The 56,214-nt window shown below is 63.7% G+C and carries 56 protein-coding genes and 1 tRNA gene (1 of these 57 only partly in view); 28 read left to right on the top strand and 29 right to left on the bottom strand.

All coding sequences use genetic code 11. The features are described from left to right. Positions 1-38: 38 nt before the first annotated feature. The 11 genes from D9R08_RS05650 to D9R08_RS05600 all read right to left on the bottom strand — a co-directional run bounded on the left by D9R08_RS05650 (position 39) and on the right by D9R08_RS05600 (position 12,697). On the bottom strand, positions 39-422 hold the full coding sequence (locus D9R08_RS05650; protein WP_121897052.1) for a VOC family protein: 384 nt from the start codon (positions 420-422) through the stop codon (positions 39-41). Positions 423-470: 48 nt separating this feature from the next. Then, entirely contained in the window at positions 471-1,874 is a 1,404-nt protein-coding gene (gene murD, locus D9R08_RS05645) for a UDP-N-acetylmuramoyl-L-alanine--D-glutamate ligase (RefSeq protein ID WP_121897051.1), read from the bottom strand. Between the two features lie 115 nt (positions 1,875-1,989). After that, positions 1,990-3,075: a phospho-N-acetylmuramoyl-pentapeptide-transferase gene (gene mraY, locus D9R08_RS05640; RefSeq protein ID WP_121897050.1), complete on the bottom strand. Its 1,086-nt coding sequence runs from the start codon at positions 3,073-3,075 to the stop codon at positions 1,990-1,992. Between the two features lie 12 nt (positions 3,076-3,087). Next, positions 3,088-4,503 (bottom strand): UDP-N-acetylmuramoyl-tripeptide--D-alanyl-D-alanine ligase, encoded by a 1,416-nt coding sequence (locus D9R08_RS05635; protein ID WP_121897049.1) that lies wholly within the window; start codon positions 4,501-4,503, stop codon positions 3,088-3,090. Next, positions 4,500-5,978, bottom strand: coding sequence for a UDP-N-acetylmuramoyl-L-alanyl-D-glutamate--2,6-diaminopimelate ligase (locus D9R08_RS05630; protein ID WP_121897278.1), 1,479 nt, complete (start codon positions 5,976-5,978; stop codon positions 4,500-4,502). Before D9R08_RS05630 ends, D9R08_RS05635 begins: the two co-directional genes overlap by 4 nt. A gap of 19 nt (positions 5,979-5,997) precedes the next feature. Then, on the bottom strand, positions 5,998-7,782 hold the full coding sequence (locus D9R08_RS05625; RefSeq protein WP_121897048.1) for a peptidoglycan D,D-transpeptidase FtsI family protein: 1,785 nt from the start codon (positions 7,780-7,782) through the stop codon (positions 5,998-6,000). Then, complete coding sequence (gene ftsL, locus D9R08_RS05620; protein ID WP_121897047.1) at positions 7,779-8,129, bottom strand: cell division protein FtsL; 351 nt, start codon at positions 8,127-8,129, stop codon at positions 7,779-7,781. Before ftsL ends, D9R08_RS05625 begins: the two co-directional genes overlap by 4 nt. Then, positions 8,129-9,139: a 16S rRNA (cytosine(1402)-N(4))-methyltransferase RsmH gene (rsmH, locus tag D9R08_RS05615; RefSeq protein ID WP_121897046.1), complete on the bottom strand. Its 1,011-nt coding sequence runs from the start codon at positions 9,137-9,139 to the stop codon at positions 8,129-8,131. The genes ftsL and rsmH overlap by 1 nt, the downstream gene beginning before the upstream one ends. After that, positions 9,139-9,669, bottom strand: coding sequence for a division/cell wall cluster transcriptional repressor MraZ (locus D9R08_RS05610; protein ID WP_121897045.1), 531 nt, complete (start codon positions 9,667-9,669; stop codon positions 9,139-9,141). Before D9R08_RS05610 ends, rsmH begins: the two co-directional genes overlap by 1 nt. A gap of 672 nt (positions 9,670-10,341) precedes the next feature. After that, on the bottom strand, positions 10,342-11,442 hold the full coding sequence (locus D9R08_RS05605) for an Mrp/NBP35 family ATP-binding protein (RefSeq protein ID WP_121897044.1): 1,101 nt from the start codon (positions 11,440-11,442) through the stop codon (positions 10,342-10,344). Positions 11,443-11,509: 67 nt separating this feature from the next. Continuing rightward, positions 11,510-12,697, bottom strand: coding sequence for an MFS transporter (locus D9R08_RS05600; RefSeq protein ID WP_158598934.1), 1,188 nt, complete (start codon positions 12,695-12,697; stop codon positions 11,510-11,512). Between the two features lie 208 nt (positions 12,698-12,905). Between D9R08_RS05600 and D9R08_RS05595 the strand changes: the two genes are divergently transcribed. Continuing rightward, positions 12,906-13,130 carry a DUF1127 domain-containing protein gene (locus D9R08_RS05595; protein WP_121897042.1) on the top strand — a complete coding sequence of 75 codons (225 nt, stop codon included), beginning with the start codon at positions 12,906-12,908 and terminating at the stop codon, positions 13,128-13,130. A gap of 359 nt (positions 13,131-13,489) precedes the next feature. Then, on the top strand, positions 13,490-14,023 hold the full coding sequence (locus D9R08_RS05590) for a dihydrofolate reductase family protein (RefSeq protein WP_121897041.1): 534 nt from the start codon (positions 13,490-13,492) through the stop codon (positions 14,021-14,023). Between the two features lie 171 nt (positions 14,024-14,194). On the opposite strand, the gene D9R08_RS19080 is transcribed toward D9R08_RS05590, so the two are convergent. Together D9R08_RS19080 and D9R08_RS05585 are read right to left on the bottom strand one after the other, a co-directional pair. Next, positions 14,195-14,335, bottom strand: coding sequence for a hypothetical protein (locus D9R08_RS19080; RefSeq protein WP_158598933.1), 141 nt, complete (start codon positions 14,333-14,335; stop codon positions 14,195-14,197). A 98-nt stretch (positions 14,336-14,433) separates the two neighbouring features. Then, a complete protein-coding gene (locus D9R08_RS05585) occupies positions 14,434-14,886 on the bottom strand; it encodes an Lrp/AsnC family transcriptional regulator (RefSeq protein WP_121897040.1) in 453 nt (150 codons plus the stop codon). Positions 14,887-14,959: 73 nt separating this feature from the next. Here D9R08_RS05585 and D9R08_RS05580 point away from each other — a divergent pair, with 73 nt between their 5' ends. Then, a complete protein-coding gene (locus D9R08_RS05580) occupies positions 14,960-15,559 on the top strand; it encodes a LysE family translocator (RefSeq protein ID WP_121897039.1) in 600 nt (199 codons plus the stop codon). On the opposite strand, the gene D9R08_RS05575 is transcribed toward D9R08_RS05580, so the two are convergent. Beyond that, positions 15,538-15,861, bottom strand: coding sequence for a hypothetical protein (locus D9R08_RS05575; protein ID WP_121897038.1), 324 nt, complete (start codon positions 15,859-15,861; stop codon positions 15,538-15,540). The two genes, D9R08_RS05580 and D9R08_RS05575, sit on opposite strands and share 22 nt — an antisense overlap. A gap of 65 nt (positions 15,862-15,926) precedes the next feature. After that, positions 15,927-18,608, bottom strand: coding sequence for an ATP-dependent helicase (locus D9R08_RS05570; RefSeq protein ID WP_121897037.1), 2,682 nt, complete (start codon positions 18,606-18,608; stop codon positions 15,927-15,929). Between the two features lie 214 nt (positions 18,609-18,822). Between D9R08_RS05570 and D9R08_RS05565 the strand changes: the two genes are divergently transcribed. Together D9R08_RS05565 and D9R08_RS05560 are read left to right on the top strand one after the other, a co-directional pair. Continuing rightward, complete coding sequence (locus D9R08_RS05565; protein WP_121897036.1) at positions 18,823-19,956, top strand: alpha-hydroxy acid oxidase; 1,134 nt, start codon at positions 18,823-18,825, stop codon at positions 19,954-19,956. Positions 19,957-20,068: 112 nt separating this feature from the next. Then, complete coding sequence (locus tag D9R08_RS05560) at positions 20,069-23,509, top strand: pyruvate carboxylase (protein ID WP_121897035.1); 3,441 nt, start codon at positions 20,069-20,071, stop codon at positions 23,507-23,509. A 58-nt stretch (positions 23,510-23,567) separates the two neighbouring features. Here D9R08_RS05560 and D9R08_RS05555 read toward each other — a convergent pair whose 3' ends face one another. Beyond that, positions 23,568-23,804 (bottom strand): EF-hand domain-containing protein, encoded by a 237-nt coding sequence (locus D9R08_RS05555; protein WP_121897034.1) that lies wholly within the window; start codon positions 23,802-23,804, stop codon positions 23,568-23,570. A 305-nt stretch (positions 23,805-24,109) separates the two neighbouring features. Here D9R08_RS05555 and D9R08_RS05550 point away from each other — a divergent pair. From D9R08_RS05550 to D9R08_RS05485, 13 genes are all read left to right on the top strand, one after another. Continuing rightward, positions 24,110-24,184 (top strand) — tRNA-Gly (locus D9R08_RS05550). Between the two features lie 313 nt (positions 24,185-24,497). Next, positions 24,498-25,202, top strand: coding sequence for a FadR/GntR family transcriptional regulator (locus D9R08_RS05545; protein WP_121897033.1), 705 nt, complete (start codon positions 24,498-24,500; stop codon positions 25,200-25,202). Continuing rightward, positions 25,202-26,218 (top strand): ABC transporter ATP-binding protein, encoded by a 1,017-nt coding sequence (locus D9R08_RS05540; protein WP_121897032.1) that lies wholly within the window; start codon positions 25,202-25,204, stop codon positions 26,216-26,218. Before D9R08_RS05545 ends, D9R08_RS05540 begins: the two co-directional genes overlap by 1 nt. After that, positions 26,215-27,306 carry an ABC transporter ATP-binding protein gene (locus D9R08_RS05535; RefSeq protein WP_121897031.1) on the top strand — a complete coding sequence of 364 codons (1,092 nt, stop codon included), beginning with the start codon at positions 26,215-26,217 and terminating at the stop codon, positions 27,304-27,306. The genes D9R08_RS05540 and D9R08_RS05535 overlap by 4 nt, the downstream gene beginning before the upstream one ends. A gap of 38 nt (positions 27,307-27,344) precedes the next feature. Continuing rightward, a complete protein-coding gene (locus D9R08_RS05530) occupies positions 27,345-28,856 on the top strand; it encodes an ABC transporter substrate-binding protein (RefSeq protein ID WP_121897277.1) in 1,512 nt (503 codons plus the stop codon). An 83-nt stretch (positions 28,857-28,939) separates the two neighbouring features. Then, the gene (locus tag D9R08_RS05525; RefSeq protein ID WP_121897030.1) at positions 28,940-29,884 is read left to right on the top strand and encodes an ABC transporter permease; all 945 of its coding nucleotides are present in this window, start codon (positions 28,940-28,942) and stop codon (positions 29,882-29,884) included. Next, positions 29,881-30,762, top strand: coding sequence for an ABC transporter permease (locus D9R08_RS05520; protein ID WP_121897029.1), 882 nt, complete (start codon positions 29,881-29,883; stop codon positions 30,760-30,762). The genes D9R08_RS05525 and D9R08_RS05520 overlap by 4 nt, the downstream gene beginning before the upstream one ends. A 30-nt stretch (positions 30,763-30,792) precedes the next feature. Then, on the top strand, positions 30,793-32,586 hold the full coding sequence (locus tag D9R08_RS05515) for a gamma-glutamyltransferase family protein (RefSeq protein WP_121897028.1): 1,794 nt from the start codon (positions 30,793-30,795) through the stop codon (positions 32,584-32,586). A gap of 25 nt (positions 32,587-32,611) precedes the next feature. Continuing rightward, the gene (locus D9R08_RS05510; RefSeq protein ID WP_121897027.1) at positions 32,612-33,367 is read left to right on the top strand and encodes a DUF1028 domain-containing protein; all 756 of its coding nucleotides are present in this window, start codon (positions 32,612-32,614) and stop codon (positions 33,365-33,367) included. 91 nt (positions 33,368-33,458) lie between these two features. Continuing rightward, on the top strand, positions 33,459-34,997 hold the full coding sequence (locus tag D9R08_RS05505; protein ID WP_121897276.1) for an acyl--CoA ligase: 1,539 nt from the start codon (positions 33,459-33,461) through the stop codon (positions 34,995-34,997). Next, positions 34,994-35,971: a 2-dehydropantoate 2-reductase gene (locus tag D9R08_RS05500; RefSeq protein WP_121897026.1), complete on the top strand. Its 978-nt coding sequence runs from the start codon at positions 34,994-34,996 to the stop codon at positions 35,969-35,971. Before D9R08_RS05505 ends, D9R08_RS05500 begins: the two co-directional genes overlap by 4 nt. 192 nt (positions 35,972-36,163) lie before the next feature. Beyond that, a complete protein-coding gene (locus D9R08_RS05495; protein ID WP_121897025.1) occupies positions 36,164-37,006 on the top strand; it encodes a formate/nitrite transporter family protein in 843 nt (280 codons plus the stop codon). A gap of 397 nt (positions 37,007-37,403) precedes the next feature. Beyond that, positions 37,404-38,321 carry a YihY/virulence factor BrkB family protein gene (locus tag D9R08_RS05485; RefSeq protein WP_121897023.1) on the top strand — a complete coding sequence of 306 codons (918 nt, stop codon included), beginning with the start codon at positions 37,404-37,406 and terminating at the stop codon, positions 38,319-38,321. 49 nt (positions 38,322-38,370) lie between these two features. On the opposite strand, the gene D9R08_RS05480 is transcribed toward D9R08_RS05485, so the two are convergent. After that, positions 38,371-39,099 (bottom strand): Crp/Fnr family transcriptional regulator, encoded by a 729-nt coding sequence (locus D9R08_RS05480; RefSeq protein ID WP_121897022.1) that lies wholly within the window; start codon positions 39,097-39,099, stop codon positions 38,371-38,373. Between the two features lie 98 nt (positions 39,100-39,197). On the opposite strand from D9R08_RS05480, the gene D9R08_RS05475 reads away from it, so the two are divergent. Then, entirely contained in the window at positions 39,198-39,563 is a 366-nt protein-coding gene (locus D9R08_RS05475) for a response regulator (RefSeq protein ID WP_121897021.1), read from the top strand. Positions 39,564-39,690: 127 nt separating this feature from the next. Next, positions 39,691-39,861, top strand: a complete 171-nt coding sequence (locus D9R08_RS05470) for a DUF1328 domain-containing protein (RefSeq protein ID WP_121897020.1) — start codon at positions 39,691-39,693, stop codon at positions 39,859-39,861. Between the two features lie 142 nt (positions 39,862-40,003). Here the strand turns inward: D9R08_RS05470 and D9R08_RS05465 are convergent, their stop codons facing one another. Continuing rightward, the gene (locus D9R08_RS05465; RefSeq protein ID WP_121897275.1) at positions 40,004-40,816 is read right to left on the bottom strand and encodes a response regulator; all 813 of its coding nucleotides are present in this window, start codon (positions 40,814-40,816) and stop codon (positions 40,004-40,006) included. Positions 40,817-40,917: 101 nt separating this feature from the next. Between D9R08_RS05465 and D9R08_RS19505 the strand changes: the two genes are divergently transcribed. From D9R08_RS19505 to D9R08_RS05450, 4 genes are read left to right on the top strand one after another with little or no spacing between them, the layout of a single operon-like run. After that, positions 40,918-41,082 (top strand): NepR family anti-sigma factor, encoded by a 165-nt coding sequence (locus tag D9R08_RS19505; protein WP_158598932.1) that lies wholly within the window; start codon positions 40,918-40,920, stop codon positions 41,080-41,082. Continuing rightward, positions 41,079-41,636 carry an RNA polymerase sigma factor gene (locus tag D9R08_RS05460; RefSeq protein ID WP_121897019.1) on the top strand — a complete coding sequence of 186 codons (558 nt, stop codon included), beginning with the start codon at positions 41,079-41,081 and terminating at the stop codon, positions 41,634-41,636. Before D9R08_RS19505 ends, D9R08_RS05460 begins: the two co-directional genes overlap by 4 nt. Beyond that, the gene (locus D9R08_RS05455) at positions 41,636-43,372 is read left to right on the top strand and encodes a sensor histidine kinase (protein WP_121897018.1); all 1,737 of its coding nucleotides are present in this window, start codon (positions 41,636-41,638) and stop codon (positions 43,370-43,372) included. The genes D9R08_RS05460 and D9R08_RS05455 overlap by 1 nt, the downstream gene beginning before the upstream one ends. A gap of 6 nt (positions 43,373-43,378) precedes the next feature. Next, positions 43,379-44,923, top strand: a complete 1,545-nt coding sequence (locus tag D9R08_RS05450; protein ID WP_121897017.1) for a phospholipase D-like domain-containing protein — start codon at positions 43,379-43,381, stop codon at positions 44,921-44,923. On the opposite strand, the gene D9R08_RS05445 is transcribed toward D9R08_RS05450, so the two are convergent. After that, positions 44,857-45,936, bottom strand: coding sequence for an AI-2E family transporter (locus tag D9R08_RS05445; RefSeq protein WP_121897016.1), 1,080 nt, complete (start codon positions 45,934-45,936; stop codon positions 44,857-44,859). The two genes, D9R08_RS05450 and D9R08_RS05445, sit on opposite strands and share 67 nt — an antisense overlap. A gap of 116 nt (positions 45,937-46,052) precedes the next feature. Here D9R08_RS05445 and D9R08_RS05440 point away from each other — a divergent pair, with 116 nt between their 5' ends. The 4 genes from D9R08_RS05440 (at position 46,053) to D9R08_RS19070 (ending at position 48,372) form a co-directional block, all read left to right on the top strand. Next, positions 46,053-46,250 carry a CsbD family protein gene (locus tag D9R08_RS05440; RefSeq protein WP_121897015.1) on the top strand — a complete coding sequence of 66 codons (198 nt, stop codon included), beginning with the start codon at positions 46,053-46,055 and terminating at the stop codon, positions 46,248-46,250. A gap of 185 nt (positions 46,251-46,435) precedes the next feature. Continuing rightward, positions 46,436-47,407 (top strand): amidoligase family protein, encoded by a 972-nt coding sequence (locus D9R08_RS05435; protein WP_158598931.1) that lies wholly within the window; start codon positions 46,436-46,438, stop codon positions 47,405-47,407. Further along, positions 47,404-48,126, top strand: coding sequence for a gamma-glutamyl-gamma-aminobutyrate hydrolase family protein (locus D9R08_RS05430; protein ID WP_121897013.1), 723 nt, complete (start codon positions 47,404-47,406; stop codon positions 48,124-48,126). Before D9R08_RS05435 ends, D9R08_RS05430 begins: the two co-directional genes overlap by 4 nt. Before the next feature lie 75 nt (positions 48,127-48,201). After that, positions 48,202-48,372, top strand: a complete 171-nt coding sequence (locus D9R08_RS19070; protein ID WP_233557276.1) for a hypothetical protein — start codon at positions 48,202-48,204, stop codon at positions 48,370-48,372. A 98-nt stretch (positions 48,373-48,470) separates the two neighbouring features. Here D9R08_RS19070 and D9R08_RS05425 read toward each other — a convergent pair whose 3' ends face one another. The 10 genes from D9R08_RS05425 to D9R08_RS05380 form a co-directional block, all read right to left on the bottom strand. Further along, positions 48,471-49,394: a DUF3618 domain-containing protein gene (locus D9R08_RS05425; protein ID WP_121897012.1), complete on the bottom strand. Its 924-nt coding sequence runs from the start codon at positions 49,392-49,394 to the stop codon at positions 48,471-48,473. After that, complete coding sequence (locus tag D9R08_RS05420) at positions 49,384-49,785, bottom strand: phage holin family protein (RefSeq protein WP_121897011.1); 402 nt, start codon at positions 49,783-49,785, stop codon at positions 49,384-49,386. The genes D9R08_RS05425 and D9R08_RS05420 overlap by 11 nt, the downstream gene beginning before the upstream one ends. After that, entirely contained in the window at positions 49,782-50,294 is a 513-nt protein-coding gene (locus tag D9R08_RS05415) for a hypothetical protein (protein WP_121897010.1), read from the bottom strand. The genes D9R08_RS05420 and D9R08_RS05415 overlap by 4 nt, the downstream gene beginning before the upstream one ends. Before the next feature lie 36 nt (positions 50,295-50,330). Continuing rightward, the gene (locus D9R08_RS05410) at positions 50,331-50,516 is read right to left on the bottom strand and encodes a hypothetical protein (RefSeq protein ID WP_121897009.1); all 186 of its coding nucleotides are present in this window, start codon (positions 50,514-50,516) and stop codon (positions 50,331-50,333) included. Positions 50,517-50,677: 161 nt separating this feature from the next. Continuing rightward, positions 50,678-51,460: an inositol monophosphatase family protein gene (locus D9R08_RS05405; protein ID WP_121897008.1), complete on the bottom strand. Its 783-nt coding sequence runs from the start codon at positions 51,458-51,460 to the stop codon at positions 50,678-50,680. After that, the gene (locus D9R08_RS05400; RefSeq protein WP_121897007.1) at positions 51,450-52,466 is read right to left on the bottom strand and encodes a LacI family DNA-binding transcriptional regulator; all 1,017 of its coding nucleotides are present in this window, start codon (positions 52,464-52,466) and stop codon (positions 51,450-51,452) included. Before D9R08_RS05400 ends, D9R08_RS05405 begins: the two co-directional genes overlap by 11 nt. Further along, complete coding sequence (locus D9R08_RS05395; RefSeq protein ID WP_147450617.1) at positions 52,463-53,878, bottom strand: glycerophosphodiester phosphodiesterase; 1,416 nt, start codon at positions 53,876-53,878, stop codon at positions 52,463-52,465. Before D9R08_RS05395 ends, D9R08_RS05400 begins: the two co-directional genes overlap by 4 nt. Further along, positions 53,875-54,918, bottom strand: a complete 1,044-nt coding sequence (locus D9R08_RS05390) for an ABC transporter ATP-binding protein (RefSeq protein ID WP_121897005.1) — start codon at positions 54,916-54,918, stop codon at positions 53,875-53,877. The genes D9R08_RS05395 and D9R08_RS05390 overlap by 4 nt, the downstream gene beginning before the upstream one ends. Continuing rightward, positions 54,918-55,745: a carbohydrate ABC transporter permease gene (locus tag D9R08_RS05385; RefSeq protein ID WP_121897004.1), complete on the bottom strand. Its 828-nt coding sequence runs from the start codon at positions 55,743-55,745 to the stop codon at positions 54,918-54,920. The genes D9R08_RS05390 and D9R08_RS05385 overlap by 1 nt, the downstream gene beginning before the upstream one ends. Continuing rightward, a protein-coding gene (locus D9R08_RS05380; protein WP_121897003.1) for a carbohydrate ABC transporter permease crosses the window boundary here: on the bottom strand, positions 55,742-56,214 show its end. Its footprint extends 826 nt past the window's final position; the window shows 473 of its 1,299 coding nt (coding positions 827-1,299); the start codon falls outside the window, past its right edge; the stop codon is at positions 55,742-55,744. Before D9R08_RS05380 ends, D9R08_RS05385 begins: the two co-directional genes overlap by 4 nt.

Here is a 56,214-nt window from a genome sequence, read left to right as displayed (position 1 = left end):
CCAGCGAAACAAGCGACCCCGCCACGGGCAGGCCGAATTCAGCTTGGCGGCTGCCAGAGCTCGATCTTGCGGCCGTCAGGGTCCAGTATCCAGCCGAATTTTCCGTATTCCAGGGTCTGGGCGGGTTGCACCTGTTCGACGCCCTCGGCCTCGACCCGGGCCAGCATTGCGTCCAGATCGTCGACCATCAGATTGATCATGAATGGCAGTGTCGACGGTTTGAAGTAGTCGCCCCCGGCCGCGAAGGGGGCGAAAATCGTCCGCGCGCCTTTGGGGAACTTCTCCGCGCTGCCCGTATGCAGGAAATCGAAGCCGCCGTAATCGGTCGGCGTCATCCCCAGAACGCGGGTATACCAGTCCTTCGTAGCTTCCGGGTCGACGCATTCCAGAAACACGCCCCCCACACCGATCACCTGTGCCATCTCGTCCCTCCCTGCTATCATGCGGGGATGACCATAGCAGACGGGGGGCTACACCGCCAAAACCTTCGCGACCTGATCCATGAAATCCTGCCCGCGCTGTTCGAAGTTGTCATACTGATCGAAACTCGCCGCGGCCGGGGCCAGAAGCACCGTCTCGCCTGGCTCGGCTTCCGCCGCGGCGCGGGCGACCGCAATCGCCATATCGGTGCAGACCTCCACCGGCAGATCGCCCAGTTTCAGGGCGAACCCCTCGGCCTCGCGCCCGATCACATAGGCCTTCGACACCGATCCGAGGACCGGTTTCAGCCCGTCGAGCCCGCCCTCTTTCTCCAGTCCGCCGCAGATCCACCGCACCCGCGGAAACGCGGCCAGTGCCTTGGCGGCCGCGTCCACATTCGTGGCCTTGCTATCATTCACGAACAGAACCCCGTTCCTTTCGCCGACGATCTGGCTGCGATGAGGCAGACCGCCGAAGGACTGAAACGCCGTCTCGATCACCCTGGGCGCGATGCCAAGCGCCCGAAGCGCCCCGTAGGCACAGCACGCATTCTGATGGTTGTGGACGCCGGGCAGCCCCCGCACCCCTCGCAGATCTATCGACGCCGCCTGTCGCCCTTTCCGGGTTTCGCTCAACCAGCCCTTGCGCGCGGTCACGTCCCATCCCGGACCCGTCAGCTTCGATGTGGCAGAGACCCGGATCAGCCGCCCATCGCCCGGCCCCTCGGCCAGTTGGTTGGCCAGATAGCGCCCTTCCTTCTCGTCGACACCGATCACCGCGCGGTCCGGCCCGCCTTCGGCAAACAGACGGCGCTTGGCCGCGAAATAGCCTCCCCTGCCGCCATGCCGGTCAAGATGATCGGGGGTAAGATTGGTGAACACCGCCACATCCGGGGTCAGGGCGCGCGCCAGATCGATCTGATAGCTCGACAGTTCCAGCACGATCACCTCGCCATCCTCGGGGGGTTCGATATCCAGCACCCCCACGCCGATATTGCCCGCCAGTTGCGCGGGCATCCCGGCCTCCGTCAGGCAATGGTGGATCAGCGCGGCGGTGGTGGATTTCCCGTTCGAGCCGGTGACCGCAATCACCCGGGGCGGGGTAACATGCCGGTCCCAGTCGCCCGCGGCGAGGGACCGGAAAAACAGCCCCACATCATTGTCCACCGGCACGCCCGCCGCCCAGGCCGCCATGATCGCCGGGTGAGGGTCGGGATAAAGATGCGCGATACCGGGGGAGACGGTCATCGCCGCCACGCCGTTCAGCGCGCCAGCTTTGAGCGGATCGACAAGCGAAAATCCCTCGCTCCCGGCAGCCTCCCGCGCCGTGGCGCTGTCGTCCCAGACCAGCGGTTCGGCGCCGCCCGCCCGCAAGGCCCGGGCGGCGGCCAGACCCGATCGGCCAAGCCCCAGAACCGCGACCTTCGCGCCCTCAAACCCAGTTACCGGGATCATACGTGCCTCACTCCGCCTCGTTTTGTCGTCTCCGATATCGTCGCGGGATAACGCGAACAGATCACCACCCCGTGCCCGCTCGCCACCGATACACTGAGAGGTACGGGCGCGGCCATCAGCGCAGCTTCAGCGTGGCCAGACCGATCAGCGCAAGGATCAGCGAGATGATCCAGAACCGGATCACGACCTGCGGCTCCGTCCAGCCCTTTTTCTCGAAATGATGATGGATGGGCGCCATCAGGAAGACCCGTTTGCCGGTGCGCTTGAAATACAGCACCTGAATGATGACGCTCAGCGTTTCGGCCACGAAAAGCCCGCCGACGATGGCCAGAACGATCTCGTGCTTGGTGCATACCGCAATCGCGCCCAGGGCCCCCCCGAGAGCCAGCGACCCGGTATCGCCCATAATCACCGCCGCCGGTGGCGCATTATACCATAGAAACCCAAGCCCCCCGCCGATCAGGCCCGCCGTAAAAACCAGCAACTCACCGGTTCCCGGCACGTAATGCACGTCGAGATAGGTGGTGAAGTCGACCCGCCCCACTGCATAGGCGATCACACCCAGAGTGCCCGCGGCAATCATGACCGGCATGATCGCGAGCCCGTCCAGACCATCGGTCAGGTTGACCGAGTTGGCACTGCCGACGATCACGACCATGGCAAAGGGCAGGAACATCCAGCCCAGATTGGGCAGGAAATCCTTGAAGACGGGCACCGCCAGCCGCTGCGACAGCTCGTCGGGGTGCATGTACATCACCACGATGGCCGCCACCGCCGCGATCAGAAAACCGAGCGACAACCGGATCCGCCCCGATACGCCCTTGGTGTTGTTGCGGCTGACCTTGGCCCAGTCATCTGCAAAGCCGATCAGCCCGAACCCCACCGTCACACCCAGCACGACCCAGACATAGGGGTTGTCGAGCCGGGCCCATAGCAGCGTCGCCAGCGTGAGCGCCGCCAGGATCAGCAGCCCGCCCATGGTCGGTGTGCCCGCCTTGGCGGTGATGTGATGGGCCGGACCGTCCTCGCGGATAGGCTGGCCATTTGCATATTTCCGCCGCAGCGCATTGATCAGCGGCCGGCCGAAAATGAACCCGAAAATCAGCGCCGTAAAAAACGCGGCACCGGCGCGAAAGGTGATGTAGCGAAACAGGTTGAAAAAATCGCCGCCGTCGGACAGTTCACTCAGCCAAAACAACATATAGCGGTTTCCTTATGTTCTATCCGCAATCGCTTGCCCCAGTTTCCTGAGCGCGTCAACAGCGAGGGACAGCCGTGATCCCTTGGAGCTTTTGATCAGCACGATATCGCCCGGCCGCAGCAGCCCGGGAAGAATGCGGGCCATCTCGGCGGCGGTCTCGGTATGGGGGCCGCGCTTGTCAACCGGCAGGATGGCATCCAGATGCGCCATCAACGGGCCCGATGTGCAGATCAGATCGAGCTTCGACAGCGCCGGAAGATCGGCCAGATCCGCATGCATCGCGGGGCCGTCGGGGCCCAGTTCGAGCATGTCGCCCAGAACCGCGATCCGCCGTCCGCGCCCCTCGGGCGTCGCAGCGGCCAGAACCTCGAGGCTTGCGGCCATCGACGCAGGCCCCGCATTGAAGGCATCATCGATCATCTCGATCGCACCGTCCCGAGCCGGGTCCAGAACGATCCGTTCGCGCTTGCCGCGACCGGTCACGGCCTCCCACGCGCCAAGCGACAGGGCCGCGCGCGGAATATCCGCCCCTACGGCCGCCACCGCGGCCAGCGCGGCCAGCGCATTCAGCGCCAGATGCCGCCCGGGTGCCGCCAGCTTGAACAGAAGCGGCATGTCATGGAGCGAGGCCTGGATAACGGTTGTCTCGTCTACCAGCGTCACCTCGCCAAGCGTCGCGGGCAATCCGGGCGTCTGGCCGAACTCGACCACCTTTGCGGCATGCACCTCGGCAGCCCGCCGCAGGATCGGGGTTGTCTCCAGATCGGCATTGATGAGGGCCACGCCGCCGGGCTCCAGACCCTCGAAGATACTGGCCTTCTCGCGCGCGATCCCCTCGATCACGCCGAAAGCCTCCAGATGCACGGCCGCCACGGTGGTCACCATCGCCACATTGGGCCGGGCCATCCGGCTGAGCGGCGCGATCTCCCCGGGGGCGTTCATTCCGATCTCGATCACCGCGAATTCCGTATCCGCCGGCATCCGCGCCAGCGTCAGCGGAACGCCCCACTGATTGTTGTAACTGGCTTCCGCCACATGGGTGCGGGCCTGCGCCCCAAGCGCCACGCGCAGCATGTCCTTGGTTGTGGTCTTGCCCACCGATCCGGTGATCGCGATCACCCGGCCCGCCATACGCTCCCGCCCGGCGTGTCCCAGATCCGCCAGCGCGGCCAGAACATCCGGCACGATCAGAAGCGGCGCCTCCGCGGCCACATCATCGGGTCTGCGGCTGACCAGTGCCGCGGCCGCCCCCTTTTCAAGGGCCTGCGCAACGAAGTCATGGCCATCGCGCACATCCTTCAGTGCAACGAACAGATCCCCCGGCGACAGCGTGCGGGTGTCGATGGAGACACCGGTTGCGGTCCAGTCGCCAACGGTCCGCCCCCCCGTGGCCGCGGCGGCCTCCGCGGCGGTCCAGAGCGCGGTCATACCCGCCCCTCCAGCGCCGCGACCGCGACGCTCGCCTGCTCCACGTCATCGAAGGGATAGACCACATCGCCAACGGTCTGGCCGGTTTCATGACCCTTGCCCGCAATCAGAAGCGCATCTCCGGGCTGCAACGCGTCGACACCGCGCAGGATCGCCTCCGCCCGGTCGCCGACCTCCGACGCCTCAGGGCAGGCCTGCAGGATTGCGGCGCGGATCGCAGCGGGATCCTCGGATCTGGGGTTGTCATCCGTCACAATCAGAATATCGGCGTTTTCCGCCGCAGCCCGCCCCATCAGCGGGCGCTTGCCGCGATCCCGGTCGCCGCCCGCGCCGAAGACCACGATCAGGCGGCCGAGTACGTGCGGGCGAAGCGCTTTCAGCGCCGTTTCCAGCGAGTCGGGCGTATGGGAGTAGTCTACGTAAACCGGTGCGCCGAAACTGCGCCGGGCGGCCAGTTGCATCCGGCCGCGCACGCCCTGAAGCCTGGAGAGCACGCCAAATACCATCTCCGCATCGGCGCCCCCCGCGATGACAAGCCCGGCGGCGGTCAGCACATTCATCGCCTGAAATCCGCCGATCAGATCCAGCCGGGTCTGATATTGCTGTCCCTGCCAGCGAAACAGGACATCCTGCCCGGCTTCATCCAGGCGGCGCCCGGTGATCTTCATCCGGGCGTCTTCGGCATATTGGCCGATGGTGATCACCTCGATATCGCGCGCCGCACAGGCGGCGACCACATCGGCGCCGCGCGGATCGTCGAGATTGACGACCGCAGTTGCCTCTTCGGGCAGAAGCTCGGTGAACAGGCGGAGCTTGGCCTGGAAATACGCCTCCATCGTGCCGTGATAATCCAGATGGTCCTGGGTCAGGTTGGTGAAGGCGGCGGCGGCCAGGTGCACCGCCTCCATCCGGCGCTGGTCCAGTCCGTGGGACGACGCTTCCATCGCCACGTGCTGCACGTCGGCGGCGGCCATGTCGGCCAGCAATTGATGCAGCGTCAGTGCGTCCGGCGTGGTGTGGATGCCCGGCGCGGTGAACGCGCCCTCCACTCCGGTGGTACCGATGCTTGCCGTCTCAATGCCCAGGGCAGCCCAGATCTGGCGGGTGAAGCTGGCCACGCTCGTCTTGCCGTTGGTACCCGTGACGGCAACCATCGTTTCGGGCTGCGCCCCGAACCACAGAGCGCAGGCATGGGCAAAGACCGCGCGCGGATCCTCGGCCAGCACAACCCCGACATCGCGCAGATGCTCGGTGGCGATTTCCGCCCCCTCCCGGTCGGTCAGGATGACGCCCGCCTGCATGCGCACCGCATACTGGATGAACTCGGCGCCATGGACCCGCGTGCCGGGCAAGGCCGCAAACAGATGCCCCGGCTTGACCGCGCGGCTGTCAAGGCTGAGCCCGCTGACCGAGACGTCGCCGCCCCGGGTGGGCGTCAAGCCAAGCGCAGATAGTGTCTTCACTCCTGGCGCCATGGCCGATTCCCCCAACATCTCAGTCTGAGGCGCTGGATAGCTGAAAGCCGTCCAGGGGTTCAATCTCTGGTCTGATCCCCAAAAGCGGCGCCACGCGGCGGATCACCTCCGCGGCGACGGGAACGGCGGTCCAACCGGCAGTCCGCCGGGCTTCGCCGAGGGCCAGGATCTCGGGCTCATCAAGGGTCACGATCAGGACATATCTGGGGTCGTCGGCGGGAAAGATGCTGGCGAATGTGGACAGCACGCGATCCTCGAAATAGCCGCCGGTGGGGCGCGGCTTGTCCGCCGAACCGGTTTTTCCGCCAACGGCATAGCCGGCCACGTCGCCAAAACTGGCCGTGCCATCGGTGACCACGGCGCGCAGCATGTCGCGGATCTGGGCCGAGACGGCTTCCGACACCACGCGTTCGCCGTTCTGGGGCCCGTCCTGACGCAACAGCGTTGGCTGGATCAGTGTGCCGCCATTGGTGATTGAGGCATAGGCCGCGGCCAAATGAAGCGGCGAGGTCGAAATGCCATGGCCATAGGACACCGTCATCGTCGTCAGTTCACCCCATCTGGCGGGCAGGAGCGGGCGGCCGGATCGGCTTTCGACCATTTCCACCAATGTCGGTTGAAAGAACCCGAGCTGTTCCAGAAAGCGCTGCTGCCGCTCGGCGCCCAGCATCTGGGCAAGGCGCGCGGTGCCGATGTTGGAGGAATGCACGATCACATCGGTGACCGACTGGCTGGGGCCGTAACTGCGGAAATCGCTGATCGAAAAGCCCGACATGCGGAGCGGCCCGGTCGTATCCACCATGGTGGCGGGGCTGACCAGACCTTCGTTCAACGCCTGTGCGACGGTGAAGATCTTGAAGACGGATCCCAGCTCATACACACCCTGAACGGCGCGATTGAAAAGCGGGCTGTCGGCCTGGTCCCCTTCGGTCAGGGGTTGGGGGCGCGCGTTGGGGTCGAAATCCGGCAGCGACGCCATGGCCCGGATCTCGCCCGTATGGACATCCATCAGGACCGCCGACGCGCCGCGCGCGTTCATGATCACCATGCCGCCCGCCAGCACCTGCTCCACCGCCGATTGCACGGTCAGGTCGATCGACAGTTCCAGCGGTGCACCATCGCGGGCCGGATCGCGCAGATCCTCGTCGAACTGGGCCTCCACCCCGGCCACGCCGATCACTTCGGCGGCGTTCACGGCCTCCTGGCCGAAACCGGCACCTCCAAGGATATGGGCCGCGACCGATCCATTGGGATAGAGCCGCATCTCCCGCGGCCCGAAAAGGAGACCGGGCTCCCCCAGCTCGTGCACCTGCTGCTCCTGCTCGGGCGAGATGTAGCGGCGCAGCCAGATGAACCGGCTGTCGGATGTGAACCGGCGCAGAAGCGCCTCTTCTTCCAGGTCCGGAAAAATCCCGGCCAGCCCGCGGGCGGCCGCCACGGGATCGATAATCTCATGGGGGTGGGCATATAGCGAATTGGTCACCAGATTGGTCGCCAGTACGCGCCCTTCCCGGTCCACGATATCGGCGCGCGTGTTGAGAATGGCAGAGCCAGACGTCGCAATCCGCGGCTCCTGGGGTTCGGAGGCGGCGAGGGTCGACATGCGCAAGCCCACTGTCACGAACGCAGCGAAGAAACACATCGCCAGAAGCAGCAGTCGCGTCTCGGCGCGCTGGCGCATCTTGTCGCGCTGCGCCTCATGCCTGAGGCGCAGGTTTTCCCGTTCGATTGCATCGGGGTTTTCCCCGTGTTCGCGCGCCTTCAGAATTCTGGTGAGCGGGCGCAAGGGCGTGCGAAGCGTCATGGAAGCTGCTCCGGATCATAGGTCATGCCGGTCAGCGTCTCGTTGATCAGCTGATCCAGCAGCGGAGGATAAACCACCTGATGCACGTTTCCGAAATGATCGGGCGACATCGGCATCAGCCCCAGCCGGTCGAAATTCAAGTCGGCCAGCTCCCGCAGACGGTCGGGGCGGTTCAGATAGGCCCACTCGGCCCGCAGGACCGACAACCGCTCCCGCTCGGCGCCAATGGCGCGTTGCAGGCGCTCCACTTCGCGGACGGAATGCTGGGTCAGGATGTTCTGGTGATAGGCCCAGTATCCGAGCCCGATCACGGCCAAGGCCGCGAGAACGGTCGCAAATCCGCGCATCAGGTGATCTCCGCCAGTTGCGGAAGGCCGAAGACTTCCTGCGGGACGGCGCTGGCGGGTACATCGGTGCGCCGGGCCACGCGCAGTTTCGCCGACCGGGCGCGGGGATTTGCGGATAGTTCCTCGGCATCCGGTGCGATCGCGCGGCGGGGCGTCAACTCGAAAGCCGGCTCTCGCTCCGCCGCTTCGGGCGCATAGCGCGAGCCGCCGCCGCCGGTGCTGGCGCGGTCCTGCAGGAACCGCTTCACGATCCGGTCTTCGATGGAATGAAAGGTCACGACGGCAAGCCGGCCGCCGGGTTTCAACGCGCGCTCCGCGGCCTGCAACCCTTCGGCCAACTGGCCTAACTCGTCATTCACCGCGATGCGGATCGCCTGAAAGCTGCGGGTCGCGGGATGGCTCTGGCCCGGTTTGGCGCGCGGCAGGTTCTTCTCGACTATGGCGGCCAGTTCCGAAGTCCGCGTGATCCGCGCCTCGGCCCGGGCGGCAACGATCGACCGGGCGATGCGCCGGGCCGCGCGTTCCTCGCCGTAATGGTAGAGAATATCGGCCAGCAGCGCTTCGGGCGCTTCATTGACGATATCCTCGGCCGAGAGGCCAGCCTGCCCCATTCGCATGTCCAGCGGTCCGTCGTTGCGAAACGAAAATCCGCGCTCCGCCCAGTCCAGCTGCATGGACGACACGCCAAGATCGAGAACGACTCCGTCCAGCGCGGGATACCCCGCTTCTGCGGCATGGATGTCCATCGCGGAAAACTCGCCTGCGATCAGCACCAGCCGGTCGCCCATATCGCGGGCCCAGTCTCCGGCCATTTCGAATGCCAAAGGGTCGCGATCCACACCGATCACCGTGTCCGCTCCCGCGTCAAGCAAGCCACGGGCGTAGCCACCAGCGCCGAAAGTGCCGTCCAGCCAGACCCCGCCAACGGGGGCCACCGCGCGCAACAGAGGCGCCAGCAGAACGGGAATATGAGGACGCTCGGCCGGGCTGGAAGGCCTCCTGGCCGACATCACGCATGCCCGTCGTCGGAAGAATCAAGCCCGGCCTGCCCGGCCAGCGAGAGCGGATCGAAGAATTCATTGCCTTGCCCCAAAGCCGCCAACAGTGCCTCGATATTCTCATCCGCTGCGGCTCCATCGGCGGAGTTGAGAATGTGGAACTTGTCGCCCTTGCCCTGAAACAGGGCTTCGGTGCCCAGACCGATTTTGTCGCGCGCCTGAGCCGACAGAACCAGCCGGCCGGTATCGTCGACGCTGGTTTCGTCGCATTTCGAATAATAGAGATATTCCAGCGCCGTCCGAAGCTGCGTACCGCGCTTCTCGGCCCGGATTATCGCGTCGATCTCATCGAAGGCGTCGCCGGACAGGCATTCGAGATAATTCGCGTTCGAGTTGCCATAGGCAATGTAAAGACGCGGAGCGCCGCCAGGGGTGTAGTGCTTGTCGGAGTTTTGCAGAACGCGACGAAATTTGACCGGGATCGACACCCGGCCCTTTCCGTCCACCTTGTTCAGGCTTTCACCCTGAAACCTGCGTTCCAATGTTTCGCGCCCTCTTTGTGCCGCAACTCGGCCATGTATCGGCCCCGGAACGGACAACGGCGGATCGAGCAAGCTGCCACTGCCCAATCCGCCGCCCTCGTCCCATTGCTGGGTGTCCGACTGCGCAGGCCACCTGGGGGGATGTCTGCTCGCTTGCGCGCCGGATCTCTTTGTTCAGCGTGTGAGAGTGCCTGTATAAAACCTGCCGTTTTTTGTTTTTGTCCCGAACCTTGTCCGGCCCGGTGCGATCTCAACTGCTGTGAAAAACTTGTCTCATGGAATGATTTCCCATGCAATCCCTTTCTATGGGAATTTTCCCCAAGATGTGGTTTCAGGAGCATTCCCGGCACAAGTGATTGTGGTCAAAACGGCGCAACAGCGCCCACAATTTGTGCCCCGGCCCACATGTCGCCCAAGATGTAGACGAGATGAGAGACCGTGCCCTCACGGGAAAAAAATCCAGCAATTCTGAGAATCGACAGGAATATCGCCGGAACTCGTCATGATCGGCCGCGAATCACCCTGCGTCACCCGCCATTCGCGGCGAAAACACCGCTTCGGTCGCGGGCAACCGCTCAGTCCGGTGCGGCCCCATAGCCGAGCCTCCCCGCCCGTCGCGGCCGATGTGGTGTAACCGGGACAGGCGCGCGGCGCGCGCGCCGCCCGTGCGGCTCAGGCCATGCCGCCCGCCACCAGCCGTGCGGCCAGCGCGGCATAGGCCTCCGCCATCGGGCTGTCTCCGGCGGCAATCGGCACGCCGCTATCGCCCGCAAGTCGCGTTTCCAGCGAAATCGGCAACGCGCCCAGAAACGGAAGGCCGACGGCTTTCGCCTCCGCCTCGACCCCGCCCTGTCCGAAAATATGCGTTTCATGCCCGCATTTCGGGCAATGAAAGGTCGACATGTTCTCGATCAGCCCCAGAACCGGGGTTTTCAACGTCTCGAACATGTTCAGCGCCTTGCGCGCGTCCAGCAACGCCACATCCTGCGGCGTCGATACCACGATCGCCCCGGTCAGCTTCGACCGCTGGCAAAGCGTCATCGCGACATCGCCCGTGCCCGGCGGCAGATCGACCAGCAGCACGTCCAGCTCGCCCCACTGCACCTGCCCCAGCATCTGCTGCAACGCCCCCATCAACATGGGGCCGCGCCAGACAACGGCTTGTTCCTCGGGCAGCATGAAACCGATCGACATGCAGGTGACGCCATGGCTGTGCAGCGGGATGATCGTCTTGCCATCCGGCGAGGCGGGGCGTTTGTTCACGCCCATCATCCGGGGCTGGGACGGCCCGTAGATATCCGCATCCAGAAGCCCCACCTTGCGGCCCTGCCGCGCCAGCGCCACGGCCAGATTGGACGAAACGGTGGATTTGCCGACCCCGCCCTTGCCGGATCCGATGGCGATGATCCGTGCGACACCCTTCGGGTTCATCGGCTCGGCCTGCGGTTTCGGATGGCCGCCGATCTTCAGGGTGGGCGGCGCGGAGCCCGGCGCACCCGCCGGCTGCGCCGGTGCCTTGGCAGCGGGGCCATGGGCGGTGAGCGCCACCGTGGCCGAGGCAACGCCGGGCAGCTTCTTCACAAGCTGTTCGGCGGCCAGTCGCACGGGCTCCATCTTGCGCGCCTGATCGGGGCTTTCTGTTTCGATGATGAAACTGACCCTGTCGCCCTGAACCTGCACCGCGCGCACCAGATCGCGACTGATCAGATCGCCGCCATCGGGCAGGGTCAGTCCGGAAAGGGCATCGAGAACGGTTTGCTTGGTCAGGGTCATCTCAGGGCTCCGTGCAGTATCGCCTGAGCGATTTGGTCAGGCTTTGCCCCATCACATAGGGCAGAACTCACCGGCGCGCACCCCATGTGATCAGGATCAAATGACACAGCCCTCCGGCGAGACCGGCAATCACCAGCGCCGCGCCGATCCCGACCCAATCGGCCAGCGCGCCGATGGCAAACGCCCCCAGGGCGACGGTGCCGAAGCCCGCTACGGTCCACAAGCTCATCACGCGGCCCCGCAATGCGTCTGGCAGATCGGTCTGGATCGCGGCCTGCAAGCTGACCCCGCACCATGTGGAGCAAAACCCCGCCAGACCGACCGCCAGCAGGGCAACCGACCAGACCGGTGCCACCCCCATGCCGACAACGGCCAGTTGCCCGCCCATTACCGCCGCATAGACCGCAAGCGGAATGCGCGCGCCCACGGCCCCGACCCCCACCGCCTTGACCAGTGCGGCCACCACGGCGCCTCCGCCCGCCGCAGCGGTCAAAAGGCCGAGACCTTCGGCGCCCCTCTCGAACGCGCCATCGGCCAGGACCGGCAATACCTCCAGCGCCCCGCGGGCGCTCGTTGCGAAAATCATCGTCAGCAGAAAGGCAAGCCGGATCAGCGGTGTGTCGCGGGCATAGCGAAACCCGTCGGCAAGCTCGCCGAAGAACGGACGCGTCTGGCGCGGCGGCAGATCCCGCGGGCGGAGCTGGCTCAACACCGCAAGCATCGGCAGATAGAAGGCGACAGCGACCCAAAGAGCCACCGGCGCGCCGAACTGCGCGATGATCAGGCCCGCGCCCGCCGGCGCCACAAGGCGGGCCATGTTAAAGTTGAGCGCCGTGGCCGAAACCACATGCTGCACCAGCTCCGTCGGGACCAGACGCGGGCCGAGCGACATCCTGACGGGGTGGTGCGCCGAACTGACGATGCCGATGGCCAGCGCCGCCAGCGCCAGCCCCGGCGCCCCGATCCAGGGCAGCGACAGCGCCAGAACCGTTATGCAGATCACCTGTCCCGAATTTGTCACGATGGAGGCGCGTCGGATATCCACCCGATCGGTGAGCACGCCGAAGAAGGGACCGGTAAGCAGGGTGGGCAGCAGGCTGAGCCCCGCGACGAGACCCACGAATCCCGCCGATCCAGTCCGTTCCCAGGCGAGCCAGGAAATTGTCACCCGCTGGATCCAGATCGCCTGCACGGCGAAAAACACGCCGATGAAGAACAGCCGGAACTGACGGTTGGAAAAAGCGGCGACTTTCATGGCGCTTGCCCAAAAACGCAGCAAAACAAGGATGATGGGTATGCATTTTCTGCATAGCAGCATTGCCCCTGCTGGGGATTGTGCACACGCAGCATGTGGCTATCTTTCTGTGGCAAGAGGCAGAATGCCCCCGCAAACAGATCGCCATCCAAAGCGCTTCGGAAATGGGTCCGGGCACCGTTGGCGGCATTTAATTGAGGTACGACCAATGGCCTATGTATCGGGCTCTCATTCATCCGCTCTCTCTTTCGGCGACCGTCTGGCGGAGATCAAGACCCAGCTTGTCGAGGCTTACACCGCCCACAAGCTGTATCGCCGCACGATGACCGAGCTGGAACGCTGCTCGGATCGCGAATTGAACGATCTGGGGCTGTCACGCTCGATGATCAAATCCGTGGCCCTTGAGGCCGCCTATGGCAAAGCCAAGCGCTGAGCCACCCGAAATTCGCGCGGCCCGCTCCTCCCTTAGGGCCCGCGATGCGACGCGGCAGCATCCTCCTCCTCCCTTTGGATGAGGCCGCAAAGCGGACCTGACCTCTCCTCCTCCCTTTGAGGTTGGGTCCATTCACGGCGGCTCCGTCCTCCTCCCTTGGGGTCGCCGTTAAGTTCCGGGCCATCTGGCCCATATATCGGCCCCCTCTCCTCCTCCCTTTGAGGGGCGCTGAGATCTGGCGGTGGCACCTTCTCCTCCCGTTTTGGTGTCACCGCCTTTTTTCTTCCCGCTACAGATCGCCCTGTCCTGATCCGCCCTTTGATCTTATTTGTACGATGTACGAATGAGCGGAGCGTTTCATGATCGAAGGCCATGTCTTCATCGCAACGTCACAAGACGGCTTCATCGCCCGCAAGGATGGCAGTCTCGACTGGCTGACCGGGGTGTCCGTTACCGGGGAGGATCACGGCTATAATGCCTTCATCGACAGCGTGGACGGGATCGTCATGGGGCGGGGCACATTCGACGTGGTGACCGCGTTCGATCCCTGGCCCTATTCCAGACCGGTGATCGTGATGAGCCGGACCCTGCGGCAGGAAGACCTTTCGGACGACCTGAAAAACCGGGTGGAAATCACCGATGAAACGCCGCAATCGGTCATGGCCCGGCTCGCCCGCCGCGGCTGGACAAGAGCCTATATAGATGGCGGGCAGGTGATCCAGTCGTTTCTGGCGGCAGGGCTGATCGCCGAAATGTCTCTGTTCCGGATGCCTGTGCTGATCGGCGAGGGCCGCCCGCTTTTCGGGTCGCTGGAGAAGGATCTGCGGCTGGATCTGGTCGAGGTGACATCGTTTCCCTCCGGCATCGTGAAGACCCGCTACAAACTCCGCTGAAATACCCGGGCCCGGTGATCCGAAAGCGGAGAACCCGCGCCTTGGGATAAAGCGCATTCGGGCCGCCGTCCTGACCCTTCTGCGAAAGGCGGAGCCCGGCGCCCTGACCTTCCGGTCGCTGGCACCGTCTCTCCGTGCCACCCCGATAGCCGTCGCCCGTGATATCCCGAACTAACGCTGCATGCGCTGGCTTATCCGGCGCCGATCGCGGGCCATCTGGCCGAGACAAACGAAAGGATCGACAGGGACCTGGCGGCAGCGCATATCGACGATCCGCCGCTTGTGCGCGACGCGCTGATCGATTTCACCCATCGCCTCACGTTCCCAGCGGCGACACGCGGAAGAACAGCCAGCGCTGAATTCGCGACGCGCCTGCGCTGCGTTCTGTCCCGCAGGTTGCCTGACCAGGTTCAGGCCCGGTCGTCCTTGGGCGAGCCCATCACCACATAGGTGGTGATCGTCGCCACCTGCGGCAGCGCGCCCAGAAGATCCGTATGGAGCCGCTTGTAGCTGGGCAAATCCGCCGCCTCGACTCGCAGCAGATACTCCACCGAACCCGTGATGTTATGGCACTCCCGCACTTCGTCGGTGCGCGAAATCGCCGCCTCGAAAGCTTCCTGCGCGCGCTTGGTATGTTCCGACAAGCCGACGGCGATATAGGCCGTGAACCCCACCCCCATCTGCCCCGGATCAAGCACCGCGCGATAGCCCTTGATAACCCCTGACTGCTCCAGCGCCGCCACCCGCCGCAAGCAGGCCGACGGCGACAGCGCCACACGTTCCGCCAGATCGAGATTACTGATCCGGCCCTCCCGGGACAGAACGCGCAATATCTGGCGGTCTTTTTGATCAATCTTCGTCATTTATTGTGAATGTAGTCCGACTTTAACCAATCTTGCAATTTCATTGTGCAGCTTACGCCATAACGTTGCGCTCATGACATCTGACCTGATCTTTGCTCTCGCGCTTTTCGCCTTCGTCAGCTCCATCACACCGGGGCCGAACAACCTGATGCTGATGGCATCCGGAGCCAATTTCGGCATTCGGCGCACCATTCCGCACATGCTGGGCGTGGCGCTCGGCTTCGTGATCATGGCGCTGGCAATCGGTGTCGGGCTGATCCGGGTCTTTGACGCATACCCGGTGATCTACGACATCCTGAAAGTGATCAGCATCGTCTATCTGCTTTATCTGGCATGGAAAATCGGAACCGCCGTGCCGATCCTGCCCAACGCGCAGGCGACGGGCACGCCGCTGACCTTCCTGCAGGCGGCCGGGTTTCAATGGGTGAATCCCAAGGCTCTCAGCATGGCGCTGACCGCGATCACGGTTTACACACCGCCGGGCCGCGACCTGGGCGATCTCCTGATCATGGCCACGGTTTTCGGGCTGGTAAATCTGCCCTCGGTCGGCTCCTGGGCATGGCTCGGCCTGCAAATGCGCCGGTTCCTCACCAATCCCGCCCGGCTCAGAGCGTTCAACATCACCGCCGCGGGTCTTCTGGTGGCCTCGCTTTATCCGATCCTCATGGCCTGAGGCGGCTCGGCTCTCAGCACCTCCCCCATCGACGGACCGGAAACGGACCGCCGGGTCATGCGCGCCAAATCGACGATCTCGCACTCCGGGTTGCAGGCCCGCGCCACCGCAAGAATGGCGTGGCTTTGACCGCCCAGATGCCCGAGGCGCAGGCAGAGCCGGTCGTAACAGCTGCCGATCAGCATCAGACGAGCCTGCGCCGCGCTGATCGCCACATGGCAGGTATTGTCTGCTCCCGCGGCGTAGCGTGCGACCCAGGCCCGCGCGCGGGTGACATCCGGTTCCAGAACAAGTGTCTTCATGGCAGCCTCCCGTCTTGGCCGAACCGGCCTTGTCCGAAATCCTGCCCCTGGTCGCTCTTTTTATTTCAGAACGGTACGTCGCCGGCGCTGTCGGCGGCGGTCAGAAACCGGCCCACCACATGCTTGATACCGGCCTTGTCGAAAGCGACTTCGACCTTGTCTCCTTCTACCGCATTCACGCGACCATAGCCGAATTTTTGATGGAACACCCGATCACCCAGCAAAAACGCGCTGATCGCTTCGGTATCTATGGTCATGTTGCGGGCCTCACGGGGCTGGCTCATCCCGCGCTGGCCCTGATTGGCCTGCAAGCGGCGCCATCCCGGGGAGTTGTAGACATTCGCCTCCGCCGCTTTCTGGTGCAGGTCCGAGCCGCGCATCATGCCGGCCACGGGCGAGGCGCTGGCCGACATCGCACCGCCATGGCCGTAAAGGCCCGGCGGGGTCAGCACTTCCACATGCTCTTCGGGCAATTCGTCGATGAAACGGCTCGGCATCTGGCTCTGCCATTGCCCGTAGACGCGGCGGTTGCCGGCAAATGAGATGGTGCAGACCTCCTCGGCCCGCGTGATGCCGACATAGGCCAGACGGCGTTCCTCTTCGAGGCCCTTGAGACCGCTTTCGTCCATGGAGCGTTGAGAGGGAAACAGCCCATCCTCCCAGCCCGGCAGAAAGACGGCCGGAAACTCCAGCCCCTTGGCGGCATGAAGCGTCATCAGCGTCACTTTCGGCTCCTGATCGTCACTCTCGTTGTCCATGATCAGGCTGACATGCTCCAGAAACCCTTGCAGGTTCTCGAAGCTTTCCAGCGCCTTGACCAGTTCCTTGAGGTTCTCCAGCCGCCCCGGCGCCTCGACATCCTTGTATGTGGGAGGATCGCCACGCTCAATTTCCTCTTCAGTACGAGGCTGGAAATACGATTCAATATACCCTGATTCCTCGAGGATCATTTCCGCCAATTCTACGTGGCTGCAGTCGTGATCTCGCGTTAATTCGTGCCATCGAAATATTTGGTCGACAAGCTCTGGGACTTTCGTGCGCGCCTTGCCGCCCATGGTGGCAATCTTCCCATCATGCACCAAAGATCTTACGGACGCCGTGAGGCTGACAGATTTTTCATTAGCGCGATCGTAGATCTTTTGCATCGCAGCGGGGCCAACTCCTCTGCGAGGAACATTGATAACTCGCTCCATGGCAAGATCATCGGTCGGACTAACAGCAAGACGGAAATAGGCCATGGCATCGCGGATCTCCATTCGCTCGTAAAAGCGTGGGCCGCCAATCACGCGGTAGGGCAGGCCGATGGTGAGGAACCGGTCTTCGAAGGCGCGCATCTGGTGGCTGGCACGGACGAGGATGGCGATTTCGTTGAGTGAGTATTTCCTTTCCGCATAGTCCTCCATGGCACCAAGCATATTTGATGCCCTCGGATCGTCCTTCAGAAGCTCGCGCAACAAATTGTATGTTTTGAAATCGCTGAAGGCTTTACCGCTTTCAAACGCATCCTTGATGAATTGTTGTTTTCCGATGGGCCCCAAACCGTGTTTGGCACGGAAATCAAGCATTTCTTGAAAGCTCTTGAACCGCGTATTGAAACGTTTGCGGGCTTCCTCCGCGCGCCCGCTCTGCAAGTCTTCGATCTTTTCACCAACCCAACGAGCTTCTTCTTCACCGTCCCAGTGTCCGATCAGGCGGACTTTGTGCACAGCCCTTTCGTCTGCTTCCGCAACCGTGGACGTCCCCGTCTTGGTCTCAAGTTCCTTTCCCAACCGTTCCTTGTTGCCTTGGATAAGGTGATTTGCTGCATCGAGAATGTGTTCGGTCGAGCGATAATTCTGTTCCAGCCGCACCACCTTGGCGCCCGGAAAATCCTTTTCGAACCGCAGGATATTGCCCACCTCGGCCCCGCGCCAGCCATAGATCGACTGGTCGTCATCGCCGACACAGCAGATGTTCCGGTGGCTCTGCGCCAGCAGCCGCAGCCAGAGATACTGCGCGACATTGGTATCCTGATACTCGTCCACGAGAATGTAGCGGAACCAGCGCTGATACTGGGCCAGAACGTCCGCGTTCTCCTGAAAGATCGTCACCACATGCAACAGCAGATCACCGAAATCGACCGCGTTCAGGGCTTTCAGCCGGGCCTGATAGGCAGCGTAAAGCTCGACCCCGCGCTTGTTGAAGGCCCCGGCTTCGCCCGCGGGCACCTTTTCAGGTGTCCAGGCGCGGTTTTTCCAGTTGTCGATGACACCGGCCAGCACCCGGGCGGGCCAGCGTTTTTCGTCGATATTCTCCGCCAGGATCAGCTGTTTCATCAACCGCACCTGATCGTCGGTGTCGAGGATCGTAAAATTCGACTTCAACCCGGCCAGTTCCGCATGCCGCCGCAGCAGCTTCACGCAGATCGCGTGGAACGTACCGAGCCATGGCATCCCCTCGGCGGGCTGGCCCAGAAGCGCGCCGACGCGGGTCTTCATCTCGCGCGCGGCCTTGTTGGTGAAGGTGACGGCGAGGATCTCGTTCGGGCGGGCGGTACCCGTGGCCAGAAGATGCGCGATCCGGGCAGTCAGCGCGCGGGTCTTGCCCGTGCCCGCCCCCGCCAGCATCAGGACAGGGCCCTCCACCGCCTCCACCGCCGCGCGCTGCGCGGGGTTCAGGCCCTCCATATAGGCCGCGGCGCGGGGTGCCATCGCCCGCGCGGAAAGGGATGCGGCCTGAAACGCCTCTGACTCGTCGAAACTGCTCATGGGTGAAGCATATATCGCGGGTGCGCAGGTGGAAAGGCATGTTCTTTGATTGTTCCCGCGCAGCCATGCCCGCCCCCGGAGCCTCCCGCAGGGATGTTTTGCAAGCGGAAAGACAGGGAAAGCGCGCGTTCACCCCGATGACAGCGCCAGGGGAAAGAGGGAGGCGGTTGATTTCGCTGGACAAGCCCCGCGCGGCGAGGGCTGATTGCGCGTCATGACCCATGACCAGAGATTTCCGGCCATCGCCGATCTGAAGGCCCGTGCCAGACGGCGGATCCCGCAATTCGTGTGGGAGTACCTGGACAGCGCGACCGGAGCCGAGACGGTAACTGCGCGCAATCGCGCGGCGCTGGATCGGGTTCTGTTCCGCACCTCCATCCTGCACGGAGAAATGGTTCCGGATCTCTCAACCACGTTTCTGGGCAAGGACTATCCGGTGCCCTTCGGGATCGCGCCGCTTGGCATGTCGGGCCTGATCTGGCCGGGGGCGGAGCGGATCCTCGCGGCCCATGGGGCGGCGGCGGGGGTGCCCTATTGCCTGTCGACCGTCGCCACGCAGACCCCGGATGATCTGGCCGGTGTGATCGGCGATCAGGGCTGGTTTCAGATGTATCCGCCCCGCGACCCCGCCATTCGCGCCGACATGCTGGATCGCGCCCGGCGGGCCGGATTTCACACGCTCGTCCTGACCGTGGATGTGCCCGCGGCCTCGCGCCGGGAGCGGCAGACACGCGGTGGGCTCGTGCAGCCGCCCCGGCTGACGCCGCGCCTTGCGATGCAGGTGGCGCGGCGCCCGGCATGGGCGCTTGGCATGCGCAACTCGGGCATGCCAAGGATGCGACTGATGGATGGCTACGCACCGAAGACCGACGGCACCCTGCCTTCGACGGCGCATGTGGGCTATCTGCTGCGCACCTCGCCCGATTGGGCCTATCTGGCGGAGCTGCGGGCCGCATGGGACGGGCCGCTGATCGTGAAGGGTGTTCTGAATGCAGGTGACGCCGCGCGTCTCGGGGCGGAGGGGGTCGATGCCATCTGGGTCTCGAACCATGCCGGACGCCAGTTTGACGGCGCAATCGCAAGCCTCGACGCGCTACCTGCCATTCGCGCGGCGACCGATCTGCCGCTTCTTTTCGACAGCGGCATCGCGGGCGGGCTGGACATTCTGCGCGCGCTCGCCCTTGGGGCCGATTTCGTGATGATGGGGCGGGCATGGCACTATGCGCTTGGCGCGCTCGGGGCCTACGGTCCTGCGCATCTGCAGCATATTCTGGCGCAGGACATGTCCGCGAACATGGCGCAGATCGGTGCCGCACGTCTTGCCGATCTGCCCGACCGCGTACTTTAGCGGCTTCCCTTTCCCTAGGTCACCCCTATTATGCCGCTCTGCAGCATGAGGGCTTGACCCGACAGAAGCAGACCGGGAAAACGGCTCCGTCACGGCGCAAAAGGGACATTGGATGACCGAATTCAGCAAAATCCTCATCGCAAATCGCGGCGAGATCGCCATCCGCGTGATGCGCGCGGCCAACGAGTTGGGCAAACGCACGGTCGCGGTCTATGCCGAGGAGGACAAGCTGAGCCTGCACCGGTTCAAGGCCGACGAGGCCTACAAGATCGGCGAGGGACTGGGCCCGGTCGCGGCCTATCTGAGCATCGAGGAGATCATTCGGGTGGCCCGGATGGCGGGCGCGGATGCGATCCATCCCGGCTATGGGCTCCTGTCGGAAAACCCCGATTTCGTGGATGCGTGCACCGATGCGGGTATCGCCTTCATCGGCCCGAAGGCCGAAACGATGCGGGCGCTTGGGGACAAGGCCAGCGCACGCCGCGTGGCTATCGAGGCCGGTGTGCCCGTGATCCCGGCGACGGAGGTTCTGGGCGATGACATGGACACCATCGCCAGAGAGGCCGAAGAGATCGGCTATCCGCTGATGCTGAAGGCGTCATGGGGCGGTGGCGGGCGCGGCATGCGCCCCATCGCCGGGCCGGAGGAGCTGGAGGAAAAGGTGCGCGAGGGCCGGCGCGAGGCCGAGGCGGCGTTCGGTAACGGTGAGGGCTATCTGGAGAAGATGATCCTGCGCGCGCGCCACGTGGAGGTGCAGATCCTGGGCGACAGCCATGGCGCGATCTACCACCTTTACGAGCGTGATTGCTCGGTCCAGCGGCGCAACCAGAAGGTCGTGGAGCGCGCGCCCGCCCCCTATCTGAGCGAGACGCAGCGCGAGGAGATCTGCGCGCTTGGCAAACGCATCTGCGAACATGTGAACTACGAATGCGCGGGCACGGTCGAATTCCTGATGGATATGGAGACCGGCAAATTCTACTTCATCGAGGTGAACCCGCGGGTGCAGGTGGAGCACACGGTGACTGAGGAGGTCACCGGCATCGATATCGTCCGCGCCCAGATCCTGATCGCCGAGGGCAAAAGCCTCGTGGAGGCGACCGGCACGGCCTCCCAATACGATGTGAAGCTGGACGGCCACGCGATCCAGTGCCGGATCACGACCGAGGATCCGACCAACAACTTCATCCCCGATTACGGGCGCATCACCGCCTATCGCGGGGCGACCGGCATGGGCATACGGCTTGACGGCGGCACCGCTTATTCCGGTGCCGTCATCACCCGCTATTACGACTCGCTTCTGGAAAAGGTGACCGCATGGGCCCCCACGCCCGAGGCCGCCATCGCCCGGATGGACCGAGCGCTGAGGGAGTTCCGCATTCGCGGCGTCAGCACCAATATCGCCTTCGTCGAGAACCTGCTGAAGCATCCGACCTTCCTGAACTACCAGTATCACACCAAGTTCATCGACGAGACACCGGAACTGTTCGACTTCAAGCCGCGTCGGGACAGGGCGACCAAGATCCTGACCTATATCGCCGATATCACCGTGAACGGGCACCCCGAGACCGAAGGCCGGCCCCTGCCCCGCTCGGATATCAAGCAACCCAAGGCGCCGCCGCAAAGAGCCGAGATCGTGCCCGGCACCCGCAATCTTCTCGATGAAAAGGGCCCGCAGGCCGTGGCCGACTGGATGGCCGCGCAGACGCATCTGCTGATCACCGACACCACCATGCGGGACGGCCACCAGTCCCTGTTGGCGACCAGGATGCGCTCCATCGACATGATCCGTGCGGCACCTGCCTATGCGGCCAATCTACCCGGGCTGTTCAGCGTCGAATGCTGGGGCGGAGCGACCTTCGATGTGGCCTACCGGTTCCTGCAGGAATGCCCCTGGCAGCGGCTTCGGGACATCCGCCGCAACATGCCCAACATCATGACGCAGATGCTTCTCCGCGCGTCCAATGGCGTGGGCTACACGAATTACCCCGACAACGTCGTGGAAAGCTTCGTCGCGCAGGCCGCGAAGTCCGGCGTGGACGTCTTCCGCGTCTTCGACAGCCTGAACTGGGTCGAGAATATGCGCGTGGCGATGGATGCGGTGATCGCGGCAGAGAAGGTGTGCGAAGGCACGATCTGCTACACCGGCGACATCCTGAATCCCGATCGCGCGAAGTACGACCTGAAATACTATGTGTCCATGGGCAAGGATCTGAAGGCCGCGGGCGCCCATGTTCTGGGCCTGAAGGACATGGCGGGTTTACTGAAGCCCGCCTCCGCCTCGATCCTCATCCGGGCACTGAAGGACGAGGTGGGCCTGCCGATCCATTTCCACACCCATGACACGGCGGGCATTGCCTGCGCCACGATCCTTGCCGCCTCCGAGGCGGGGGTGGACGCGGTGGATTGCGCGATGGATGCGCTGTCGGGGAACACCTCGCAGGCGACGCTCGGCACCATCGTGGAGGCACTGAAACATACCGATCGCGATACCGGAATCGACATCGGGGCGGTCCGCGAGATCAGCGATTACTGGGAAAGCGTGCGGGGCCATTACGCCGCCTTCGAAAGCGGCATGCAGGCGCCGGCGTCCGAGGTCTATCTCCATGAAATGCCCGGCGGCCAGTTCACCAATCTCAAGGCACAGGCGCGCAGCCTCGGGCTGGAGGAGCGCTGGCACGAAGTGGCGCAGATGTATGCGGATGTGAACCGGATGTTCGGCGATATCGTGAAGGTCACACCCTCCTCCAAGGTGGTGGGCGACATGGCCCTGATGATGGTGAGCCAGGGCCTGACCCGCGCCGACGTTGAGGACCCCGCCAAGGACGTGGCCTTTCCCGACAGCGTGATCGACATGATGCGCGGCAATCTGGGCCAGCCGCCCGGTGGGTTCCCGCCGGGCATCGTGAAAAAGGTGCTGAAGGATGAAAAGCCGGTGCTGGAACGCCCGGGCAGGCATCTCAAACCCGTTGATCTGGAGGCGGAACGGCAGAAGCTTGCCGCGCAACTGGGCGTCGAGATCGATGACGAGGATCTGAACGGATATCTGATGTATCCCAAGGTCTTCACCGATTACATGACGCGCCACGCGGAATATGGGCCGGTCCGCACGATCCCCACCCGCACCTTCTTTTACGGAATGGAACCCGGCGAGGAGATCGAGGCGGAGATAGATCCCGGCGTGACGCTGGTGATCCGCATGCAGGCGGTCGGCGAAACGAACGAGGAAGGCGAGGCCAAGGTCTTCTTCGAGCTGAATGGCCAGCCCCGCACCGTCCGTGTTCCCAACCGCCGCGCGGCGGCCACCACGGCCAAGCGCCCCAAGGCGGAGATAGGCAACCCCTGCCATATCGGGGCGCCGATGCCGGGCGTCGTCGCCTCAGTAGCGGCGACCGCGGGCAAAAAGGTCAAAGAAGGCGATCTGCTGCTGACCATCGAGGCGATGAAGATGGAAACCGGCATCCATGCCGATCGCGACGCGGTGATCAAGGCGGTGCATGTGGCCCCTGGCGGACAGATCGACGCCAAGGATCTGCTTGTGGAATTCGAGGCCTGATCTCCGACCTGGAACCGGCCGCCGCACCACTGGATGCGGCGACCGGTCTTGCGTGTGGTTAGGCGTCGAAGGTGCCGGCCTCTTCTGCGGCGGTCAGTTCATCTTCCGACAAGAAGCCGTCGCCATCCGTATCGGCGGCGGCGAACATCTCTTCGGTGACGTCTTCCATCGCGGCTTGCACCTCTTCGAGACTATAGAGACCATCTCCGTCTGTATCGCTGACCATCGTTTCGGCGAACGCCGGTGCGGCGGTCAGGGCTGCGATCAGGGCAACGGTGGAAACAACGGTTTTCATTTGCTTTCGCTCCTTGGAACGGGGCCTCTTCTGGCCCGAAGTCAGAGGCACCATGCCTCATGCGGCGCATATGGGTTGGGCCGGCATGGTAAAAAGGGGACCAATCCATTTTTGATTGTCGGCCCGGCTCTATGAGCGGAACGGCGCCGAGCGGGCGCAGGCGGCTCCTTTGCGCCGGTTCGGGGCCCGCCATCCCCCAAGGATACCCGGCGCTCGCGGTGCCCGTTTGGATTAATGGCGAGCCGTTCACGCAATTTTGGTCTTGCACCGCCTTTGCGAAGTTTATAACACGCCTCTCACAGAGAGCGGGCGTAGCTCAGGGGTAGAGCATAACCTTGCCAAGGTTAGGGTCGTGAGTTCGAATCTCATCGCCCGCTCCAGTTTGATAAGACTGCATCGAATGCTCAAAAGGTGTCCTTCGGGACGCCTTTTTGCTGTTCGGGTGCCGGTTTCGCAAGCAGTTGTGAAATCGCGCCTGCCCCTGCCCCGCATGATATGGATCGCCCGTTTCACGGCCCTAGTATCGGGGCGTCCGGGCCGTACGTCCCCGCCTGCCAGCCGCGGGCCTAGCACCGACATTCGGAATGCCGGATCAGGGCTGTTGCAGGAATCGCTTGACCCTGTTTACGGACTGAACCATTCTGACATTGGTTCGACGCCAATTTCCCTTTGGTTCACATGCAGGTCACCTGAATGCCCGACACCGCGCACAGAATTGACAATGCATCGCTTGCACGCGCCGAAATCCGGGAGATGATCCGAAAAGGCGAGATCGCCGAGGACGGCAAGCTTCCCACGGAACGCGACCTTTGCGCCCGCTTCGATGTCAGCCGCCGGGCGGTGCGCCGGGCGCTTGATGCGCTTGAGGCCGAGGGGCTGATCTGGCGCCGACAGGGCAAGGGCACTTTCGCCGGCGAACCGCCCGACCCGAACGGGCGGCTGGTGGCCGCCATCGCGCCGGACACCGACCCGATGAGCGTGATGGAGGCGCGTCTTGCCATCGAACCCGAACTTGCAGCGCTCTGCGCGCGGCGCGCGACCTCCGAGGATGTGGCGCGGATGCACGATCTGGCGGACCGCACCGGGCGCTCGGCGGATGCGGATGCGGCCGAACTCTGGGATGGATCGCTGCACCGCCTGATCGCGCGCATCGCGGGCAACCCGATCTTGCATACCGCCTTCGCGCTGATCAACGAGGTGCGGGCCGATCCGCGCTGGCGGCAGGAACGCGACACCGCGCGGTCCAAGGACCTGATGGCGGAGTATGACGCGCATCACCACCAGATCATCACCGCGATCAACGCCCGCGACGAAGAGGGCGCCCGCGCGGCGATGCGCGCGCATCTGACCGCGCTGAAGGAAAACCTGGAACTCTCCCGCGAAAGGGGCCCGGAGTGATGCCGTCACCCGCCGATGCTTTGCCGATCCTCGATGTCGACGGCCTGTCGGTACGGTTGGGCAAGATGGATCAGAACATCGTCGACAACGTGTCCTTCACGCTGGCTCCCGGGCAGACGCTCTGTGTCGTGGGCGAAAGCGGCTGCGGGAAAAGCCTGACGGCGCTGGCGCTGATGGGGCTGCTGCAGTCCCCGCCGCTGTCGATTTCAGGCGGCACCGCCCGGCTTGGCGGGGAGGATCTTCTGTCGATGCAGCCCGCGGACTTCCGCGAGATCCGCGGCGGCCGCATGGCGATGATCTTTCAGGAACCGATGACCTCGCTCAATCCCGGACTCAGGATCGGGGAGCAGATCGCTGAATCCGTGCGACGGCACAAGGGAGTTTCCCGTGCCGCGGCAAGGAACCGCGCGTTGGAGATGCTGCGCCGGGTGCGCATCCCCGCGCCCGAAAAACGGCTGGACGAATACCCCCATCAGCTTTCGGGCGGAATGCGGCAGCGCGCGATGATCGCCATGGCGCTTGCGAACGACCCCGAACTCCTCATCGCCGATGAGCCGACCACTGCGCTGGACGTCACGATACAGGCCCAGATCCTCGATCTGATGCGCGTTCTGCAATCCGAAACCGGTGCCGCGATGATCATGATCACCCACGATCTGGGGGTGGTGGCGGAAATGGCCGACAAGGTGGCGGTGATGTATGGCGGGCACATCGTTGAGGCCGGCAGCGTGGAACGCATCTTCACCGACCCCCAGCACCCCTACACGATCGGCCTGATGAGTTCGATGCCCTCGCTCGGGCGGCGGCAGGACCGGCTGGTGACGGTGCCGGGCGTGGTGCCGCAGCCCGGCGCGATGCCCAAAGGATGCCGTTTCGCAACCCGCTGTCCGTTTCGCACGGAGGCGTGCGAGACCGTTCCGGTGCTGCGCCCCTGCGGCGAGGGGCATGAGGTCGCCTGCATCCATGCGCCGCTTGAAAACCTCGCCGCGCGCGATCTGAGGGAGACCGGGACATGACCGCCATTCTCGCCGCCCGCGACCTGCGCAAGGACTTCGTCACCGCAAGGCCGATTTTCGGCACGCCGACGGTGGTTCGGGCGGTCGACGGTGTGTCGCTCGATATCGGGCAGGGAGAAACCTTCGCCATCGTTGGCGAAAGCGGGTGCGGCAAGTCCACATTGGCACGGCTGCTGCTTCGCCTGATCGAGCCGACCTCGGGCGAGGTCTGGTATGATGGGGAGGATCTGGCCCATATCGACAAGAACCGGATGCGCGCGTTGCGGCGCGATCTGCAGTTCATCTTTCAGGATCCCTTCTCCTCGCTGAACCCGCAAATGACGGTCGGCGCGCTGATCGAGGAACCGTTGCGCGTTCATGGCACCGGGCCTGCCCGCGTACGGCGCGAACGGGTGGCCGAACTGTTGACGCGGGTCGGCCTGCGGCCCGCCCATGCAGATCGCTATCCGCATGAATTCTCCGGCGGGCAGCGCCAGCGGATCGGGATTGCCCGAGCGCTGGCCACCGGCCCCACCGTGCTGATCGGGGACGAGCCGGTCAGCGCACTGGACGTGTCGATCCAGGCCCAGGTGGTGAACCTGCTGGAAGACCTGAAGGACGAATTCGGCCTGACACTCGTGGTGATCGCCCATGACCTCGCCGTTATCCGGCATATGGCCGACAGGGTCGCTGTGATGTATCTGGGAGAGATCGTGGAATGCGCCCCCGCGGACGCGCTTTATTCATCCCCGCGCCATCCCTATTCCGAAACGCTTCTGGCCGCGATCCCGGTGGCGAGCCATGGTGCGCGGCGCGCCCACACGCCGGTGGAGGGCGATCCCCCAAATCCGATCTCCCCGCCGTCGGGCTGCCGGTTCCACCCGCGCTGTCTCTATGCGACCGAGCTGTGCCGCAGCGCGCGGCCCGAACTGCGCACCCTGCCCGGCGGGCGACAGGTGGCGTGTCATCACGCCGAGACGCTTACGCTTGAAGGGCTCACGAATGCAGAGGCGGCGCGCAGCCCCGCGGCGACCGAACGCTTTGCCTTATACGCCCGCGCGATGGCAGGCAGCGCCACCGCGCCGACAGACAAGAATAACGACCCGTAACCGGGCGCACCCAATCCCACCAGATGGAGGACCAAAAAATGGTAACATCGAAACTCACGGCCTTTGCGCTCGCCTTCGGGCTTGCGGCAACGGCGCTTCATGCACAGGATTTGCGGATCGGCCTTCAGGAAGACCCCGATGTGCTCGACCCTGACCAGTCCCGCACATTCGTGGGCCGGATCGTCTATGCCTCGCTTTGCGACAAGCTGGTCGACATCACGCCCGATCTGGAGATCATCCCGCAACTGGCGACGGGCTGGGAATGGTCCGATGACGGACTGCAACTCACCATGACGCTGCGCGAAGGCGCTGTGTTCCATGACGGTACGCCCTTCAATGCCGAGGCGGTGGCGGCGAATATCGACCGCAGCCAGAACCTGCCGGAAAGCCGCCGGAAATCCGAGCTGAGCTCGATCACCGGCGTCGAGGTGGTGGACGACATGACCATCCGTTTCACCCTTGGCGCGCCTGACGCCACGCTTCTGGCACAGTTCGCCGACCGCGCCGGCATGATGCTGTCGCCGACCGCGTTCGAGGCGGCAGGCACCGATCTGGGGCTGAACCCGGTCTGCTCGGGCCCGTTCAGCTTTGGCGAGCGGATCCAGCAGGACCGTATCGTCCTGAACCGTTTTGCCGATTACTGGAACGCCGATGCGATCAATGTCGACAGCGTCACCTTCCTGCCGATCCCCGACACAACCGTGCGCCTTGCAAACCTGCGGGCGGGTGATCTGGATATGCTGGAACGCCTCGCGGCAACCGATGTGGCGTCCGTCAACAACGACGAAAACCTGCAACTGGAACAAGCGGTTTCGCTTGGATATCAGGGCATTACGATCAATGTGAACAATGGCGCCGGCGCGGATAACCCGCTTGGGCAGGATGCCCGGATCCGTCAGGCATTGTCGCTTGCGATTGATCGTAGTGTCATCAACCAGGTCGTGTTCGAAGGTGCTTTCGCGCCGGGCAACCAACCGTTCCCGCCGACCTCGCCATGGTACAATGATGCCTATCCCGTACCCGAACGCGATGTGGAGGCCGCCCGTGCACTTCTGGCCGAAGCCGGGTTTGCCGATGGCATCGACATCACCGTCCAGGTCACAAACAATCCGGTGCAATTGCAGATGATGCAGGTCGTTCAGGCCATGGCGTCCGAAGCCGGCATCAATCTGGAGCTGCAGGCCAAGGAATTTGCCACGCTGCTCGCCGATCAGTCTGCCGGCGACTATACCGCCAGCCAGATCGGCTGGTCGGGCCGGGTCGACCCCGATGGCAACATCCATCAGTTCATGACCACCGATGGCGGCATCAACGACTCGGGCTACTCCAACCCGGAGGTGGACCGGCTTCTCAACGAGGCGCGCACATCGACCGACACGGCCGTCCGTCAGGCAAGCTACAATGCGGCGCGGGATATCCTGATCCAGGATCTGCCGATCATCTATCTCTACCACCCGACATGGATCTGGGCATTGAGCAACTCGGTCGAGGGGTTCACCCCCTATCCCGACGGGATGATCCGGCTTGAAGGCGTCACCCTGTCCGAATGACGGGCTGACCGGAAAAACAGGGGTTGTGCGGGGTCCGTCCCGCGCATCCCACCCCTTGCCGCTTGTTCACGCAGGAGAGCCCCATGCTGGCCTTCATCGGACGCCGTATCCTGATTGCGATCCCGACGATCATCCTGATCTCGATCTTCGTCTTCACATTGCAGCACCTGCTGCCGGGCGACCCGATCCTGGTGCTGGCCGGGGAGGAGCGTGACCCCGAAGTGCTGGAGTTCCTGCGCGAGAAGTACCGCCTGAACGACCCGATCCCGATCCAGTATCTGGCCTGGGTCGGCAATGCGCTGCAGGGCGATCTCGGGATCTCGTTCAGAACCAACCAGCCGGTTCTCGAACTGATCGGTGAAAAGCTTCCCGTCACTCTGCAACTTGCGGTCATGGCGCTGGTCTTCGCACTGGTGATCGGCGTGCCCGCGGGCGTTCTGTCGGCTTACAAGAAGGGCACATGGATCGACTGGGTCGCCAATGTGGTGGCTCTCTCGGGGCTGTCGGTGCCGAATTTCTGGCTTGGGATCATGATGATCCTTCTGGTCTCGGTGAAGCTTGGGTGGCTGCCAGCTTCGGGCTACCAGCCGTTCAGCGAAGACCCGCTTCAATCCATACGAACCATGCTCATGCCGGCCTTCGTGCTGGGCACCGCACTCGCCGCCACCCTGATGCGCCACACGAGATCGGCAATGCTGAGCGTGTTGCAGTCGGACTATATCCGCACCGCGCGCGCCAAGGGCCTGGCCGAGCGCGTGGTGCTGGTGAAACACGCGCTCAGGAATGCGCTGGTGCCCATCGTCACGGTCACTACGCTGATCTTCGGGGAACTTCTGGCCGGCGCCGTCCTGACGGAGCAGATCTTCACCATACCCGGCTTTGGCAAGCTGGTGGTCGATGCCGTGTTCAACCGCGATTATGCGGTCGTGCAGGGGATCGTGCTGTGCACCGGTGTCGCCTTCATCTTCATGAACATTCTGGCAGACGTGGCCTACCGCGTCCTGAACCCGCGCATGAGGGACAAATGACCGCCGCCACCGAACCCGCAAAAACCTCACCCGCAACGCTGCCAAGAAAGCAGAGCCGTTTCCTGCGCAAGATGCGGGCCAGCCCGGCGGCGCTTCTGGGCGGGGCGATCGTGGTGTTCTTCGTCGCCGTGGCCCTTCTGGCCCCGATCCTGCCGATCGTCGATCCGGTCGCGACGGACTGGATGGCGGTCCGCCAGGCGCCCTCCGCCGCCCATCCGTTCGGCACCGACGAGATCGGCCGCGACGTACTGTCCCGCATGGTCTGGGGCGCGCGGGCTTCGCTGCTGGCCGGTGTGATCTCCGTCGCGATCGCGGTCTGTCTCGGCGTGCCGCTCGGGGTGATGGCGGGCTACTTCGGCGGCTGGACGGATGCCGTCATCAGCCGCGTGACCGAGGCGCTTCTGGCCGCACCGTTTCTGATCCTCGCCATCGCCCTGGCGGCGTTTCTGGGCCCCTCCCTGACAAACGCGATGATCGCCATCGGGCTTTCCGCGATGCCGATCTTCATACGTCTGGCACGGGGCCAGACCATGATGGTGATGACCGAAGACTACGTTGAAAGCGCGCGGGCCGTCGGGTTGAAGCCTTTCGCGCTGGTGGCCCGCTACATCGTGCCCAACATCTTCCCGCCGATCCTCGTGCAGGCCACGCTGACCATCGCCACCGCGATCATCGCCGAGGCATCGCTGTCGTTTCTCGGCCTGGGGCAGCAGCCTCCCGCACCGTCCTGGGGCTCGATGCTGAATGTGGCGAAGAACTTCCTAGAACAGGCGCCGTGGATGGCGCTTTACCCCGGCGCGGGTATCTTTCTGGTCGTTCTGGGCTTCAATCTCTTTGGCGACGGGCTTCGGGATGCGCTAGACCCGCGCGATCACTAGACCAACGACAATAACAATCGGACGCTCAAGATGACTTTCACGACCCGACCCGAAATCACCGGCACCTTTGGCGTGGCGACCTCGACCCACTGGATCGCGTCGGCGGTGGGCATGAAACTGCTTGAAGAGGGCGGGAATGCCTTCGATGCCGCCGCCGCGATGGGCTTCGTGCTGAATGTGGTGGAGCCGCATCTGAACGGCCCGCTCGGGGATATGCCGCTGATGATCCGTCTGGCCGGGGCGGAACAACCGCAGGTGATCTGCGGTCAGGGCACTGCGCCCTCAGGCGCCACCATCGCGCATTACAAGAGCGAGGGACTGACGCTCATCCCGGGCTCCGGTCTGCTTGCCACCGTCGTGCCCGGCGCCTTCGGCGCATGGATGCTGATGCTGCGCGACCACGGGCGCCTGCCGCTCCGGGCGGTGCTGGAACCCGCCATCCACTATGCGCGCGCGGGCCATCCGGTGCTGCCGCGCGTCGCACATACCATCGCGGGGCTGGCGGCGTTCTTCGAAGAGGAATGGCCAAGCTCCCATGCCACATGGCTGCCCGGCGGGGCCGCGCCGGAGCCGGGGGCGCTGTTCGCCAATCCCGATCTGGCGGATACCTGGGACCGGCTCCTGACCGAAGCCGAAGCGGTGAAGGGCCGCGAGGCTCAGATCGATGCCGCACGACGCGCTTTCTACGAAGGCTTCATCGCAGAGGCAATCGACGACTACCTGTCGGAGGCTTGCGTGATGGATGCCGCAGGCGGGCGGCGCAAGGGCGTACTGAACGGGCAGGACATGGCCGGATGGTCGGCCAGCTACGAAGATCCGCTCGGCATTGAGTATCATGGCTGGACGGTCTGGAAACCGGGCGCGTGGACCCAGGGACCGACGCTTCTGCAATCGCTGCAGACACTCTCTGGTATGGATATCGCGGCGATGGACCTGAACGGGGCCGACTTCGTCCATGCGGTGACCGAGGCGATGAAACTCAGCTTTGCCGATCGTGAGGCCTATTACGGCGACCCGATGCATACCGATCTGCCCATCGAAACGCTCCTGTCGGCAGACTACGCCGCCACCCGCCGCGCCCAGATCGGGGCCACGGCCTCCCTTGAGCAACGCCCGGGCAGGATCGCGGGGTTCGAGGCCTGGGCCGATGCGGCGGTTGCGCGCGCGGGCATGGATCCGGCCCAGACCCCCGGCGTCGGCGCCGGGGAACCGACCATGGCCCACCTGACCGAGCGGCGCGGGGATACCGTGCATATCGACGTCATCGACCAATGGGGCAACATGGTTTCGGCCACGCCATCGGGCGGCTGGCTGCAATCCTCGCCCGTGGTGCCGGGGCTGGGCATGCCGCTCAACAGCCGGGCCCAGATGTTCTGGCTGGACGAGGGCCTGCCGACATCGCTTGCACCGGGCCGTCGCCCGCGCACGACGCTTTCTCCCTCGATGGCGGCCCGGACGGACGGATCGCTCGACCTCGCCTTCGGCACGCCCGGCGGCGACCAGCAGGATCAGTGGCAGCTGATCTATTTCCTGCGCCTGGTCCATGGCGGGCTGAACCTTCAGGAAGGCATCGACGCCCCCCTGTTCCATACCGGGCATTTCCAGTCGTCCTTCTACCCCCGCGCCACGCGGCCCGGCCATCTGATGCTGGAGCCCGCCTTCGGTGAGGCCGTGATCGACGCCCTTGGCCGGAAAGGCCACGATATCGAGCTGGCCGAACCCTGGACTGTCGGTCGCCTGACCGCCGCCTCGCGAAGCAAGGAGGGGCTGCTGAAGGCTGCGGCCACGCCGCGCCTGATGCAGGCCTATGCCGCCGGCCGCTAGACAGACACGCAGAAAGTAGACGCCCATGACCTACTCCATTGTCGCCCGCGATGCGAAAACCGGCGAGTACGGCGTGGCCGTGGCCAGCCGTTTCTTCGCCACCGGCGCGCTTGTCCCGCATCTGCGCGGCGGCAAATGCGCCGTCGCCACGCAGGCGTTCGTCAGCCCGATCTGGGGGATCGAAGCCGCGGACCGGCTGGCCGCGGGCGAGAGGTCGGAGGATGTGGTGGCGGATCTGGTGGCCCGTGACGCTGGCCAGGCAAGCCGCCAGATCCACATGATCGACGCGCGGGGCCATTTAGCCGCCCATACGGGCGCGGACTGCGTGGACTGGTGCGGCCATACCGCAGGTCAGGAGGTTTCGGTGGCAGGCAACATGCTGGCCGGACCCTCGGTGATCAGCGAGACGCTCGCGGCCTATGACGCCCACCGGCATCTGCCGCTGGCGGAACGGCTCATGGCCGCGATGGAGGCTGGTGCCGGCGCTGGCGGGGACAAGCGGGGCACCCAGTCGGCGGCGCTGGTCATCCACCGGTCCGAGGACTACCCGTGGCTGTCCCTGCGGGCGGACGATCATCCTGATCCGCTGGCCGAACTGCGGCGGCTTTACGATGTGGCCCATGAACGGTTCGTCTACGTCGCCGATGCGATGCCGACCCGCGTTAACTTCTCCGGCACCACAGATCGCCGCGGGATCGACGCCGCGATCAGGGCGGCGGACGAAACGCGCAAGGCCGAGGGGCGGGCCAGCCGCTCCTTCGCGACAGAACTGGATACCTGAGGGACGTGGCCGGCACCCGCCGCGGCGCGCCATGGTTGCAGGCTGGCGCCAAACAGCCGAACCTGCACTGGCAAGAACCGGAGATAACAAGATGACCAATACGATCGCCGCCCTGTTCGCGTCGCAGGATGCAGACGCGCCCGCCTTTGGCGCACCGGGACGCACATGGCTCAGCTATGGCGGGCTTCGCGATCTGTCGGCCACCGTCACCGATACGCTGCATGCCGCCGGGATCGGACGGGGCGACAGGGTCGCCATCGTCCTGCCCAACGGCCCCGAAATGGCCGCGGCCTTCGTGACCATCGCGCAGGCCGCCGTGACCGCCCCGCTGAACCCGGCCTATCGCGAAGAGGAGTTTGCCTTCTATCTTGAAGATCTCAGGGCGCGCGCGGTGGTCCTGAAGGCGGGAGACAGCGGCCCGGCCTTCGAAGCCGCGCGAAAGATGGGCCTGACGATCCTCTGGCTGGAGGCCGGGGATGACGGCGCCGCGGGCCTGTTCACGCTCCGTGCGGACGGATCGGCGGGCCAGACCGACGGCACCCTGCCCGGTGGCGGCGACGTGGCGCTGATCCTGCACACCTCGGGCACGACCTCGCGGCCCAAGATCGTGCCGCTGCTGCACTCGAATGTCGCGGCCTCGGCCCTGCATATCAAGGCCTCGCTCAACCTGACATCCGCGGATCGCTGCCTGAACGTTATGCCGCTTTTTCACATTCACGGGCTGATCGCCGCGGTTTCGGCCTCGCTCGCGGCGGGCGGATCGATCTGGTGCGCGCCCGGCTTCGACGCGATCCGGTTCTTCGGCTGGATGCGCGAGGCGCGTCCAAGCTGGTACACGGCTGTGCCGACGATGCATCAGGCGATCCTGGCGCGCGCGCCGCGCAATGCCGACACCATCGCCGACATGCCCCTGCGGTTCCTGCGCTCCTCCTCCGCCTCCCTGCCGGGACCGGTGATGGAGGCCCTGTCTGAGACCTTCTCGGCCCCGGTAATCGAAGGCTACGGCATGACCGAAGCCGCTCATCAGATGGCCTCCAACCCGCTACCGCCCGGCGTCCAGAAGCCCGGATCGGTCGGTTTGGAGGCGGGGCCGCTGATCCGCATCGCTGACGAGACCGAAAACAGGCTTTCCGACGGTGTGGGCGAGGTGGTGATTTCTGGTCCCAACGTCACGCCCGGCTACGAGGGGAACCCGGAGGCCAACGCCAAGAATTTCTTCGAGGCCGAGGGGCGGCGCTGGTTCCGCACCGGGGATCAGGGAACCTTCGATGCCGACGGATACCTGACCCTGACCGGACGATTGAAGGAAATCATCAACCGAGGTGGCGAAAAGGTCAGCCCGCTGGAGGTGGATGGCGTGCTCAGCGCGCATCCGGCGGTTGCGCAGGTCGTGACCTTTGCCCTGCCGCATCCGAAACTGGGCGAAGACGTCGCGGCGGCCGTGGTGCTGAAAGAAGGGGCCGAGGCGACCGAAGCGGATATCCGCGCCTTCGCGGCCGAGCGGGTGGCGGGCTTCAAGGTGCCGCGCAAGGTCCTGATCCTCGACGAAATCCCGAAAGGCGCGACCGGCAAGCTGCAACGGATCGGGCTGGCCGAAAAACTCGGCCTCGCGGATGGAGCGACCCCATGAAGATCTGCATTTTCGGCGCGGGCGCCATTGGCGGCTATATGGGGGCGAAACTGGCGGAGGCCGGCGCCGATGTCAGCCTTGTGGCGCGGGGGCCGCATCTGGCCGCAATGCAGGCCAACGGACTGACACTGATCGAGGACGGGCAGAGCACGACCCTGCCCATCACCGCCTCCGACGATCCCGAAGAACTCGGGCCGCAGGATTACGTGATCATCACGCTCAAGGCCCATTCGGTGCCGCCCGTCGTCAGCCGGATGCAGCCGCTGATCGGGCCGGAGACCACGGTCGTCTCGGGCGTGAACGGCGTTCCATGGTGGTATTTTCACAAGATCGGCGGCCCTTTGGAGGGCACGCGCCTGCGCTCGGTCGATCCGGGCGACGCGCAATGGGAGGGCTTCGGCCCCGACCGGGTTCTGGGCTGTGTGGTCTATCCCGCCGCCGAGGTGGCCGAACCCGGTGTGATCAGGCATGTGGAGGGTAACAGGTTTTCCCTGGGCGAGCCTGACGGATCGAAATCGGAGCGTGCCCTGGCGCTGTCCAAGGCGCTTGCGGCGGCGGGGCTCAAGGCGCCTGTGCGCCCGCGCCTGCGCGACGAGATCTGGGTCAAGCTGTGGGGTAACCTGTCCTTCAACCCGATTTCGGCGCTGACCCATGCGACGCTGGAGGTGCTTTGCACCGATCCCGGCACCCGCGCAGTTGCAAGGGCGATGATGCTGGAGGCCCAGACGATCGCAGAAAAGCTGGGTGTGAAATTTCCCATCGATGTCGAGCGCCGGATTGACGGCGGCGCGGCGGTGGGCGCGCACAGAACCTCCATGTTGCAGGATCTCGACGCGGGCCGCCCGATGGAGATCGACGCATTGGTCGGTTCGGTACAGGAGCTCGGGCGCGTAACCAGCACCGAGACGCCAACGATCGACACGGTTCTGGCCCTGATCCGGCTGCGCGCGAAATCCGCCGGGTTGCCCGCCTGACGGGTCACAACCGGCAAAACCCGTCGCGGCCAAACGCTATCGTTGACTGGCGCAGGCCAGAGAACCTGCCCTAAAACCGCCTCGCACATTCAGGCGAAACGCCGGGAGAAACGCAAAGGTTCCGAAATTGCCCGGAACCGCGCCCGGCGAGTGGCGTTGGAGTATCATGGTTTAATCGACGGAGATTGCTTAGTGGACATTCAAGACACCAAAATCAGGAACCGTATCGAGCAGGCGGCGGAGGAGGCTTCGGTCGAGGACGCCGCGAAGCTTTCCTCAAAACTGATCTACGAAGTCATCCGCCGCGACGGTGTGGAAGAACTGGCGCGCCCGACCCGTTCTTTGATTTGGTCAGGCATCGCCGCGGGGATCATGATCAGCTTTTCGGTTCTGGGCGAAGCGATCTTCCGCACCTATCTGCCGGACAGTCCGCAGAGGTTTCTGCTTGAAAACCTCGGCTATTCGCTTGGTTTCCTGCTGGTGATCCTGGGCCGGATGCAGCTTTTCACCGAAAATACCATCACGACCGTTCTGCCGCTGATGACGCGCCCGACCCTGCGCATGTTCGGGGCCGTCGCGCGGTTATGGGCCATCGTGCTGACCGCCAATGTGGTGGGCGCGTTCGCGATTGCGATACTTTATGCCCATACGCCTGCCCTGCCCGGGGAGCTGACGCCCGCGATCATATCGCTCTCGGAACACGCAGTCGGCATGCCCGCGGTGGACAGTTTCTTCCGGGCCATTCCCGCAGGCATTCTCGTGGCTGCGATTGTCTGGATGATGCCCCAGGCTGAAGAAAGCAGCTTTTTCATCATTCTGGTCTTCACATGGCTGATAGCTGCCGGGGACTTCACCCATATCGTCGCGGGCTCGGTGGAGATGGCCTATCTCATGGTGCAGGGCATGCTGCCTCTGGGCGAGGCGGTGTTCGGGTTTTTCCTTCCCGTTCTGGCGGGCAATATCGTCGGTGGCACCGCGATATTCGCGCTGATGGCATGGGGGCAGGTGAAAGATGAACTGCATGCCGACAAATAAATTCATCCTGTCGCGGAACCAAACCCGCTGACAGGCGTTTAATGGGTGATGAACGCCCCATCTCAAGCGTTCGTATCATCACCGGCGCGGCCTTTTCCGACTGTCCCCTCGTGGCCGCGCCGGTCCTACACTTCCGATTCCGCGACATGCCGGCGATTGAGCGCTATATATGCCGCACGGAACAGGCTCTATCCTTGGCGCGGGTATCCATCCGGGCCAACCGGGCAGGAGGGATTGACGTGTATCGCAAGCAACCTCGCGGCTTCGCCCGGATCAGACGGGCGCTCCACCAGCCTCTGACCTGGGTTGCCCCTTGGCTCGTGATCGTCATTGCGCGCTATGGCATGACCCTTTCGGGTCCGGCGGGGCCGTACCCCCCAAAGGCGGAGCGTGTAGGATGAAGATTGTTCCTCATCATGGATGGCCGGTCTGGTGGGCGGCGTCGAAGCGTGTTTTTGCGCAGATCGACCAGAAGAACCTTGGCCTGATTGCCGCCGGGGTCGCGTTTTACGGTATTCTCGCCATTTTTCCGGCCATCACGGCGGTCATCGCGATCTGGGGGCTGATCGGGGACCCGCGGGCGATCATGCCGCAACTGGAAGCGTTCCGCGCTATCCTGCCCGAGGATGTCTTCACCCTTCTGGGCGACCAGATCTCGGCACTCGCCTCGGCCAGCACCGACAGTCTGGGGCTGGCGACGATCCTGTCCATTCTGCTGGCGCTCTGGTCCACGCGCGCAGGCGTGGCTGCCCTGATGCGCGGTATGAACGCCGTCTATGATGAGCGTAACCGCAGGGGACTTGCCCATTACGCCTCTGCGTTCGGGCTGACCGTGGCGCTGATCCTCGTTGCACTGATCTCGATCGCGTCGGTCGTGGTCACGCCCTTCGTCCTCGCGATCCTGCCACTTGGTACTCTTGCCGCGCTTGCGCTGGAGGTGGTTCGCTGGCTTGTGGCCATCGGAGTGTTGCTGGCCGGCACGGGCCTTGTCTATCGCTACGGCCCGAACCGGCGGGGGGCGCGGCTGCCCTGGATCACGCCGGGCGCCGTGCTGGCCGTAACCATCTGGGCCGCGGCATCGGCCGGGTTTTCGCTCTACCTGTCGAATTTCGGAAATTACAACGAAGTCTATGGGTCGATAGGGGCGGTGATCGCGCTGTTGATATGGCTGTTCATCAGCGGGTTCCTGTTGCTGCTCGGCGCGGCCTTCAACGCCGAACTGGAGCGCCATACCAAGATCGACAGCACCGTCGGCCCGGACCGGCCAATTGGGGAACGGGGCGCCGTCGTCGCCGATACCTACAAGGAAATCTGACACCACCCGATCCTGTCCACCACCCGCAGCGGGCGGGCGGACCCGGCATTCACATCAGCGGCCGGACCATGGGCTCTTCCACGGTCATTTGCGCGATCTTCGCAAGCTCTTCGATATCATTTACATAGAGATAGCCGTCCGACCAGTTGGCGAGCTGACGGTCGCGCAATTTGCCGAGGGTCTTGTTGGTGTGAACCAGCGACAGGCCAAGGGCATCAGCCAGATCCTGTTGCCGGTAGGGCAACGGCATGGTCCGGTTCTGAACCAGTCCGGTCGCCTTCCCGCGAAGCATGATCCGCGTCAGGGACCAAGCCACGGCTTCGGTCGCGCTACGTTGCCCGACCGAGGCCAGTGCCTCGCCGAGAAAATGTTCCTCCATCGCAGCCAGCCATGTGACATCGAAGGCGCGTTCGGGATGTGAGCGAAAGAAATTCCAGAATTCCGCCCGGTCGAAAACACAAAGCGTCATCGGAGAACTCGCAGCAACCGAATGCTGCATCTCTCCCATCACGGCAGCCTGCAAGCCGATGAAATCCCCAGGGAAAACGAAATTGATCACCTGGCGCTGCCCGGTTTCGAGCGTCTTGTAGCGTACGCCCATACCCCGAAGTGCTGTGAAAAGCTGCGGACTTTTCGACCCCTCCATCAGCATCGTCGTGCCCGGGTCGATGACCAGCTCACCGACCTTGAAGCGTTGCATGAAGCGCGTGTCTTCGTCCGAATGCGGCACGAAGAGCGGACTCTTATGCAGCGGGCAATATTTGCATTTCGTCGCCATGATTCCTGAGATATCTCTCGCATGTATGTCACAGTTTAATGCGGCGCGACGGAAATAGTTCCAATAAGTTAATGAGCACCAGACCCAGGAACTGAGACATGTCGCCCGTTTTTCTTGTGATCGAAGCCGATCCGTTCGTTCGACAGGATCTGTCGGAGATACTGCAAATGTCTGCGGAGGGCGCGCGGGTTCTGTGCGCCGAAGCGCTGGAAGACGCCCGCGGGCTCATGGCCGAAATAGCACAGGTCGATCTGGTCTTCTTCGGAACCCCCGCCGCCCCCGTCGGTGTGGCCGATCTGGTCGAGCAGGTGCGCAATCTGGGCGGCACACCGGTTTTCATCGGCGGCCCCGAGACACCCAGCGCGACCGAACGGATGGCGCTTTTCCTGTCCTCCCCCTTCACCAATACGTCGGTCGCGGAACTCGTGGCTGACTGGCAGAATTCAGGTCGGCTCAAAGGCTGATTGCCCGGCCCCGGGTGAGCGCGGCCGACGCTCCTGTGATCGCTATGGAACCATTGCCCGGCGCTCACGTTGTCCTTCCATGATTGGTCACACCGTGACCTGACACTCAAGTTAGGAAGGAAACACCATGCTATATTGGGCAATCTTGTTCTTCGTCGTGGCCGTGGTGGCCGGCGTTCTCGGGTTCGGTGGCATCGCGTCGGCCTCCGCCGGTATCGCCCAAATCCTCTTCTTCATCTTCATCGTGCTGTTTATCGTGGCGCTTGTCATGCGGGCCCTGCGCGGCCGCGCACCCTAAACGCCGCGACACGCCCGGGATCGACGGTCGGGGCGGGCTTCACCATCTGTGTCGCCACACGCCACTGCACCCAACATCGAAAAACGCGCCCTGCGGATCTCGCAGGGCGCGTTTTTCGCATTCTCCGGGCGGTGTCGCCAGATCAGGCCTTGAGCGTTTCGGTACTGGAGAAGAACATCGCCTGGCTGACCGCCGATTTCACCTGCCCCTCGGTATAGGGCTTGGCGATGAGGAAAGCAGGCTCCGGCCGCTCGCCCGTCAGCAGACGTTCGGGATAGGCGGTAATGAAGATCACCGGAACCTCGCCGAATTCGCCCAGAAGGTCATTGACTGCGTCGATCCCCGAGGAGCTGTCGGCAAGATGAATGTCGGCCAGAATCAGATCCGGTTTGTCCGAAGCGCCAAGGCGGACGGCCTCGGACCGGGTGCGGGCGACACCTGTGATCTGATGGCCCAGATCGCTGACCATATTCTCAAGGTCCATGGCGATGACCGGCTCGTCCTCGATGATCAGCACACGGCCCGCGATGCTGTCGGCCATCTCCGCATGGGCCACGCTGACAAGATGCTCGGCCTCGGCCTGTTCGATATCCATGATCTTGGCGATATCGCCGAAATTGAACCCCTCGATCGTGTGCAGCAGCAGCGCCTCGCGGGTGTTTTCGGTCAGCCTGTCGAGATGCACGCGCGCGGCTTTCTCCAACGCGGTCTGCTCGTCGCCAACCGATATCTGCCGGCTGCTCGCCCAGATCGTGTGCAGCGCCTTGAACAACGCGACCTTTGCGTCCAGATCACCAACCAGCGAGGGATCCTCAAGGATCGCTTCGAGCGTTGCGGCGGCGTAATGATCGCCACTGTCTTGCGAGCCCGTCAATGCCCGTGCATAACGGCGCAAAAAGGGGAGTTCGGTGCCAATCGCCGTGGCCAGATCGACCGGGGAAGACTCTTTTGTCATCATGACCTTCCAGTTTTTTTGACTTTCTGTGGAACCTAACGCCAATCTCCACGTTTGGTTCCCACAAAGGTGCGCACATCTGAAATCCCTACAGGCTACTTATGTCAAGCAAACAACCAGACCCAAAGACACGGCAGCAAATCGACGAGAACCTGAAACGCGTTTTCGAGCATCAGCTTCAGGAGGAACTGCCGGACAGGTTCAAGGATCTTCTTTCGCAACTCAAGGCGCAGGACGCGGCCAAAGGTCAAGGTTCCAAAAAATGAGCCAATCGGATCCCAGAGACGAGCTGGTGGATCATCTGCCGGCTCTGCGGGCGTTCGCCATAAACCTGACGCGCAACAGCAGCACGGCGGACGATATGGTTCAGGACACCGTGGTGAAGGCGTGGAGCAATATCGAGAAGTTTCAGCCCGGCACCAACATGCGCGCCTGGCTTTTCACGATCCTGCGCAACACCTATTATTCGAACCGCCGCAAGGCGAAGCGGGAAGTGGCGGATGTTGACGGCGCCTTTACCGAGGGGCTTGCGGAAAAGCCCGCCCATGACGGGCGCTTGCACCTGACCGATTTCCGCAAAGCCTTCATCCAGTTGCCGGACGAACAGCGGGAAACGTTGATCCTTGTCGGCGCGTCCGGGTTTTCATACGAAGAAGCCGCAGACATGTGCGGCGTGGCCGTGGGCACGATCAAAAGCCGGGCCAATCGGGGCCGCAAACGTCTGGCGGAACTGATGCATCTGGATGAGGACGAGGCCATGGAACTGACCGACAAAGCCACCGTTGCTGTTGTCACGGCGAGCGGGCCAGCCGCGTTCTGATGCCCGACAGGAAGGATGACCAGCGACCTGTTTCAGGCAGGCTGAGATTCCGTGTTGCGGCGCTACTGGCGCTGGCGCTGCTGCCAATCGGCATCTTGGGGGTCGTGCAAACACGCAGTCTTGCCATCGAGGCACAGACAAGTTCCGAATTGAGCCTTCTTGCGCTGACGGAACGGGCTACTTTCGGTGAACGGCAGGTGCTGGAACGTGCCGTGGGCACCGCCGAGGCGCTGGCCCCCTTTCTGGAGTTGATCCGCGACGATCCCGAAGCCTGTCGCAGCTATCTGGACGATTACGTGGGTCTGTCCCCGCGCTATTCCTTCGTGGGCTTCGTGCCGGTCTCGGGTCTGGTGACGTGTTCCTCCGCCGATCGCACGGTGGATTTCTCGGGCGACCCGCTTCTCCAGACGCGGATGAACGCTCCACGGCTCTATATTGACCTGATCGAATCTCCCGCCGTCAGCGTGAGCTCGGTCATCAACGTGATGTTTCCCACCTACGAGGGCACCGATTTCGCGGGCTTCATGTCGATCTCGTTCTCGACCGAGACGCTTGCAGCCCGCGGCGACCGTGTGGCCGACATGCGGCCCGACAGTGTCGTGACATTCAACGCCGAGGGCGTGATCCTGTCCACCGAGTCCAGCGCCGAGGGGGATCCGATTTCCCTGCCGCGATCCGTGACGCTGGAAGACCTCGCCACCCGGCGGCCTGACGAGACATTCATCGATCTCAGCCAGAGCGGCGAAGAGAGGATCTTCGCCGTGGTGCCAGTCGTTCCCGGTGTGGTCTACGCGCTGGCGGGCTGGCCGCGCGAGGCCTTCCGTCTGGGGGGTGGAATGCTGCCGCTGCCAACCGCTGCCTTTCCGCTGATGATGTGGGTCGCCAGCCTCTTCGTGGCCTATATCGCGGTGGATCGGCTTGTGGGGCGGTATGTTCGTGGGCTCAGTGATCAGATGCGGACCTTCGCCCGTGACCGACGGATACCGAAAACGGCCGTGTCGTCGGGCGCCGCGCAGGAGTTGCAGGATCTCGAAACCTCGTTCGTACAGATGGCCTTCGCCCTTCTCGATGACGAAGCGCAGATGGAAGATGCGCTACGCGAAAAGAACGTTCTGCTGAAAGAGGTTCATCACCGGGTCAAGAACAACCTCCAGATGATCTCCTCGATCATGAACATGAACATGCGCACGGCGGAGCATCCGGAAACGCGCGCCGTCCTGCGACAGCTACAGGATCGGATCCTGGGGTTGTCGACGGTGCACCGCAACCTCTACATGGCCGAAAACCTCAGCCGGACCAATGCCGGCGAGTTGATGAAAGAGCTGTTGAACAAGGTCTTTGCCGTGGGCGCGGCACCCGGCAGCAACCTGCATATCGAAATGGATTTCGATGATGTCATTCTGTTTCCGGATCAGGCGGTGCCGCTGTCGATGCTGGCGACGGAACTCGGCACCAATGCGTTGAAACATGCCGGTGCCGCCGAGGGCGAGAGCCCGTGGATACGGGTAAGCCTGAAACAGCCCGAGCCCGGAAAAGCGGTCTTCGTGTTCCGCAACTCCATCGGGCCCGAGGCGATGACCAAGGATGCTGAGAGTTCGGGGCTTGGCCTGCGGCTCGTGCGCGCCTTTGCCAGCCAATTGAGTGCGGTTGTTGAAACCACCGACACGAATAACGAATATAAAGTCGTAACGAGTTTCGATCTCGAAGATTTCGACCCGGAACCAAGAGAAGGCTGACCGCCCGTGCCGGAGAACCATTCAGGCACTGCGCCGCATCTGATGATCACCGCGGCGGAAGCGTATCCGGTTCTCGAGCGCTGTTTTCTCGGCGCAAGGGAGGCGATCTCGGCGGGGTTCAGAGTTTTTGATCCGGCGACACGCCTTCGCTCCGAAGAGGCGTTGTCGGTAGGGAAGACATGGGCCGATCTGGTCTCCCACACCCTGGCCCGCGGCATCCGCTTTCGCCTGATCCTGTCGGATTTCGACCCGGTTGTGCGCCCTGCCCTGCATCGGGCAACCTGGCGCTCCGCCCATCAGTTGCGCAAGGCGGCCATACGTGCGGGTCGGCCCGAGTTGCTGGAGGTCATCCCGTCGATGCATGCCTCACGTCTCGGGATTGTGCCGCGCCTGTTCTTCTGGCCGAAGATCCTGGGCGAGATCCGCGAAGAGCTGGACCGACTGAATGCCGGCACCCACGAGGAGGCCGAAGCCGATCTGGCCCTGATGCCGGGCCTTGCCCCCCATATCCGCGGAACGCATCCCGATCTGAAGGTTCGACCCTGGCCGATCCCGCCGCTGGTGCCGGCCACCCATCACCAGAAAGTCGCCGTTTTCGACGATGACACGCTCTTCATCGGCGGGCTCGATCTGGACGACCGCCGTTTCGACACGCCCGAACACGATCAGCCCGGCCCGGAAACCTGGGCGGATATGCAGATCCTTCTGCACGGACCGGTTGCGAATGCGGCCAGACGGCATCTTGATGAACTCCGCGACGTGGTGGCTGGAAAGAAACCTCCGTCGCCTCAGCCCCGCTTGCTCCGCACGCTGTCGACCAGACGCGAGCGGCAGGCGTTCCGCATGTCGCCCAAGACAGTTCTGTCTGAAATCGAGACTGCGCATCGCGAACAGATCGCACAGGCCGAAACACTGATCTATCTTGAAACGCAGTTTCTGCGCAGCCGTCCCATCGCGCAGGCTCTCGCAAGGCGGGCGCGCGAGAACCCCGATCTTCAGGTGCTTCTTGTGCTGCCTGCGGCCCCGGAAGAAGTGGCATTCGAAGGCGCAAGGAAGGGCGACTCGCGCTATGGCGAATATCTGCAGGCGAAATGCGTCGAAATGGTGGGCAAGGCATTTGGCCCCCGCGCCTTCTTCATGGCCCCGGGTCAGCCGCGCGAGACGCTCGAGTCTGGCCGTGCCACCGTTGCGGGCGCTCCACTGATCTATTTGCACTCCAAAGTCTCGGTCTTCGATGAAACGACGGCGATCATATCTTCGGCAAATCTGAACGGGCGGAGCATGCGTTGGGATACCGAAGTCGGCGTCCTGCTTGAAGACCCGGCGACCGTCCGGGAGTTGCGCAGCAAGTGCCTGCTACACTGGCTGCCCGACCAGCCCGAGGAGAGGTATCTGGACGCCGCGACGCTGGTCAGCGCGTTCCGTGATCTTGCCCACCGGAATGCGAACACCCCGCCCGAGGATCGGATCGGTTTCGTTTTGCCCTACCCCTTGGCACCGGCCAAACGGTTTGGTCGCAACTTGCCCGGTGTGCCCGAGGAAGTTGTCTGAGCGGCGCGACCGCGCTTGAACAGAACCATCCCCCATACCAGAAGCGGGATGGCGATGACGCCTCCGATTGGCCCCCAAAGCCACAACCAGCATACCAGAGACAGAAATACCATGAGCGGGTTCACCGACATCTGCCGCCCCACAAGCGCAGGCGTCACGAACTGCCCTTCGGTCATGTTCATCAGCAGATAGGCCGCCGCCGGAGCAAAACTCATCGGGCCTTCAAAGGCTATCAAACCGCCCAGAAGCAGGGCCAGCGCAAAGACTGCGGGGCCGAGATAGAGGATAAAGTTCACCAGAAACGCGACGAAGCCCCAAAGGGGCGCATAGGGCATCCCCAGAAGCAGCATGACGCCGGTGACCAGAAGCCCGAAACATCCGTTGATCACGGTGATCGTCAGAAAGTACCGGGAGACTTCGCGCTCCGCCTCAAGCATGTCCGAGGTGGTCAGTGGAAAGCTGGGGCTGGAGCTGATCCAGTCATAAACCTCGCGCCGGGCCAGCAGGAAGAAGTAGAGTGTTCCGACGAAAATCATCACCGCTGCGGCAAATCCCGGCGCAAGGAACAACGCGTCGGTGATACTGGGTAAGGCAATCTCCTCCTCCGCGGCGTCGCCGGTCCCCGTTGCAGCCTGCGGCGAGTCGTTCAAAGCCGTCGCTACCTCCGCCGAAACCTGATCGAGCCCGCGCAAAGCATAACGGATATTGCTGACGATCTCGCGCAACTCCTCCCAGATGATCGGAGCCCGGCGGATGGCATTGCTCAGAAGCGGCTCCAGCAGCACAAACAGCGCAAGCAGGAAAAGGATCGAAGCGAAAAGTGCCAAAAAGGCGCTGAGTGCACGCGGAGCGCCCAAACGGTCGATCCGCCGTGTCACCGGCGACAGAACAACCCCCATGACAAGGGCAAGCAGGATGGGAGCAAGGATTGCTGATGCCAGTTTCAGCGCAGCCACGACTGCGAATGCTGCCAGAATCCAGACCGGCAGAGAGGCGATGCGCGAACGGCTCATAGTCTATCCTTTTCTTGTTCTAACGCCATCCAAAGCGGATTAGTTCCCGGCCTGGAGGAACAAGGTTGCCCGGGTCCGCGTTATCCATACACTACATCTCAACAAGGAGCGCTGCTATGAACTGGGACCAAGTCGAAGGTAAATGGAAGCAACTCAAGGGCCGTGCAAAAGAAAACTGGGGCAAGCTCACCGATGACGAGCTGGACCAGGCGGAAGGCAACCGCGAACAGCTTGAAGGCGCGATCCAGCAGAAATACGGCAAGACCAAGGAAGAGGCGCGCAAGGAAGTCGACGAGTGGATCAAGAAGATGTGACGCTCGACGAAATCGGCGCCTTCCCAGGCGAGAAGACGGCCAGTTGTTCCCGCAACTGGCCATTTTTCTGTGAAGCCGCGCCACATGCTGCAACATGCGGGGACCGGTCCGAGTAGCCGTCCGGTCGAAATCTCGGCGTCTTGCGGGAACAAACTCCCGAGCTACCGCGTTCATGGGGAATGAATATGCCTTTTCGTGCCGACCCGCTGGACCTTCCGACCCCCACCGACATGAGCGGAGACCGCCGCAAGGTCGGAGTTGAAATCGAACTCGCCGGTCTTTCCGAAAAAGACCTCGCACATCTCATTGCGGAGGAATGCGGCGGGACGGTCGAAGAAGAGGCCGCTCATGAATTCCGGGTGCGCGATACGGATCTTGGCGAAATCCAAGTCTATCTCGATACGGCATTCCGGAAGTCCGCCACCAGCAAATGGCACGAGGTCGGCCTTGATCTCGCGCGCGAGATCGTCCCGGTGGAGATCGTCACGGCACCTCTTGACCCGAACCAGTTGGGCCGCCTCGACCGCATATGCGCCATGGCGCGCGAAAACGGTGCGATCGGAAGCCGCAGCGGATGGCTTCTGGGGTTCGGAGTGCATCTCAACGTTCAGATCACGGGCGAGCGTCTGGCGGACATACTCCCCACGTTGCAGGCCTATGCCCTTTGCGAAGACGTGTTGCGGCACACAGACCCCATCGACACCTCGCGACGTCTTCTGCCCTTTGTCGACCCCTACTCCCGCGCCCTTGTCGATTGCCTCGCCAAGGCGGATTTCCGGACGATCGGCGATCTCATTGCCGCCTATCTGGATACAGACCCGACGCGGGATCGCGGGCTCGACATGCTGCCGATCTTCAAACATATCGATCAGGGGGCAGTGGATGCCGCCGTTCACGGCCTGTCGCCGGTCAGCGCCCGGCCCGCCTATCATTACCGGCTGCCCGATTGCCGCATCGACGAACCGGACTGGTCGGTCGGCGCGGAATGGGCCCGGTGGGTTGCCATCGAGCGCATCGCCGAAGACGATGCGGTGTTGGCGGAGCTTGCCTTCGCATGGGCCGGTCATCGCACGGCTCTCACGACCTTGCGGACGGACTGGGCGCGGACGGCCATGGAAATCCTTTCCCAATACGGCCACAGGGAGCTGCTGCCATGAAGCCGCGGATCGGCGTCACGGTCTCTCATCGCTCGGGCTGGCGGATCTTTCCGCTGATGGCTTTGGGTGTCTGGCTTGCGGGTGGCAAGGCGCTTCGCTGGCAGAGCGTCGAAGACGTGGATATCTCCGCGGTCAGCGGGGTCATCATCGGGGGTGGCGACGATATCGCACCTGCGCTTTACGGCGGGGAGATCGTGATCGGCGCGCGGCTTGACGAGGCCCGAGATGAAATGGAGAAAAGCGTTCTGGTACAAGCTTTTGACGCGGGCTTGCCGATCCTCGGCATTTGCCGTGGCTCCCAGATGCTGAATGTGGTTCTGGGTGGGGATCTGGATCAGGACGCCTACGCCACGACCGGCGGGCGGCGCTTCAACACCATCCTGCCGAGAAAATCTGTCCATATCAAACCGGGGTCGCGGCTGGCCCGAATCGCGGGCTCAGATGTGATGAAGGTCAATGCGATGAACACGCAGGCCGTCTGCAAGCTGGGGAAAGGTCTTGAGGTGGCCGCCCGCGATGAGGACGGCATGATCCAGGCAGTCGAACGGGTGAGGGAGCCCTTTGCGCTTGGCGTTCAGTGGCACCCGGAGCATCTGTTTTACGCGCGCCGCCAGCGCGCCCTCTTCGGCGCACTGGTGGCCGCTGCCAAGGCCTGCCAGCAGGATCGCCCGCAGCTTGGCGCCGTCGACCGGCAGGACGCGCAGGCCGACCCCGCCTGATATCGGGCAGCTATTGGAACATTTCTTCATCTTTTTGCGTTTAGCCTTGAATCCGAAACAACGGAGGGCCCTGAAATGACCTTGGACATGCTCCTGATAACCGCAAGCGGCCTGGTCTTCGTGGCCGTCACGATCCTTGCGATCACCGCCAGACGCAAGTCGGAAAACGGGATCGACAAGGCGTCGAGGGTCAGATCCGACCTGTCCGACCATGACCGGAACCGTGACGGACCGAACCGCCGCTAATCTCACAACGCGGCACAAAAAGGGGCACCGCCTTCAGCGGTGCCCCTTTTTCTTTTTCGGATGTTTCAGGTTTTAGAACATGGCGTGGCCTGCCGTTGTCAGCGCTGCGCGGCATCCTTCGCGCGGGCCACGACCCGCTCCCCCGCGTCGCGCAGCTTGTTTTCTGCGGTTGCCACGGCCTCTTCCCCGTCGGGCAGATCCTCGGCAACCTCCGCTGCCATGGTCTTTGCCTCGTCCAGCGCGGCCTCGCCCATGCGCCTGGCGCGTGCGACTTCCTCGTGCCAGACCCGTTCTGCCTCTGCCAGCAATGCGTCGCGATGCGCACCGAACTGCTCATCCTCGATTTGCGTGCGCGGCAGGGTCATGGCGGCAGCAGCCCCCACAACGGCGACCGCCGCTCCGACAAGCAGAGGATGTTCGGCGAAGATCTTCTGCCCGCCCGCGGTGGCTCTGGACGCCGCCGCCTCGATCCGGGCCTGAGCGGATATCGCCTTCTGACGCGCCGCGATCACCCGTGCGCGGGCCACATCGCTCAACTCCGCCGTCCCGTCATAAAGCGTTTCACGCATTTTGGCGGCGCTGCGGGCCACCTGGTTGCGGGCGCGCTCGAATGTCGACGGATCTTCCTCGGCGAACCGGTCTTTCCTGATCGCGGCATCCGCAGCTTCGACCCGGGCGGTGAAATTCTGCGGGTCCGTGTCTTCCGCGAACCCGCGCGCCGTGGGGCGCGTGGTCGTGTCATAGGTCGCAGGCGAAGGCTTCGACTTCGCGGAGGACGCCCCACCCAGCACCAGCCAGGCAAGGCCCGCGCCGACAAGGCCCACGGCCACGGGGTTTTCCCGCACACCGCGCACCAGCGTTTCGGCCACCTCGCCGCCATGGGTCTTGATGGTCTCGGTCACCGTTTCAACCAGCTTTTCAGGCGAAAACTGCTCTGTAAGTTCCGAAAGGCTCTCGGCCAGCGCGCGGCGTTCCTGCGCGATTTCGGTCTCGATATCTGCAGCGGATTTCTCATTGGTCATGGATGCTCTCCTTAAGGGTCGCAAAATCGTTGGAGATTGTCTCGACCGTCTCGGTCGGGGCAAATCGGGTTGTCTTGAGAATGCTGATCCCCCTCGCGCCCAGCACGGCGGCGATCAGCAGCACCACACCGGCGACGGACAGTGCCGCCCATCCGGGTGTCAGTCCAAGCTCGACAAGGCCGGCAACCGCCGCCCCCGCAAGCACGTTCAGCGCGCTCAACAACAAGATGGCACCGATCACCAGCAAGCCGATCGCAAAAGCGGCGCGATTGACCTTTTCGCTCATCTCGGCCTTCGCCAGTTCGAATTCCTTCCGGATCAGCCGGCTCAGATGCAGCAGGACCGATGAGATGAGCGACCCGGACTCCTTGGTATCGGGCGTGTCGGTCATGCGCGGTCATCCCCCAGTTGCGCGGGAGCGGGCTGCGGAATGTGATGCGGCTGGATATCGCTCTGCATCGTCGGCTCGGGGCTGCTGGCCTTCAGGAAACGTCCGGCCGCGATGCCGAGAATGGCCGCACCACCGAGGAAGGCCGCCGGGTTGCGGCGGGCAAAGCTCGAAAGACGCGTGGCGATCGTGCCCAGATCAGCCTCGCGAACCGCATCGGCGGTCCGGTCCAGTTGCCTTGCCATCGCCGCGACGGTTTCGGTATGCGGCGCGTCCTCCGTCATGCGCTCGGAGGCCCGCGAGACGCCATCGGCGACAGCGGTGATCTCGTCGGCCAGGCGCGCCTTCACACCGGAGGCTTCGGCTTCGACCTGCGCACGCGCATCATCCGCGGCAGCCGACGCCGCCGATTTAAGGTCTTCGGCAGTGGATTTGGCGCGCGATTGCGCAGCCTCCTTGGCTTCAAGCGCCTTGGATTTTACGGTTTGCTTCGCTTTCTCGATCTCTGTCATGGGGTCCTCCAATGCTGAGCTGGCCGGGGGTCTGCGTCACGGCGCCCGTTCGGTCGCGGGCTCATCGAGCTCCGCGCCGAAGCCGGTCTCGTCCGGGTCCGTCGCAATCGTCAGAAAGAGAAGAAAGAGCAGCACCGCGAACACGACGACCCCGGCAATTCCGAAAAGAGCGCCGCGATGACGTTTCGCCTGTTTCTGGACGTCTGTGTCCGGGGCGCTCATGTCTTTCTCCGATTCCTTCGTCAGGGATGAAACGTTTCCAAGGCCCGGAAAGTTCCATGGCTCTCCCGCAGACGGCGCAGCTTCGGATCGACCGCTCACGGCGTCGATCCATGACTGTTTGGGGGACGGGGTTTCTCTCGTGGGGACCCGCGGGCCGCTCTTCAGCGCGCCCCGAAAGCCTCCAGAGAAAGGAGACTGCGCAACCCGGCGATCTGCCCGGTTTCCGCCAGTACTTCGGAAGGCCGCTCCAGAAAGGACGCGACCGGATCATGATGCACGATGCCGCCCGCGGCTTCGATCAGCACAAGCCCCGCCGCCGCGTCCCAGATGTTGAGCATCGGCTCATGATAGGCATCGAACCACCCCGCCAGAACCCCGAGAAACCCGATGGTCGCGGCCCCGTGGCGGCGGTGCTCGATACCATCGGCCAAAAGCGCCTCGATCCGGGCAAGATACTCGGGAAGCGATCCGCGCGAGGAATATCCCAGAGCTACGATCGGGCCAATGGGCCGCGCCGCGTCAAGGCGGATTTCGACACCGTTCAGACAGGCCTTGCCCCCGCGCGTGGCGGCGGCGGTCAGGCCCAGATCCGGGGCGTGGATGACCCCGACGGTCAGCGCCTTCCCGTCGAAATAGGCGATCGAGATCGCCCAGTCCGGCGTGCCGCGGGCAAAGTTCACCGTCCCGTCAATCGGATCGACGATCCAGCAGGCCCGGCCCACGCCCGTCCGCCCCTCTTCCTCGCCCAGGACGGAGGCGGCGGGATCAGCGTCGGCCAGCCGGTTCCGAACCAGCGCCTCGACGGCGTGATCGGCGGCGGTAACAAGGTCCATCGGCCCCTTTTCGGTGATCTTGAGCCGTTCCGGATCGGACCGAAGGGACCGCGCGAGATCTCCGGCCTCGTTGGCAAGCGAAACGGCCAGGGCCAGGCGATCAACGGTCATGTCTGGTGGTTCCCCGATAGACTGGCACAAGGGTCTGGGTCACGGTGCGCGGCGCCATGTCGATATCGGCGGCGCGTTCCTTCAGCAGCCGCATCGCCAGCGCGGCCTGCTCTTCCAGATCCTGATGGACGGTCGACAGATCATACGCGGCCCATCCGGCCTGTTCGATATCGTCAAAGCCGACAAGCTGGATCTCGTCGGGCACCGCACGGCCAAGGTCGAAGCGCAGCGCATCCAGTGCCCCCATCGCAATCAGATCCGTCGCGCAGAAGAGCCCATCGACCCCCTCCAGCGCCGCGGATTGCGCCTTCAGCGCGATCCGCGCACTGCCATAGGCCTGATCGTCGGCCAGGAGCATCCTGCAGGGCACCCCGGCAGCCTCGGCACGGGCCATGAACGCGCGGATGCGCCCGGCGACGGAGAAGGTTTCCACCCTCGGCGCCAGACAGGCCAGATTGGTCGCGCCCGAGGATCGGAGCATGTCGAAGACCAGTTTACCACTGGTTTCACTATCTGCGACGATCCTGTCGCCCCAGCTTGTCTTGCCCGCCCGGTTGATCAGAACCACCGGCAGGCCAAGGCGCCCGCAATCCTCGATCAGGGCGCTTGGCGGCGTGTCCGAGGTCACGATCATTCCGGCCACGCTATAGCCAAGAAGCCCGTCGATCAGCCCCCCCACCTCGTCCGGTTTTTCGGCCGTGAGCAGCATCGGCCGGAACCCCTCCCGGATGAGAGACTGCCCCAGAAGGCGCACCTGCCGCGACCGAAGCGGTGTGTCCAGCCGCGACGCGACCAGACCCACGATTCCGGAATGCTGGCCTTGCAGACCGCGTGCCAGCGAGTTGACCCGGTAGCCCAGTTCGGTGGCGGCGGCGTGAACCTTCTGCCGCGTCGCGTCGGCGATATGGGCCCCGGGCGTGTAAGCCCGCGAGACCGCGGAGCGCGACACCCCGGCCAGCCGGGCGACATCGAAGGAGGTGGGTTTGCGTTTCGGGCCGTCGGTCATGAAACGTCACATGCCGCAAGGTGCCGCCGAAAGGCGAAGGGATCGTCCAGATTGACCATATCGGGGCGCATCGCGATGATCCGATCGAAGATATCAGGCGTCTTTTCCATGTAGGCGACCATGCTGCGCATGCGACCCCCCCGGAGTGTCGCGACCTCCAGCGGATCGTCGCCCGGCAGGAATTCGATCAGATCGGCACCATAATCGTCAATGGCGGCTTGCAGGTCGGGGTAATCCTGCCGACGTGCCATGATCCGCGCGGTCGGCGCGAGAGACCGCAGGTTGCGCAGAAAATTGCGGTTGAAGGACCAGAAGAACACCCGCTCCTGCAGCCCGGCCTCAGTCACCTGATCCCAGACCGGCGCGGGCGGGGCCGATTTGAGCTCCAGATAAAGCTGCCCGTCATGTTTCAGCGCAACCGCCAGCACCTCTTGCAGGGTCGGTATCCGCGTGCCGGCAAAAAACGGGTCGAACCAACCGCCCGCATCCAGCGCCCGCAACTCCGCCAGCGTCATCGCCGGGACCGGGCCGGTGCCGGAGGTCGTGCGATCCAGCGTCGGGTCATGGATCACGACGATCTCGCCATCGGTCGTGAGGTGCAGATCGACCTCCGCATGGGAAAAGCCCGCGGCCAGCGCGCATTCCACTGCCGGCAGTGTGTTTTCCGGAGCGATCTTGTTGGCCCCGCGATGGCACACGACCTCCACCGGCCATGTGGCGGGCGGGCGAAACGGGTTCACCAGTTCCGGCATGTCCGAGCAGATACCGGTGACCGGGCGCGTTCGGATCGCGGCCATGCGCACCGGGTCTTCCTCATGCCAGAGCACAACCCGCTGACCATCCGCAAAGGCACGCCGAAAGAAGCTCTCGATCAGGGTATCCTGCGGGCGTTCCATCCGTTCCCAGCACAGATGGATGACATCCGCGCAGGGCGCATGGCCGTGCGGATCGGCCCCAAGCGGTACCAGCGCTGCAATCGGATAGGGGCAACCGGCATGGCGCAGCAGATCGGTCACATCGGTATCGAAGGCGCCCAGAATGGCAAGGTCGATCTTGTGGGTCTTAAGCCAGTCCAGCGTGGACAGGCTGGCATTGATGTCCTTGATATCGGCGTAGATACCCGCGCCGCTTTCCGCCGCCAGCGCCAGAACATCCGTAAGAAGCGGGCAATCGGGTTGGGCTTTGCGCAATTCGGCCAGCGTTACATTGGCGACCGCGCGGCCATCGCCCAGCACCGGATCGTGGAAGGCCACAACCGCGCCATCCGCCGTCATCCGGATATCGACCTCCCACATGTCGGCGCCAAGCTCCGCGGCCTTGCGGAACGCCGCAAGCGTGTTGTCCGGCGCATAGGCGGAGGCGCCGCGATGCGCGATCGCATAGGGTCGCGGCGGCAGTGGCTGGTCGATCACAGGCGGGCCCCCTCCGGTGAGAATGCAAGTATGCGTTTGGCATCGACCCCCCAATCGACCCGCTGGCCAAGGGCATGCCCGGTGCCCGAGGGCAGGATCGCGCGTAATTCCGCACCGGAGGCGAGGCGGATATCGACCAGCTCCTCCCTGCCCTGCGGCTCGACAAAGACGATCTCGCCCTCCAGCCCGGTGCCGAATTGTGGGCCGACATGTTCGGGCCGGATGCCAAGCGTGATCTCGCCCCTGGCCTGCAACCCGTCCGGCCGCGCGATCCGGAGTCCGTGCCCGAGATCGAGGCTGTCGCCCGATTGCGCCTGCACGAAGGAGATCGGCGGATTGCCCAGAAAACCCGCCACGAACTTGTCCGCAGGGTCCGTATACATCCCCATCGGCGTATCAAGCTGCACGATCCCCCCGTCCTTCATCAGCGCGATCCGGTCGCACATCGACATCGCCTCCACCTGATCGTGGGTGACGAGGATCGCGGTGATCCCGGTTTCGCGCTGTATGCGCCGGATCTCGGACCGCATTTCAAGCCGCAGCTTGGCGTCCAGATTGGCCAGCGGTTCGTCAAGCAGCAAAACATCGGGTTTGCGCACCATCGCGCGGGCCAGCGCCACGCGCTGCTGCTGCCCGCCCGACAGTTGCGCCGGGCGCCGGTCCAGCAGGTTCGAGATCTGCACAAGCTCCGCCATCCGGCCCACCTCATCGGTGATCTCGGATCTGGTCTTGCGCTGAACCCGCAGGGGAAAGGCGATGTTCTGGGCGACGGTCATGTGCGGGTAGAGCGCGTAATTCTGGAACACGACGCCGACCGGGCGCTGTTGCGCGGGCAGCCGTGTCACCTCCTCCTCTCCGAAATGGAGTGTGCCGCCATCCATCTTGTGAATGCCGCAGATCGCAAACAGCGTCGTGGATTTTCCGCAGCCCGACGGGCCGAGAAGCGCCATCATCTCGCCGCTTCGGACGGTCAGGTCCATCTTGTCGATCACCGTCACATCGCCGAAGCGTTTGGTGAATTTGGTCAGCCTGAGATCCATCAGCCCTTCGTACCTCCGCCGTAAATGTTCATGAGCTGTTTCTGGAACAGCAGGTAAATCAGGATCACGGGCAGAGAGTAGAACATGCCGACCGCCTTGAAGAGGCCGAAATCCTGGTTGGTATCGTCGTTGATCACGGCGTTCATGTAGGTCGCCAGAACCTGTGCCCCCGACCCGGGCGCCAAAACCAGCGGCAGCACAAATTCCGACCACGCCGCGAGGAAGGAGATGATCAGAAGCGCCGAAAGGCCCGGTTTGATCTGCGGCAGAACCAGTTCCCACCAGACGCGCAACCGGCTTGCGCCATCCTGTACGCCCGCCATCTCGATCTCCCAGGGTACAGTGTCGTAGAAGCCCTTCATGATCCAGATGCCAAAGGGCAGTTCCAGCGCCGCCTTCACCAGAATGATCCCCAGAAGCGTATCATAAAGCCCCATCATCTGGAGGATGATGAATATCGCGATGATCAGGGTGACGGTCGGGAAAGCATGCAAGATGATCAGCCCGCCAAGAAAGAGGGGACGGGCCGGCAGGTTAAGACGCGACAGGGCATAGCCCGCCGTCAGCGACAGCGCACAGACAAGAAAGGAGGTGATGCTGGCAAACAGGAATGTGTTCAGCGTGACCCGCCAGATGGAGGGCCGCCCACTGTCGATACTGCCCCAGAGAAAGCGCCAGTTTTCAAGGTCCAATTCGCCCGGGATCAACGAGCCCGGTGCCGGTGCGGCGACACTTTCCACCACCTGGAACACATACATGATGATCAGCGGCAGTGAAAAAATGCCCAGTATCGCTACAAGATGCCAGATGCGCGCGTGTCCCGTCATTGCTCGATCCTCGGCTTGGCAACCAGTTCCTTGAAGTTGAAAAAGCGCAGATAGAGCGCCGACAGCACGATGCCGATCACCACGAGGATAAGCGCGAAGGCTGCACCAAGCCCGTATTGCAGATTGCCGCCGTAATTGCTGAGTGCCGTATGATAGGCAGCCAGCGCCCAGACCTCGGTGGTGCTTCCCGGCCCGCCATCGGTGGCAAGCAGAATATACTCGAATGATGTCAGCAGGCTAAGAGTCTGATAACACGTCAGGAACAGGATCGGCCAGCGCATCTGCGGCAGGATGATGTAGCGCACCTGCTGCCAGCGGTTCGCACCATCCACCTCCGAGGCGTAGAGCATCGGAAGCGGTATCGCCTTGATCGCCGAGGAAAACAGGATCATCCCGAGCGACGCACCGACGAAGCCGTTGATCAGGATGATCACGGTCCAGGCGTGGGTGGGCGTCTGCATCATCCAGT

The sequence above is a fragment of the Rhodophyticola porphyridii genome (genome assembly GCF_003688285.1).
Classification (GTDB): domain Bacteria; phylum Pseudomonadota; class Alphaproteobacteria; order Rhodobacterales; family Rhodobacteraceae; genus Rhodophyticola; species Rhodophyticola porphyridii.
This window is presented reverse-complemented; position numbering and strand designations above follow the sequence as displayed.

Coding starts and splice junctions, on each gene's coding strand:
- D9R08_RS05465 (WP_121897275.1), bottom strand. CDS start 40,816: ATGACAAAAGAGTCTTCCCCGGTCGATCTGGCCACGGCGATTGGCACC.
- D9R08_RS05515 (WP_121897028.1), top strand. CDS start 30,793: ATGACTTTCACGACCCGACCCGAAATCACCGGCACCTTTGGCGTGGCG.
- D9R08_RS05605 (WP_121897044.1), bottom strand. CDS start 11,442: ATGACCCTGACCAAGCAAACCGTTCTCGATGCCCTTTCCGGACTGACC.
- D9R08_RS19505 (WP_158598932.1), top strand. CDS start 40,918: ATGTCAAGCAAACAACCAGACCCAAAGACACGGCAGCAAATCGACGAG.
- D9R08_RS05575 (WP_121897038.1), bottom strand. CDS start 15,861: ATGAAGACACTTGTTCTGGAACCGGATGTCACCCGCGCGCGGGCCTGG.
- D9R08_RS05460 (WP_121897019.1), top strand. CDS start 41,079: ATGAGCCAATCGGATCCCAGAGACGAGCTGGTGGATCATCTGCCGGCT.
- D9R08_RS19080 (WP_158598933.1), bottom strand. CDS start 14,335: ATGGGTGAAATCGATCAGCGCGTCGCGCACAAGCGGCGGATCGTCGAT.
- D9R08_RS05600 (WP_158598934.1), bottom strand. CDS start 12,697: ATGAAAGTCGCCGCTTTTTCCAACCGTCAGTTCCGGCTGTTCTTCATC.
- D9R08_RS05570 (WP_121897037.1), bottom strand. CDS start 18,608: ATGAGCAGTTTCGACGAGTCAGAGGCGTTTCAGGCCGCATCCCTTTCC.
- D9R08_RS05500 (WP_121897026.1), top strand. CDS start 34,994: ATGAAGATCTGCATTTTCGGCGCGGGCGCCATTGGCGGCTATATGGGG.
- D9R08_RS05555 (WP_121897034.1), bottom strand. CDS start 23,804: ATGAAAACCGTTGTTTCCACCGTTGCCCTGATCGCAGCCCTGACCGCC.
- D9R08_RS05580 (WP_121897039.1), top strand. CDS start 14,960: ATGACATCTGACCTGATCTTTGCTCTCGCGCTTTTCGCCTTCGTCAGC.
- D9R08_RS05505 (WP_121897276.1), top strand. CDS start 33,459: ATGACCAATACGATCGCCGCCCTGTTCGCGTCGCAGGATGCAGACGCG.
- D9R08_RS05635 (WP_121897049.1), bottom strand. CDS start 4,503: ATGACCGCGCTCTGGACCGCCGCGGAGGCCGCCGCGGCCACGGGGGGG.
- D9R08_RS05385 (WP_121897004.1), bottom strand. CDS start 55,745: ATGACGGGACACGCGCGCATCTGGCATCTTGTAGCGATACTGGGCATT.
- D9R08_RS05630 (WP_121897278.1), bottom strand. CDS start 5,978: ATGGCGCCAGGAGTGAAGACACTATCTGCGCTTGGCTTGACGCCCACC.
- mraY (WP_121897050.1), bottom strand. CDS start 3,075: ATGTTGTTTTGGCTGAGTGAACTGTCCGACGGCGGCGATTTTTTCAAC.
- D9R08_RS05595 (WP_121897042.1), top strand. CDS start 12,906: ATGGCCTATGTATCGGGCTCTCATTCATCCGCTCTCTCTTTCGGCGAC.
- D9R08_RS05440 (WP_121897015.1), top strand. CDS start 46,053: ATGAACTGGGACCAAGTCGAAGGTAAATGGAAGCAACTCAAGGGCCGT.
- D9R08_RS05530 (WP_121897277.1), top strand. CDS start 27,345: ATGGTAACATCGAAACTCACGGCCTTTGCGCTCGCCTTCGGGCTTGCG.
- murD (WP_121897051.1), bottom strand. CDS start 1,874: ATGATCCCGGTAACTGGGTTTGAGGGCGCGAAGGTCGCGGTTCTGGGG.
- rsmH (WP_121897046.1), bottom strand. CDS start 9,139: ATGTCGGCCAGGAGGCCTTCCAGCCCGGCCGAGCGTCCTCATATTCCC.
- D9R08_RS05525 (WP_121897030.1), top strand. CDS start 28,940: ATGCTGGCCTTCATCGGACGCCGTATCCTGATTGCGATCCCGACGATC.
- D9R08_RS05425 (WP_121897012.1), bottom strand. CDS start 49,394: ATGACCAATGAGAAATCCGCTGCAGATATCGAGACCGAAATCGCGCAG.
- D9R08_RS19070 (WP_233557276.1), top strand. CDS start 48,202: ATGACCTTGGACATGCTCCTGATAACCGCAAGCGGCCTGGTCTTCGTG.
- D9R08_RS05445 (WP_121897016.1), bottom strand. CDS start 45,936: ATGAGCCGTTCGCGCATCGCCTCTCTGCCGGTCTGGATTCTGGCAGCA.
- D9R08_RS05560 (WP_121897035.1), top strand. CDS start 20,069: ATGACCGAATTCAGCAAAATCCTCATCGCAAATCGCGGCGAGATCGCC.
- D9R08_RS05400 (WP_121897007.1), bottom strand. CDS start 52,466: ATGACCGACGGCCCGAAACGCAAACCCACCTCCTTCGATGTCGCCCGG.
- D9R08_RS05475 (WP_121897021.1), top strand. CDS start 39,198: ATGTCGCCCGTTTTTCTTGTGATCGAAGCCGATCCGTTCGTTCGACAG.
- D9R08_RS05430 (WP_121897013.1), top strand. CDS start 47,404: ATGAAGCCGCGGATCGGCGTCACGGTCTCTCATCGCTCGGGCTGGCGG.
- D9R08_RS05585 (WP_121897040.1), bottom strand. CDS start 14,886: ATGACGAAGATTGATCAAAAAGACCGCCAGATATTGCGCGTTCTGTCC.
- D9R08_RS05650 (WP_121897052.1), bottom strand. CDS start 422: ATGGCACAGGTGATCGGTGTGGGGGGCGTGTTTCTGGAATGCGTCGAC.
- D9R08_RS05535 (WP_121897031.1), top strand. CDS start 26,215: ATGACCGCCATTCTCGCCGCCCGCGACCTGCGCAAGGACTTCGTCACC.
- D9R08_RS05390 (WP_121897005.1), bottom strand. CDS start 54,918: ATGGATCTCAGGCTGACCAAATTCACCAAACGCTTCGGCGATGTGACG.
- D9R08_RS05470 (WP_121897020.1), top strand. CDS start 39,691: ATGCTATATTGGGCAATCTTGTTCTTCGTCGTGGCCGTGGTGGCCGGC.
- D9R08_RS05410 (WP_121897009.1), bottom strand. CDS start 50,516: ATGAGCGCCCCGGACACAGACGTCCAGAAACAGGCGAAACGTCATCGC.
- D9R08_RS05520 (WP_121897029.1), top strand. CDS start 29,881: ATGACCGCCGCCACCGAACCCGCAAAAACCTCACCCGCAACGCTGCCA.
- D9R08_RS05485 (WP_121897023.1), top strand. CDS start 37,404: ATGAAGATTGTTCCTCATCATGGATGGCCGGTCTGGTGGGCGGCGTCG.
- D9R08_RS05565 (WP_121897036.1), top strand. CDS start 18,823: ATGACCCATGACCAGAGATTTCCGGCCATCGCCGATCTGAAGGCCCGT.
- D9R08_RS05510 (WP_121897027.1), top strand. CDS start 32,612: ATGACCTACTCCATTGTCGCCCGCGATGCGAAAACCGGCGAGTACGGC.
- D9R08_RS05545 (WP_121897033.1), top strand. CDS start 24,498: ATGCCCGACACCGCGCACAGAATTGACAATGCATCGCTTGCACGCGCC.
- D9R08_RS05420 (WP_121897011.1), bottom strand. CDS start 49,785: ATGACCGACACGCCCGATACCAAGGAGTCCGGGTCGCTCATCTCATCG.
- D9R08_RS05435 (WP_158598931.1), top strand. CDS start 46,436: ATGCCTTTTCGTGCCGACCCGCTGGACCTTCCGACCCCCACCGACATG.
- D9R08_RS05590 (WP_121897041.1), top strand. CDS start 13,490: ATGATCGAAGGCCATGTCTTCATCGCAACGTCACAAGACGGCTTCATC.
- ftsL (WP_121897047.1), bottom strand. CDS start 8,129: ATGCGCGGATTTGCGACCGTTCTCGCGGCCTTGGCCGTGATCGGGCTC.
- D9R08_RS05415 (WP_121897010.1), bottom strand. CDS start 50,294: ATGACAGAGATCGAGAAAGCGAAGCAAACCGTAAAATCCAAGGCGCTT.
- D9R08_RS05405 (WP_121897008.1), bottom strand. CDS start 51,460: ATGACCGTTGATCGCCTGGCCCTGGCCGTTTCGCTTGCCAACGAGGCC.
- D9R08_RS05455 (WP_121897018.1), top strand. CDS start 41,636: ATGCCCGACAGGAAGGATGACCAGCGACCTGTTTCAGGCAGGCTGAGA.
- D9R08_RS05540 (WP_121897032.1), top strand. CDS start 25,202: ATGCCGTCACCCGCCGATGCTTTGCCGATCCTCGATGTCGACGGCCTG.
- D9R08_RS05480 (WP_121897022.1), bottom strand. CDS start 39,099: ATGGCGACGAAATGCAAATATTGCCCGCTGCATAAGAGTCCGCTCTTC.
- D9R08_RS05625 (WP_121897048.1), bottom strand. CDS start 7,782: ATGACGCTTCGCACGCCCTTGCGCCCGCTCACCAGAATTCTGAAGGCG.